At 39.1% G+C, this 48,533-nt stretch carries 50 protein-coding genes and 2 pseudogenes; 40 read left to right on the top strand and 12 right to left on the bottom strand.

The genetic code is table 11. The features are described 5' to 3' along the window. Positions 1 to 779: 779 nt before the first annotated feature. The 3 genes from RR45_RS06970 to RR45_RS06980 all read left to right on the top strand — a co-directional run bounded on the left by RR45_RS06970 (position 780) and on the right by RR45_RS06980 (position 2,280). Entirely contained in the window at positions 780 to 1,244 is a 465-nt protein-coding gene (locus RR45_RS06970) for a LytTR family DNA-binding domain-containing protein (RefSeq protein WP_031365997.1), read from the top strand. A gap of 107 nt (positions 1,245 to 1,351) precedes the next feature. Then, positions 1,352 to 1,861, top strand: a complete 510-nt coding sequence (locus RR45_RS06975; RefSeq protein WP_031365996.1) for a DUF6622 family protein — start codon at positions 1,352 to 1,354, stop codon at positions 1,859 to 1,861. 35 nt (positions 1,862 to 1,896) lie between these two features. Then, on the top strand, positions 1,897 to 2,280 hold the full coding sequence (locus RR45_RS06980; protein WP_031365995.1) for a DUF3021 family protein: 384 nt from the start codon (positions 1,897 to 1,899) through the stop codon (positions 2,278 to 2,280). Between the two features lie 264 nt (positions 2,281 to 2,544). Here the strand turns inward: RR45_RS06980 and RR45_RS06985 are convergent, their stop codons facing one another. The 3 genes and pseudogenes from RR45_RS06985 to RR45_RS06990 all read right to left on the bottom strand — a co-directional run bounded on the left by RR45_RS06985 (position 2,545) and on the right by RR45_RS06990 (position 3,513). Further along, positions 2,545 to 2,778: a M78 family metallopeptidase domain-containing protein gene (locus RR45_RS06985; RefSeq protein ID WP_031365994.1), complete on the bottom strand. Its 234-nt coding sequence runs from the start codon at positions 2,776 to 2,778 to the stop codon at positions 2,545 to 2,547. 149 nt (positions 2,779 to 2,927) lie between these two features. Continuing rightward, positions 2,928 to 3,017: pseudogene (locus RR45_RS11645) on the bottom strand (hypothetical protein); the annotation flags it as partial. A 205-nt stretch (positions 3,018 to 3,222) separates the two neighbouring features. Continuing rightward, the gene (locus RR45_RS06990) at positions 3,223 to 3,513 is read right to left on the bottom strand and encodes a hypothetical protein (RefSeq protein ID WP_244148292.1); all 291 of its coding nucleotides are present in this window, start codon (positions 3,511 to 3,513) and stop codon (positions 3,223 to 3,225) included. A 7-nt stretch (positions 3,514 to 3,520) separates the two neighbouring features. Here RR45_RS06990 and RR45_RS06995 point away from each other — a divergent pair, with 7 nt between their 5' ends. From RR45_RS06995 to add, 5 genes are all read left to right on the top strand, one after another. Next, entirely contained in the window at positions 3,521 to 4,522 is a 1,002-nt protein-coding gene (locus RR45_RS06995) for a tyrosine-type recombinase/integrase (RefSeq protein ID WP_072353565.1), read from the top strand. 149 nt (positions 4,523 to 4,671) lie between these two features. Then, positions 4,672 to 6,834: a Tex family protein gene (locus RR45_RS07000; RefSeq protein WP_031365992.1), complete on the top strand. Its 2,163-nt coding sequence runs from the start codon at positions 4,672 to 4,674 to the stop codon at positions 6,832 to 6,834. After that, positions 6,818 to 7,288 carry a SprT family protein gene (locus RR45_RS07005; protein ID WP_031365991.1) on the top strand — a complete coding sequence of 157 codons (471 nt, stop codon included), beginning with the start codon at positions 6,818 to 6,820 and terminating at the stop codon, positions 7,286 to 7,288. The genes RR45_RS07000 and RR45_RS07005 overlap by 17 nt, the downstream gene beginning before the upstream one ends. After that, positions 7,285 to 8,103 (top strand): DNA/RNA non-specific endonuclease, encoded by an 819-nt coding sequence (locus RR45_RS07010; protein WP_072353566.1) that lies wholly within the window; start codon positions 7,285 to 7,287, stop codon positions 8,101 to 8,103. Before RR45_RS07005 ends, RR45_RS07010 begins: the two co-directional genes overlap by 4 nt. Before the next feature lie 18 nt (positions 8,104 to 8,121). Continuing rightward, positions 8,122 to 9,123, top strand: a complete 1,002-nt coding sequence (gene add / locus RR45_RS07015) for an adenosine deaminase (protein WP_031365989.1) — start codon at positions 8,122 to 8,124, stop codon at positions 9,121 to 9,123. Between the two features lie 76 nt (positions 9,124 to 9,199). On the opposite strand, the gene rnjA is transcribed toward add, so the two are convergent. After that, a complete protein-coding gene (gene rnjA, locus RR45_RS07020; RefSeq protein WP_031365988.1) occupies positions 9,200 to 10,897 on the bottom strand; it encodes a ribonuclease J1 in 1,698 nt (565 codons plus the stop codon). Positions 10,898 to 11,132: 235 nt separating this feature from the next. Then, positions 11,133 to 11,363 carry an RNA polymerase epsilon subunit gene (locus tag RR45_RS07025; RefSeq protein WP_031365987.1) on the bottom strand — a complete coding sequence of 77 codons (231 nt, stop codon included), beginning with the start codon at positions 11,361 to 11,363 and terminating at the stop codon, positions 11,133 to 11,135. A gap of 181 nt (positions 11,364 to 11,544) precedes the next feature. Between RR45_RS07025 and tsaB the strand changes: the two genes are divergently transcribed. From tsaB to RR45_RS07050, 5 genes are all read left to right on the top strand, one after another. After that, entirely contained in the window at positions 11,545 to 12,252 is a 708-nt protein-coding gene (gene tsaB, locus RR45_RS07030) for a tRNA (adenosine(37)-N6)-threonylcarbamoyltransferase complex dimerization subunit type 1 TsaB (protein ID WP_031365986.1), read from the top strand. After that, positions 12,206 to 12,790, top strand: a complete 585-nt coding sequence (rimI, locus tag RR45_RS07035; protein WP_031365985.1) for a ribosomal protein S18-alanine N-acetyltransferase — start codon at positions 12,206 to 12,208, stop codon at positions 12,788 to 12,790. Before tsaB ends, rimI (RR45_RS07035) begins: the two co-directional genes overlap by 47 nt. Further along, the gene (gene rimI, locus RR45_RS07040) at positions 12,787 to 13,233 is read left to right on the top strand and encodes a ribosomal protein S18-alanine N-acetyltransferase (protein WP_031365984.1); all 447 of its coding nucleotides are present in this window, start codon (positions 12,787 to 12,789) and stop codon (positions 13,231 to 13,233) included. Before rimI (RR45_RS07035) ends, rimI (RR45_RS07040) begins: the two co-directional genes overlap by 4 nt. After that, on the top strand, positions 13,230 to 14,246 hold the full coding sequence (tsaD, locus tag RR45_RS07045; RefSeq protein WP_031365983.1) for a tRNA (adenosine(37)-N6)-threonylcarbamoyltransferase complex transferase subunit TsaD: 1,017 nt from the start codon (positions 13,230 to 13,232) through the stop codon (positions 14,244 to 14,246). Before rimI (RR45_RS07040) ends, tsaD begins: the two co-directional genes overlap by 4 nt. A gap of 109 nt (positions 14,247 to 14,355) precedes the next feature. Continuing rightward, positions 14,356 to 15,273 (top strand): ROK family protein, encoded by a 918-nt coding sequence (locus tag RR45_RS07050; protein ID WP_031365982.1) that lies wholly within the window; start codon positions 14,356 to 14,358, stop codon positions 15,271 to 15,273. Between the two features lie 129 nt (positions 15,274 to 15,402). Here RR45_RS07050 and yidC read toward each other — a convergent pair whose 3' ends face one another. The 6 genes from yidC to RR45_RS07080 all read right to left on the bottom strand — a co-directional run bounded on the left by yidC (position 15,403) and on the right by RR45_RS07080 (position 20,930). Further along, positions 15,403 to 16,335 (bottom strand): membrane protein insertase YidC, encoded by a 933-nt coding sequence (yidC, locus tag RR45_RS07055; RefSeq protein WP_031365981.1) that lies wholly within the window; start codon positions 16,333 to 16,335, stop codon positions 15,403 to 15,405. Positions 16,336 to 16,480: 145 nt separating this feature from the next. Beyond that, on the bottom strand, positions 16,481 to 18,184 hold the full coding sequence (locus tag RR45_RS07060; RefSeq protein ID WP_072353581.1) for a phospho-sugar mutase: 1,704 nt from the start codon (positions 18,182 to 18,184) through the stop codon (positions 16,481 to 16,483). Between the two features lie 106 nt (positions 18,185 to 18,290). Then, positions 18,291 to 18,872 carry an ECF transporter S component gene (locus RR45_RS07065; protein ID WP_031365979.1) on the bottom strand — a complete coding sequence of 194 codons (582 nt, stop codon included), beginning with the start codon at positions 18,870 to 18,872 and terminating at the stop codon, positions 18,291 to 18,293. Positions 18,873 to 18,956: 84 nt separating this feature from the next. Continuing rightward, a complete protein-coding gene (gene coaC, locus RR45_RS07070) occupies positions 18,957 to 19,499 on the bottom strand; it encodes a phosphopantothenoylcysteine decarboxylase (RefSeq protein WP_031365978.1) in 543 nt (180 codons plus the stop codon). Next, entirely contained in the window at positions 19,468 to 20,190 is a 723-nt protein-coding gene (locus RR45_RS07075) for a phosphopantothenate--cysteine ligase (RefSeq protein WP_031365977.1), read from the bottom strand. The genes coaC and RR45_RS07075 overlap by 32 nt, the downstream gene beginning before the upstream one ends. A gap of 551 nt (positions 20,191 to 20,741) precedes the next feature. Next, on the bottom strand, positions 20,742 to 20,930 hold the full coding sequence (locus RR45_RS07080) for a 4-oxalocrotonate tautomerase (protein ID WP_031365976.1): 189 nt from the start codon (positions 20,928 to 20,930) through the stop codon (positions 20,742 to 20,744). 332 nt (positions 20,931 to 21,262) lie between these two features. Between RR45_RS07080 and RR45_RS07085 the strand changes: the two genes are divergently transcribed. The 13 genes from RR45_RS07085 to RR45_RS07145 all read left to right on the top strand — a co-directional run bounded on the left by RR45_RS07085 (position 21,263) and on the right by RR45_RS07145 (position 34,781). Then, the gene (locus RR45_RS07085) at positions 21,263 to 22,099 is read left to right on the top strand and encodes a PRD domain-containing protein (RefSeq protein WP_031365975.1); all 837 of its coding nucleotides are present in this window, start codon (positions 21,263 to 21,265) and stop codon (positions 22,097 to 22,099) included. Positions 22,100 to 22,147: 48 nt separating this feature from the next. Further along, complete coding sequence (nagE, locus tag RR45_RS07090; protein WP_031365974.1) at positions 22,148 to 24,142, top strand: N-acetylglucosamine-specific PTS transporter subunit IIBC; 1,995 nt, start codon at positions 22,148 to 22,150, stop codon at positions 24,140 to 24,142. A gap of 425 nt (positions 24,143 to 24,567) precedes the next feature. Next, entirely contained in the window at positions 24,568 to 25,137 is a 570-nt protein-coding gene (locus RR45_RS07095; protein ID WP_031365973.1) for a thymidine kinase, read from the top strand. Positions 25,138 to 25,165: 28 nt separating this feature from the next. Then, positions 25,166 to 25,678: a GNAT family N-acetyltransferase gene (locus RR45_RS07100; protein WP_031365972.1), complete on the top strand. Its 513-nt coding sequence runs from the start codon at positions 25,166 to 25,168 to the stop codon at positions 25,676 to 25,678. Positions 25,679 to 25,747: 69 nt separating this feature from the next. Next, positions 25,748 to 26,821, top strand: coding sequence for a peptide chain release factor 1 (gene prfA, locus RR45_RS07105; RefSeq protein ID WP_031365971.1), 1,074 nt, complete (start codon positions 25,748 to 25,750; stop codon positions 26,819 to 26,821). Further along, a complete protein-coding gene (gene mutY, locus RR45_RS07110; RefSeq protein WP_031365970.1) occupies positions 26,818 to 27,885 on the top strand; it encodes an A/G-specific adenine glycosylase in 1,068 nt (355 codons plus the stop codon). Before prfA ends, mutY begins: the two co-directional genes overlap by 4 nt. Next, positions 27,882 to 28,697, top strand: a complete 816-nt coding sequence (gene prmC, locus RR45_RS07115; RefSeq protein WP_031365969.1) for a peptide chain release factor N(5)-glutamine methyltransferase — start codon at positions 27,882 to 27,884, stop codon at positions 28,695 to 28,697. The genes mutY and prmC overlap by 4 nt, the downstream gene beginning before the upstream one ends. Beyond that, on the top strand, positions 28,690 to 29,316 hold the full coding sequence (locus RR45_RS07120) for an L-threonylcarbamoyladenylate synthase (protein ID WP_084463445.1): 627 nt from the start codon (positions 28,690 to 28,692) through the stop codon (positions 29,314 to 29,316). The genes prmC and RR45_RS07120 overlap by 8 nt, the downstream gene beginning before the upstream one ends. Then, entirely contained in the window at positions 29,306 to 30,559 is a 1,254-nt protein-coding gene (gene glyA / locus RR45_RS07125) for a serine hydroxymethyltransferase (RefSeq protein WP_031365967.1), read from the top strand. The genes RR45_RS07120 and glyA overlap by 11 nt, the downstream gene beginning before the upstream one ends. Positions 30,560 to 30,570: 11 nt before the next feature. Then, a complete protein-coding gene (locus RR45_RS07130; RefSeq protein ID WP_031365966.1) occupies positions 30,571 to 31,554 on the top strand; it encodes a nucleoid-associated protein in 984 nt (327 codons plus the stop codon). 37 nt (positions 31,555 to 31,591) lie between these two features. Beyond that, complete coding sequence (locus RR45_RS07135) at positions 31,592 to 32,185, top strand: lysozyme family protein (RefSeq protein WP_031365965.1); 594 nt, start codon at positions 31,592 to 31,594, stop codon at positions 32,183 to 32,185. A gap of 46 nt (positions 32,186 to 32,231) precedes the next feature. Next, positions 32,232 to 33,842 (top strand): aminodeoxychorismate synthase component I, encoded by a 1,611-nt coding sequence (pabB, locus tag RR45_RS07140; protein ID WP_031365964.1) that lies wholly within the window; start codon positions 32,232 to 32,234, stop codon positions 33,840 to 33,842. 69 nt (positions 33,843 to 33,911) lie between these two features. Continuing rightward, positions 33,912 to 34,781 carry a methylenetetrahydrofolate reductase gene (locus RR45_RS07145; protein ID WP_031365963.1) on the top strand — a complete coding sequence of 290 codons (870 nt, stop codon included), beginning with the start codon at positions 33,912 to 33,914 and terminating at the stop codon, positions 34,779 to 34,781. A 62-nt stretch (positions 34,782 to 34,843) separates the two neighbouring features. Here RR45_RS07145 and RR45_RS07150 read toward each other — a convergent pair whose 3' ends face one another. After that, positions 34,844 to 35,119 (bottom strand): acylphosphatase, encoded by a 276-nt coding sequence (locus RR45_RS07150; RefSeq protein ID WP_031365962.1) that lies wholly within the window; start codon positions 35,117 to 35,119, stop codon positions 34,844 to 34,846. A gap of 149 nt (positions 35,120 to 35,268) precedes the next feature. Here RR45_RS07150 and RR45_RS07155 point away from each other — a divergent pair, with 149 nt between their 5' ends. The 14 genes and pseudogenes from RR45_RS07155 to RR45_RS07220 all read left to right on the top strand — a co-directional run. Then, positions 35,269 to 36,003 carry a TrmH family RNA methyltransferase gene (locus RR45_RS07155; protein ID WP_031365961.1) on the top strand — a complete coding sequence of 245 codons (735 nt, stop codon included), beginning with the start codon at positions 35,269 to 35,271 and terminating at the stop codon, positions 36,001 to 36,003. A gap of 168 nt (positions 36,004 to 36,171) precedes the next feature. Continuing rightward, positions 36,172 to 36,783: a 30S ribosomal protein S4 gene (gene rpsD, locus RR45_RS07160; RefSeq protein ID WP_031365960.1), complete on the top strand. Its 612-nt coding sequence runs from the start codon at positions 36,172 to 36,174 to the stop codon at positions 36,781 to 36,783. Between the two features lie 322 nt (positions 36,784 to 37,105). Further along, positions 37,106 to 37,834, top strand: coding sequence for an AzlC family ABC transporter permease (locus RR45_RS07165; protein WP_072353567.1), 729 nt, complete (start codon positions 37,106 to 37,108; stop codon positions 37,832 to 37,834). Continuing rightward, positions 37,834 to 38,151, top strand: coding sequence for an AzlD domain-containing protein (locus RR45_RS07170; RefSeq protein ID WP_031365958.1), 318 nt, complete (start codon positions 37,834 to 37,836; stop codon positions 38,149 to 38,151). Before RR45_RS07165 ends, RR45_RS07170 begins: the two co-directional genes overlap by 1 nt. A gap of 542 nt (positions 38,152 to 38,693) precedes the next feature. Further along, positions 38,694 to 40,688 (top strand): ABC transporter ATP-binding protein/permease, encoded by a 1,995-nt coding sequence (locus RR45_RS07175; protein ID WP_031365957.1) that lies wholly within the window; start codon positions 38,694 to 38,696, stop codon positions 40,686 to 40,688. A 198-nt stretch (positions 40,689 to 40,886) separates the two neighbouring features. After that, positions 40,887 to 41,645 (top strand): tRNA pseudouridine(38-40) synthase TruA, encoded by a 759-nt coding sequence (gene truA, locus RR45_RS07180; protein ID WP_031365956.1) that lies wholly within the window; start codon positions 40,887 to 40,889, stop codon positions 41,643 to 41,645. Further along, complete coding sequence (locus tag RR45_RS07185) at positions 41,623 to 42,399, top strand: bifunctional hydroxymethylpyrimidine kinase/phosphomethylpyrimidine kinase (protein ID WP_031365955.1); 777 nt, start codon at positions 41,623 to 41,625, stop codon at positions 42,397 to 42,399. The genes truA and RR45_RS07185 overlap by 23 nt, the downstream gene beginning before the upstream one ends. A 48-nt stretch (positions 42,400 to 42,447) precedes the next feature. Beyond that, entirely contained in the window at positions 42,448 to 43,014 is a 567-nt protein-coding gene (locus RR45_RS07190) for a TIGR01440 family protein (protein ID WP_031365954.1), read from the top strand. Positions 43,015 to 43,047: 33 nt separating this feature from the next. Then, the gene (locus RR45_RS07195) at positions 43,048 to 44,037 is read left to right on the top strand and encodes a GNAT family N-acetyltransferase (protein ID WP_031365953.1); all 990 of its coding nucleotides are present in this window, start codon (positions 43,048 to 43,050) and stop codon (positions 44,035 to 44,037) included. A 193-nt stretch (positions 44,038 to 44,230) separates the two neighbouring features. Beyond that, positions 44,231 to 44,707, top strand: coding sequence for a hypothetical protein (locus RR45_RS07200; RefSeq protein ID WP_031365952.1), 477 nt, complete (start codon positions 44,231 to 44,233; stop codon positions 44,705 to 44,707). Positions 44,708 to 44,835: 128 nt separating this feature from the next. Next, on the top strand, positions 44,836 to 46,446 hold the full coding sequence (gene pyrG / locus RR45_RS07205) for a CTP synthase (RefSeq protein ID WP_031365951.1): 1,611 nt from the start codon (positions 44,836 to 44,838) through the stop codon (positions 46,444 to 46,446). Between the two features lie 325 nt (positions 46,447 to 46,771). Continuing rightward, positions 46,772 to 47,047, top strand: coding sequence for a hypothetical protein (locus RR45_RS07210; protein WP_031365950.1), 276 nt, complete (start codon positions 46,772 to 46,774; stop codon positions 47,045 to 47,047). Then, entirely contained in the window at positions 47,044 to 47,787 is a 744-nt protein-coding gene (locus tag RR45_RS07215; RefSeq protein ID WP_031365949.1) for a hypothetical protein, read from the top strand. The genes RR45_RS07210 and RR45_RS07215 overlap by 4 nt, the downstream gene beginning before the upstream one ends. Continuing rightward, positions 47,781 to 48,533: pseudogene (locus RR45_RS07220) on the top strand (LXG domain-containing protein); the annotation flags it as partial. The gene RR45_RS07215 and the pseudogene RR45_RS07220, both read left to right, overlap by 7 nt.

Below are 48,533 nucleotides of genomic sequence, written 5' to 3' on the forward strand. Positions count from 1 at the left end.
TTTATTCTAACTTAATTTGACAAATCATATAATTAAAAATGGAAAATAGTAATTCAAAAAAATCATCATTAATGTTGAAATATATACAACGAATCAATAGACTATGATTGTAGGTGTTCTGCTAACGATATTCAAAAGAAAAAAATATTGATTAATTAATATTTGATGTACTATATTCTATGAAGATAAAATCCTGACAAACCTCCCGTATACCTAAAAATATACGAGAGTTTTTTCTTTTTCAACTGGGGCCACCAAAGTACGCCCTAACGTCTTTTCTTGTCAAGATATAATGTTACAGAGATATGATATGCAAATAAAACCTAACTAAAAAAAGATAAATAATTATTTTCCGCTTTTTATTATTTAGTTTAGTTGTAAATAAAGATTCTTTCTTAAATTGTAACTTCAAGTCATCAAATCAGGTGGCTAACTTCATTTTACAATTTGCGAATTTGTCTATATATAGTTTATTCATAAGGCACATTTTACTATAAAATTTTGCAACAGAACCATAATTAGTGATTTTATAATTACTTCTTTCTCTGTTATTGTTGAACAATCAAGCAGTGCCAGAAAAAATTCTAGTTACTACGTACTTCACACTTCTAGTTTACACGCAATAAATAAAGAAATATACGCCAAAGCATTTTATTTTTTTTTTTTTTTAAAAGCAGTATACTAAAGTGACTACAATTTATTATAAACTAATGTTAAAAGATAATTGAAATACGACTATACATAAAATAGAGAAATCATATATAGAAATGGAAGCATAGATGGCAAACGAGAGTCTTAGAATCATCATGAATCAATTAAAAGATTTGACTGCGCAAGAATCGGTCATATTTAACTTGTTTCATACAAACAGTACAATCAATAAAGTCATTGATATGTTACGTCAGTCAAACTCCACAATCCTAGCAACTGAGTTGCAAACAACTGTACAACACAAAGTTAAATTCTCTGATGTTTTATATCTTGATTATGTCGATAGAAATGTGTGCTTATATACCAAAAATGCGACTTATTGGGTCAAAAATTCTTTTATCAGAATATTAACCCAGTTGCCAAGTCACTTCATTCAGATTTCTAAAAACAATGCTGTCAACATCTATGAAGTTAAATCAGTAGAAACTAATATCGGCGGTAATTTAATCATCAAACTCTCTACTGATGAAAAACTTGTTGTCAGTCGTCGCTATATCAAAAATTTTAAAGCATTTTTGATTGACCAAGCGTAGTTTAACCGCATGTGTTTAGTATAATACCACATGTGTCAACTGCTATTTCTTTTTATGTCTTACATGCCTATAATAAAAACATAAAAAGAAAAGAGGTTACATATTTCATGTTTGAGTTATTAAATATCATCGTTCAAATCCTATCACATACACCTATCTGGGTGTGGATTGTTTTGATTATCCTAATCAAAAGAGGGATAGCTTTACAAAGAGATTCTCCTATCTCTCTTGCTAAATCCTTTATCATGCCGGCTATCTTTATATTATGGGGATTAAACACGATTGCCACCAAGTTTCACTATCCACTCTATCTCTTAATGATATACATGCTATGTTTAGGTTTGGGCGCTTGTGCTAGTCTTTATATTTATCGAAAAAAAAGATTTTATATCCAACACACTGTTGTGATGCAAGGTGGTAGCAAAATTCCTTTATTTATCATGATGATCAATTTTTGTATTAAATATTGTTTAAATATACTATTGTCTACTCACCCTTCGCTTTATAGTGTATTTGGTTTCAATATTATCTACGGTATCATCTCTGGATTTACAGTTGGGCTATTTTTTGGTGGCATTATTAAATCTGCTCAAGCTAAAGCACGCCTACTCGCTTAGACTTAACTCATAATTCATAGCAAGGAAAAATTAAGATGTCCATTTTACAACGCTGTTTCAAAGCCTTAGGTATCGGTTCTTTTATATACTTATTAATCCTGTTCATCAATAACGGTGTAGTCGTCTACACGTCAGAAGTTATCTATGTATTTGCAATCTCTATTTTTATTGCATTGACAAGTTATATTTTTAATATAGACGCCTTAAATTTTATCACTTGTTTAGTCATACATTATATATTGGTTGATATGTTTGTAATCATCGTTAATTATGCCATGCACTTCACCGGTAACTACTCCAACTTGTTTTTCTCAATTTTCATCATCTATGTCGTCTCTTTTATCATTACGACAATTCAGACCAGATTAACCGTCAAACAACTTAATCACTTAATTGGTCAAGTTCATCTCAAACACTAGTTTTAATATGAGCACCAATTAGAGAATAAACAAATATCTTGCTGCCCGTTGCTATATACCTCGACAACTGATTCCTTTGTCGGTATGTTATAATCCGAAGCTGTAAATAGTTCAGTTTATAACGACTATAAAGTTAAAAATCGATCTGGATAAAATTTTCCTGGTCATTTTTTTAGTAACAAACAAAGACAATAGAGCACACTCTATTGTCTTATTTGTTTTATATGATACACTTCTTGTACCATATACTTGCTTGCTTGCTTCCTACTCTAGGTTATCGTTTTGAAAATGATTAGTGATGTATTTGTCACATTCTCCATTTAGAAAATATGCCATCTCATGTAATATTGTGAGTGATGTATCTATTTTATCCAGATTTTGATTAATTAAAATGACAGGTAAATCATTGAAAATACCAAAATGACCGTTATCTTCCATTTCTATATAATCAATTTTTATTCCTAGCTCTTTTTCCTTTCTACATATTTTTGGCAACATTTAATATTTGTCTTTAAAGTTATCTATCAACCACTATTTAATTGCTTTATGGCAATTTTCTGACATAGTTTTGCCGCTAAAGGCAGGAAATGATTCTAATGTTTTTCTAAATCTTCATCAAAGGTAGACTTTTTTACTTGTTCTGTTTTTCAGGGTAGATACTCAGTACTTGTATTTAACATTTCGGAAAGTTTTGTTAAGTTTTTGTTTGCGGGTGTAGTAATTTCGTTCTCCCACCTAGCGTATGCTTGTTATGAAAATAGCACTATGGAGAATAAATTGTCATAAGTGCCTATTAAGGTTATCTTTGTGGCTATGTAACTTTATCAATTTTACAGAACTAACCAAAAAACTAACCAAGCAATCAAAAATCATTAGTTGAATAAAAAATAAAGTTTATCAGCAAGAAAAAACTGGTGGACTTTATTTTGTATTCAAAGGGTATTATTCATAAAAATAATCTAGTTCATGATAGGGGGTCATACCAAATTTATCAGATATAACATTGTTAAATTCATCAATTATAATACCGTCTAAGTGATAAGGCAAATTTAAAGTATCAATGATATTCTGATAATTGGTTTCAGGTGTAAAATCATATTTATCATCTAACATTTTCATGACCTCTTGTATCATGTACTTGTTAGTTTCATATTCTAAGTTATCGTTTTGAAAATGATTAGTGATGTACTTATCGTAATCTCCGTTGAGAAAATGTGCTGTCTCGTGTAACAATACAAAGTTGTTAGATTATGATGTTGAAGCTGTAAACAAAAAGAGATTACAGACTTTAACTGTTCGTGAAGTATATAACGAATACAAAGAATTTAGAAAGCAAGAATTAAAAGATAGCACCTATTATAAACAAAATTTAGCTATGGAAAAAATATTTGTAGAAATACCAGATAAAAAAATAGTTAATATTTCTAGTAGTTACTTTCAAAGATACTTTATGACGAGTAAAAATTCCATACCTTATAAAAAATTACAAAAGAGTTTAGTCAATTTATTCTTTAAATTCTCAGTAAAAATGGGTGTAATTGATTTTAATCCGATAGAGAACGTCGAATTACCAAAACATAGGAAAACCATAGAATATATTGAAAAAAAACGTGCAAAATTTTTCTCAAAAGATGAAATGAAAGTCTTTAAAAAATCTTTTGGTACAAGACCTGATGAAGTCAGAATGAACTATTTAATCGAGTTTATGTATTTGACTGGCTTAAGGATTGGGGAAGCGTTAGCTTTAATGTGGGAAAATATAGACTTTGAAGAGAATTCAATTTTAATAAAGTACAATATTGACAATCATTCAGTCAGTATTAAAGACTTTAAGTTGACTAGTCCTAAAACTTTAGACTCATTTAGACGGGTTTCTATTAATAATAGATGTTTAGAAATTTTGTGTAGCTTAAAAAAAATGAATTCAGATTTGGATGTTAAAAATGACAAATTTATCTTTTTAAATGAACGTGGTAATTTGATTTATCCTCAGCTATTAAACAAGTATCTGAAAAAAGTGGGCAAAAAAGCTAATATTGAAAATAAAAATTATCATGATTTCTCAAGCCATATGTTAAGGCATTCTCATATTAGTTTATTGACAGAGTTAGGTGTACCAGTTAAAACAATAATGGAGCGTGTAGGTCATAAAGACGAAAAAACAACATTACAAATTTACACACATGTGACAAAAAATATGAAAGATGATGTTGTTGAAAAAATGAATAATTTAAATATTTGACAGTAACCAAAAACTAACCAAAAAGATTGGTTAGCGTGACGTTTGATAACGTGTTATTGAGAAGTAACGAACCGTGCAATGCTTTATCTATAGGGTATTTAGCGTGTTTAAACGTGTTATTAAGTGTAAGTCTATGGTATAATGGACAAATGAAAACTAATGAACAAATTGAGAAAATTTCAACTCTACTTTCAATTCCCCCTAAGCAAATCAAGCAGGTATTAGACCTGACGAGCGAGGGCAATACTATTCCCTTTATCGCGCGGTATCGGAAAGAAGCGACGGGTGATTTGGATGAAGTGCAGATTAAGGCTATCGTGGATGAAAACGACCGTGCTATCAAACTGGATGAGCGGAAAACGGCTGTCCTTGCTAAAATTGAAGGGTTAGGTAAGCTGTCAGATGACCTGAAGAAAAATATCTTGGCAGCTGAAAAGTTATCAGAAGTTGAAGAATTTTACTTACCTTATAAGACAAAACGCCGGACCAAGGCGATGATTGCTAAGGAACGTGGCTTGTTCGGTTTGGCTAAAGTCATCATGCAAAATGGTGACGTCGCAACAAGTGCTGAAGGCTATCTAAACGAGGAGGTACCCTCAGCTACTGATGCAATTTCAGGTGCGCTTGATATCTTATCTGAGGCTATTTCCGAAGATGTGAAGATGCGGGCTTGGGTACTCAATGAAATCAAGCAAAACTCACGCTTGATGACGACTGAAAAAGATGCTAGTTTAGATGAGAAGAATGTCTTTCAGATTTACTATGATTTTTCAGATAAACTGTCTGAAATCCCGAACTATCGCGTTTTAGCGGTTAACCGCGGTGAAAAACTTGGCATTTTGTCGGTCAAGTTTGAGCATAATGCTGATAAGATGATACTGATGTTTGAGAGCCGGTACAATGCCAAGACCAATGCATATCTAAAAACAGCTATCAATGAAGCCCTCAAATCGAAAATCATCCCAGCTATGGAGCGTAATGTTCGAGCTGAGCTTAAAGAGCGTGCTGAGGATGGTGCGATTGAAACCTTTGGTAAAAACCTGCGGAATCTCTTGCTTGTGGCGCCTCTAAAAGGTAAAGTTGTCCTTGGTTTTGATCCAGCTTTTAGAACAGGGGCTAAGATTGCCATTGTCGATAAAACTGGCAAAATGCTGATGACGACTGTTATTTATCCCGTCAAACCAGCTTCTGCTAAACAAATCGAGCAGGCGAAAGTTGAACTTGCCAAGCTGATTACAGATTATGAAGTTGAAATGATCGCCATTGGTAATGGAACAGCATCGCGAGAAAGTGAGCAGTTTGTTTCAGACGTGATTAAAGACAATCACTTATCTGCCAAATACGTCATCGTATCGGAAAGTGGTGCGTCTGTCTATTCAGCTAGTCCATTGGCGCGAGAAGAATTTCCAGATTTGACTGTTGAAAAACGCTCAGCCATTTCAATTGCTCGGCGCTTGCAAGACCCGTTAGCTGAATTAGTGAAAATTGAGCCAAAAGCGATCGGTGTTGGTCAGTATCAACATGATGTATCAGAAAAAAAATTAACAGAAAATCTGGATTTTGTCGTTGATACAGTGGTTAACCAAGTTGGTGTGAATGTGAATACGGCAAGTGCTAGCCTGCTCTCGCACGTTGCAGGTTTGAACGCCACCATTGCTAAAAATATTGTGGCTTACCGAGAAGAAAATGGTGTCATCAAGTCACGTCAGGAAATTAATAAGGTACCACGTCTAGGGGCTAAGGCTTTCGAGCAGGCAGCAGGTTTCTTGCGCATTCCAAACAGTGCTAATGTCCTTGATAATACAGGTGTTCACCCTGAGTCTTATCAGGTTGTGGACCAACTGTTTGTTGAATTTGGCATTCAAGAGTTGGATGATGCAGCACGTGCTAAATTAGAAAAAGCCGACCTTAATCAATTAGCTGATAAACTTGAAGTTGGTAAAGCAACTTTGAAAGACATCATTTCAGATTTGCTGAAACCAGGTCGTGATTTACGGGATGAGTTTGATGCACCAATCTTACGCTCAGATGTTTTATCTGTTAAAGATTTACGTGTGGGTCAAAAGCTGGAAGGTGTTGTCCGTAACGTTGTCGATTTTGGTGCCTTTGTTGATATCGGTATCAAAGAAGATGGTTTGGTTCATGTTTCACGCATGGCTAAGAAGTTCGTTAAGGACCCGTCAAGTGTCGTGGCTGTTGGTCAGATTGTAACTGTTTGGGTTTACCAAATTGATCAAAGCCGTGGCAGTAAAGTAGGCTTATCAATGGTTGAACCAAAAGCCTTACCTGAAACAGATGACAAACAAAAATGATGCATTACTAGCTTTTGTTCAATGGGTATCGTTAACGGATTTTGGCAAACCTTTTGAACATGAAGTCAAGTTTAATCGTCGGTTGAAATCAACGGGTGGACGATTTTTTCCAAAAGATTTACATCTGGATTTCAATGAAAAAATGTATGATGCCTTTTCAGAAGACGTCTTTCGTAAAATCATCCAGCATGAGCTTGTCCACTATCATCTTTACCGTGAAGGCCGTGGTTATAAACATGGCGATCGCGAATTTAAAGCACTGTTGTCACAAGTCGGTGGCTTACGATTTGCCCCACCGTTACCGGATGTCCAGTATCTGTCCTATACTTGTTTATCATGTGCTCAAATCTACTGGCGTCGCAGACAGTTAGATGTCAAAAAATATCGATGTGGTAAATGTCGTGGTAAATTAGTGCTAAATGCCAAACAAGATAAGGATATGAGTCAACCATGAAAAAATCAGATCAGAAAAAATTACTCAAATCAAGCGAGAAAATATTTAATCGTTTGACGAAAATGCAACAACTGATAGTCTTGATTGTTCTTGTCCTTGTCTTTCTAGGTTACTTTGTTTTTTCGCAATCAGGCAATAGCAATCCTTTTTCGCAAGAAAAGGTAATCAAAGTAAACAATGCTGATGCATTACTCAAGCTTCAATGGAACGGCTCTGATACTTATTATGTCAAGTTAAATGGTGGCAAGTCGACTTTTTCTGCTGAGGCATTAGCGCAGGATTCAGATCAGGATGACTGGTTAAAATTTTCTTCTCTTGATAGTTTAGGTAGAGCCAATCAAGCCAATGCACGTCTGAGTTATAATCGGTATATGAAAGTCAAAACCATGTCACGACCAAGAATTCCTAATAATCCTGCAGGTTGGTCTTACAATGGTCGGTCTAATAATCAGGAAATTTATTTTGAGAATGGTCTGGTGACACTTTATAATCGGAGTCATTTGGTGGCTTGGATGTTTTCGGGTGATGCGGGTAGCAAGGAGAACTTGGTGACGGGCACGAGAGCTATGAATTCGCCTGGGATGCAGGATTTTGAGTCACAAATTTCGGATGTTTTGTATTACAAGAAATTACATGTGCGTTATCAGGTTACGCCAATATATCAGGGCAATGAGCTCTTGCCTCGTGGGGTGCAGATGATGGCGAAATCGATCGAAGATGATGGTAAAAGTTATGACTTAAATGTCTATGTATTTAATGTTCAGCCGGGCTACCAGATTAATTATCTGACTGGAGTCGGACAAAAAACTAAGTAAAAGAGATAGGAGTGGCTTATGAGGACGTCGCGAGCAACAATTGAAGAGTTACCTAAAATAGAACTGCATTGTCATTTGGATGGTTCAATCTCGATGAAAATGATTAGACAACTAGCACAACGGGCTGGGATAGCGTTGCCAGTTTCAGATGATGACTTGCGCCTAAAAATCACTGCGCCTCAAGACGCTGAAAGCCTGCTGGATTATTTGGCACCTTTTGACTTTGTTTTGCCAATGTTGCAAACTGAAACAGCGCTTGAGCTGGCAGCCTATGATATTCTTGAGCAAGCACAGAAAGACAACATCCGCTACATGGAAATCCGTTTTGCCCCAACTTTGCATACGGCAGGTGGCTTGACGCTCTCACAAGTAGTTGCCGCAGTCACACGAGGTTTAGCAGCTGGCGAACGTGATTTCCAAGTTAAAGCCAATGCCTTACTCTGTGGCATGCGTCATGAATCTATCGACAGTGTGCTAACGGTCGTCAATTTATTTGCAGACGGTGACTTGACACATCTGGCTGGATTTGATTTGGCAGGAGCAGAAGTAGATGGTTTTCCAAAGCATTTTGCACCAGTCCTAGAAAAAGTTAAGGAAAATCAGATTCCGTTGACCCTACATGCGGGTGAATGTGGCTGTGCTCAAAATGTTTTAGGCGCTATCAAGGCAGGTGCTAGTCGGATTGGTCACGGAGTGGCCTTAAAAGATGTCCCTGAAAGTTGGCAGGAGATAGTCGCTGATCAAATTACGATTGAAATGGCACCAACTTCTAACTTCCAGACCAAGGCTATCGATACTTTGGCTAATTATCCTTTCAAGAAACTCTTGGATGCTGGTGTCAGAGTGACCATCAATACAGATAACCGAACTGTTTCAGATACGACCTTAAATGATGAATATGAAAAAATTGCTAGTTGGTATGACTTGAGTGAGGCGGAGTTCCGTCAAATTGGTCGTCATGCCTTTGAGGCAAGTTTCATGTCTCCTGAGCAGCGTGAGATTTTAGAAAAAGAGTTTTAAAGATATGAAAATAGACCCTGACCGATTTCCAATATTAAGAGGAAATCGGTCAGGGTCTATTTTTGTCACGGCTGATTTATTTTTTATCAGGTGTCAAGACCATTGGAATAATGATCGGTTCGCGTTCTAACTCGCGATAGAAGAAAGGTTTGATAGCATCTGTCATTGCGCGTGCCACACTTGCTTCATTAGCATTTTCATCATTCATAGCTTTACGAATAGCATTGAACAAGACGCGTTGACCTGAGCGAATCAAATCGCCAGACTCACGCATATAGATGAAACCACGGCTGAGCATATCAGGACCCGCTAAAATCATCTTGCTTTTGAAGTCAACAGTGGCAACGGCAAGGACGACACCATCTTCCGACAATTCATGACGGTCACGAAGAACAGCATTGCCAATGTCGCCGATACCATTACCATCAACGTAAGTATCTTGGGCGTTAAAGTGACCTGCAGGACGCGCGGAGTCAGCTGTTAAAGCTAAGACATCACCATTTTCAAAAATGAAACAGTTTTCTTTTGGTACACCTGTATCTTGGGCGAGACCGGCATGGATTTTCAACATCCGGTACTCACCATGGACTGGCATGAAATATTTTGGCTTAATCAAGCGGAGCATGAGTTTTTGCTCTTGTTGCCCACCGTGCCCAGACGTATGAATATTGTTCATTTTACCATAAATGACTTTAGCACCAGCCTCAGAAATACGGTTAATTAATTGATTCACACCATGCGTATTTCCAGGAATGGCATTAGATGAGAAAACAACGGTGTCACCCATTTGCAAGGTCACAAAACGGTGCATGCCATTGGCAATTCGACTGAGCGCAGCCATAGGTTCGCCTTGTGAGCCGGTACACATAATCAATAACTCATGCGGTTGGTACTGATTGACTTCACCAGGTTCAATGAAAGTGTCTTTTGGTGCTTTGATGTAGCCAAGTTCAATCCCGTTAACAATGGCTTTCTCCATTGACCGACCAAAAACAACAATCTTACGACCAGTCTTAACGGCACCCTCGACAGCTTGTTGCAAACGGAAAATATTTGAAGCAAATGAGGCGAAGATAATTCGACCGTCAATACGTTCAAAGATTTTTTGAATAGAGGCACCGACAACTTTTTCAGAATGTGAGAAAGTTGGAATTTCAGCATTTGTTGAGTCAGAAAGTAGAAGTAAAACGCCTTCTTCACCAAGTGCGGCCATACGATGAAGGTCAGCAGGTTCACCAACTGGTGTGAAGTCAAATTTAAAGTCACCTGTAGCGACGATTTTACCTTGTGGTGTATCAATGACCATGGCGATAGGCTCTGGAATTGAGTGAGTTGTCCGGAAGAATGAGAGTTTCAAGTATTTGAAAGCAATCTCATCATCAGGATGAATTTCAAAGAGTTTAGCATCTCGCAAGAGGCCATGTTCTTCGAGTTTTCCGCGAATTAAAGCAAGAGACAACGGACCAGCATAGATAGGCACATTAGCTTGTTTCAGGAGGAAAGGAATCCCGCCAATATGGTCTTCGTGACCATGGGTGATGAAAACACCTTTAATGCGGTCTTGATTTTCAACGATGTAGCTATAATCAGGAATGACATAGTCAACGCCTAGTAAATCGTCTTCTGGGAATTTGATGCCGGCATCAACGATGATAATCTCATCTTGATACTCGACACCGTAAGTGTTTTTACCGATTTCACCGAGTCCGCCAATGGCGAAAACCGCGACTTCATCGGGTTTGATGTTTAAATTGGTGTAGCTATTAGTAGTCATCTTTCTCTTTTCTTTTTGTGATTTCATGGACACTTCTAAAAAAATCAGATTTGCCACTTTTGGAAAATTTTATCTATCGCGTCGATATTGCTCTGAACTGTGCAGGAGCGAGTTTTATCGCAATGTCTAGCATTAGAAAAATTTAGCACAAAAGTCATCAAAATCAGTTTCTAGATATGACCATTTTTTCGTTTATTAAAAAACTTGTGATGAATCTCACAAGTTGCAAGGTTTCTTAAAAGGTTGTGATGTTAAAGCCGTCAGACTCTCTTTCGTATGCTGCTTGCTCATCACTGATGGCATCGACAAATTCAACATGATAATCTGTATTGTCACGCATGATTTCGCGGGCTTGGATGACACCTTGACGAACATCAGTTGTGTCGAGCTCTAAATAGAGTGAGTGTGTTGTTTCGCGTTTAGGGCTACGTTTTTTAGATTCTTGATAAAAGACTTTGAAAAGCATATTTTTTTCTCCAGTATAGTAATTAATTTTACAGGTGCACCTTTAATAAAGGTCGCATTATTGCAATTACTTATATTTTAGCATAAAATAGTAATATACTCAACCAACACATATTTTAACCAATTTCAAGTGGTAAACTGGTATGTCTGGTTGTAAAACATTAGGAAGATAGTCCCCAAAAATGAAATTATTAGCTTTTGACACCTCAAGTCAGGCGTTATCTGTTGCTTTGACAGAAGACGACAACCTGCTTGGGAAGATTGATTTAAATATCAAAAAAAATCACAGTATAACACTCATGCCGGCGATTGATTTTTTAATGACACATGTGGGGATAAAGCCCGAAGAACTAGACCGAATTGCTGTGGCACAAGGACCTGGCAGCTATACGGGACTTCGAATTGCGGTAACAACAGCTAAAACCTTAGCCAGCACGCTCAATATCGACCTCGTTGGTGTGTCAAGCCTCGCTGCCATTGCGACCAATGTTGATGTGGTAGGCAAAGTTGTACCTTTAATTGACGCCAGACGGCAGAATGTCTATGCTGGTATTTATGAAAATGGTCTCAGCATTAGTCAAGAACAGCATGTGTCACTCGACAAATTATTGGATACGCTAAAAAATGAGGAAGTGCTATATTTTACAGGTGAGGTGGCTAACTTTCGTGAGCTGATTTCACAGACTTTACCGCAAGCTAAGTTTGTTGAAAATGTAGAGCGCAGATTGCCTAACGCCTATCAAATTTCGCGTTTGGGCGCAGGTTACGAGCCAGTAAATGTGGACGCATTTGTCCCAGAGTATTTAAAAAAAGTTGAAGCAGAAGAGAAATGGTTGGAGACGCATGCAGAAAATCAAGGAAATGATACAAACTATATCCAAAGTATTTGAGGCACAGGATTTTCGACAATACCGAGCTTTTGATGATGTTGATTTGGATGTGGTGATAGGGCAAGCGCGCTATCGTATCGCTGAGCGTGAGGATATCGTAAGTTTTCTTGCGATTGAACGTGATGTTTATGGAGGTGATACGCCATGGACTTTTTCGCATTTTGAGCATGAAATTATGACTAATGATTTAGCGGTTTTTCTTACGGCAGAGGCAGATGGCAAGATTGTTGGTTTTATCGGGGGGCGTGTAGTTCCTGAGAAAAATGCAGTTCACTTGTCAAACTTAGGTGTTTCAAGTGCTTTTCAGCGCCAAGGTATTGGGTCAAATTTGGTGAAGAGACTGACTGAATTAATGCGACAATTGGGCGTTGATTCACTGACTTTAGAAGTGAAAAGAAATAATTTACCTGCCCAAGCCATGTATCGTAAGTTGGGATTTGAGACAAAAGAGATTTTACCTGGCTACTATGACAATGCGCAAGATGGTCTTTGGATGGTGAAACAATTAGCAACAATAGGTGATAAGCAGGCGGTATGATAACGATTAGAAAACTCAATTTTTTGACAGATTGTTATCGTGATTTAGCAGGAGATATCCAGGCGATTTTAGACGAGTTATATGAGGAGTCGCCATGGACATTTGAGCAGACATTTGGGGATCTCTTGCGTGAGGATTCTGTTTATTATCTGGCTTTTACAGAAGAACAGAAAGTTGTTGGTTTTTTGGCGTTATCAGTTGTCATGGATGAAATTGAAATCACCAATATTGGCGTTGCCAAAGCTTATCAATCGCAAGGTATTGCAAGCTTATTGCTCAAACAATTAACAGAACTTGAAGGTGAAATTTTCTTGGAAGTTCGTGCATCAAATGAAAGAGCACGACATTTATATGAAAAATTTGAGTTCGAGGCTTTTTATCAAAGAAAAAATTATTATCAAAATCCGCAAGAAGATGCGATTTTAATGAAGAGAGAAAAATGACAGATAACTATATATTAGCTTTTGAGACTTCTTGTGATGAGACGAGTGTTGCGGTCTTGAAAAATGGTCAGGAGCTGTTAAGTAATGTGATTGCGAGTCAAATCGAGAGTCACAAACGTTTTGGTGGTGTTGTACCGGAAGTGGCTAGTCGTCATCACGTCGAAGTGATTACCGCCTGTATCAATGAAGCAATGGCAGAAGCCGAGATTACACCCGCTGATTTGACAGCAGTAGCTGTTACTGAGGGACCTGGCCTTGTTGGCGCACTTCTAGTAGGTGTTGCAGCAGCCAAAGCTTTTGCTTGGGCGAATCACTTGCCTCTTGTACCAGTCAATCATATGGCTGGTCACTTGTGGGCAGCTCGTCAGATTAAACCACTTGAATTTCCATTGATGGCCTTACTCGTAAGTGGTGGTCATACAGAGCTTGTCTATGTGGCAGCACCTGGGGATTATAAAATCATTGGCGAAACACGAGATGATGCCGTTGGTGAAGCCTATGATAAGGTTGGGCGTGTGATGAACTTGACTTATCCTGCGGGCAGAGAAATTGATGGCCTAGCCCACCAAGGGCAAGACGTCTTTAACTTTCCACGGGCTATGATGAAACATGATGACCCTGCTCTTGAGTTTAGCTTTTCGGGTCTCAAATCTGCTTTTATCAACACCGTTCATAATGCGGAGCAAAAAGGTCAGACACTGGATAAAAAAGACTTATCCGCAAGTTTTCAAGCTGCCGTGATGGATGTCTTATTGGCAAAAACTAAACTAGCTTTAGGACAATACCCTGTAAAAATGCTAGTTGTCGCAGGCGGTGTAGCTGCAAATCAAGGACTACGTGAACGTTTAGCCGCTGAAATTACAGCTATTGATGTGGTGATACCGCCACTTAGACTTTGTGGCGATAATGCTGGGATGATTGCCTATGCTAGTGTCTGTGAATATAACCAGGGACATTTAGCAGGATTAGCTTTAAATGCGCGCCCTAGTTTGACCTTTGAGTCAATCAATTAAATCGTTCAAAGTGAAGATAGGTCGTAAGAGGGATGCTTTTTAATTAGAATAAAAGCCTTTGTCAAGGGAATTAAAAAGCTGGTTGACATGACGCTTGGGGAGACGGAAATTGGCATACTATGTAGGATTTGATATTGGGGGAACAGCAGTCAAATATGGTTTGGTAAATGAAACAGGCGAGATTCTTGAGAAAGGTTCATTTGTGACAACACCAAATGATGGCGAGCAGTTAATTGCCAATATGGCAAAGCAAGTTGCAGCTTATCAGGAAAAGTATGCTATTTTAAGTGTTGGTGTTAGTGTGCCAGGCATTGTACGGAAAGACGGTTATATGATTACTGCTGGTGCCGTTACATCTTTCTTTGCTATCAACCTCAAGACAGTATGCGAAGCAGCCTTTCAGTTGCCTGTTATCGTTCAAAATGATGCCAATTGCGTGGCTCTGGCTGAGCAATGGATTGGTAATGCCAAAGGTGTTGAAAATTACATCGTGATTTCCTTGGGAACAGCTGTTGGTTGTGGGATTGTCATTAATAATGCTATCTACCAGGGGGCACACGGTGCAGCTGGTGAAGTGGGCTGGACAATGCAGCAACGGCTTGATTATACACAAGACCTTGAAGCAGGTTCTTGGAACTTTACAAGTGGTGTTGTGCTTGGTCTCTATAATCGCTATCAACAAGCGACTGGTAAAGAAGTGACAGATGCGCGTGTGATACTAGATTTAGTCCGTCAAGGCGATGAAATGGCAACTAAGGTCATGGATCGCTACTATGAAGATGTAGCTAAAGGGTTATTGAATTTAGTCTGTGCATTTGACCCAGAAGTGATTTTACTCGGTGGCGGCATTAGTGCCAATGATGAATTCTTAGGTTGTTTGTCAGAGCGTATTGACAAGATTAAGCAACATCACAAGTCATTAAACCACTTGGCAGGTGTGACTGTTGCCGAAATTAAACCGTGTTTACTTCGCAATGATGCTGGTCTAATCGGTGCGGTTTACCAGGCTAAACAAATTGTTGGATAATAAAAAACTCATTCTAGTTTTAAATAGGCTAAAATGAGTTTTTGTTTGTACATGGATTTAACTAAAAAAATAGCGATGTACCCTGATTGATATAGGGACATCGCTATTTTAATGGCAGCTAGTCAGCGCTTATTTGCGTTGTTTACCAGCATTACGATTTTTCTTTTGATGAGTTGAAATGGCCTTTTTAAAGTCTTGTTTGGCTTTGGCAACGTCTTGTGGTGTCACATCTTTCAAGCCTGTCGTTTTGACAACAGGTGGATTAGCTTCAAATTCTCTGTCAATTTTCTCGCGCAAATGAGGTTTAATGATAAAAGTTACAATCACTTGTTGGATGATACCGAAGATACCACCGATAACCCAGTAGAGGGTCACACCGGCAGGTGAGCTGAATGAGAAGAAGACGATCATCAAAGGACTCATGAGCATCATCGTTTTCATTTGTTTCTTCTGTTCTTCATCAATGCCAATAGTAGACAGATAACTTTGAACGAAGTAGAAAATACCAGCAATAATGGTTAAGACGATACTTGACTTGCCAAGGTCAATACCAAGGAATGTCGCTGTTGAAATACCATCTGTGTAACGTGCGGCATAAAAGAGGGCTGAGAAGAAAGGCATTTGAATTAAGAGTGGTAGACAGCCCATAGAGCCGAACATACTCACACCATTTTCTTTTTGCGCAGCCATGAGTTCAGATTGAGCTGCCATTTTTTCTTCATTGGTTGTTGCGTTCTTCATTCGATTTTGGATGGGTTCCAAAACAGGTTTCAAATAACGCATTTTTTCTTGCATATAGCTTGATTTGTAAGCTTGATTCAGACCGAGTGGCAAAATGACCAAGCGCACGATAACCGTGACTAAAATAATTGCCACACCGAACCCGAAACCAAGGTTATGCGCGAAAAATTCAACCGCAGCACTCATTGGCTTAACAAGAATGTTATAGACCAGGCCATCACCAGTTGGCTTACCATTTTTGGTTTGTACACAGCCTGTCAAAAAAAGTAGTGCCGTCAGCATAAAGCTTGACAACAAAAGTCGTTTAGTTGTTTTTTTCAAGATTTTTCCTAATTTCTAATGGCTAGCTTTGAAAAAGTGCCAAAAATATATATAATCCTATTTTACCATAAAAAAAACAAGATTTTCAATAAGTCCTCAGACTGAAGTCTTGTTTTTTCAATTATAGGTATAACTATCGAAAAAATTATTTGATGAAAGCTTTGATTTCAGCATCAAAAGCTTCAAGTTTAGCAACAGATATAGTTTCAGTTTCACCGACTGCTGCCAAGTAGAACTTGATTTTTGGTTCAGTACCAGATGGACGAACAGCAATCCAAGAGCCGTCTTCAAGATGATATTTCAATACATTTGATGGTGGTGTTGTTAATTTTTCGACAGAGCCATCAGAAGCTGTAGCAGTATTTTCAAGGAAGTCTTCTGTCAAAGTAACCTTGATGCCATTAAATGACGTAGGTTGGTTGCCACGGAATTTATCCATAACTGCTTTGATTTGCGCAGCTCCATCAATCCCCTCAAGTGTAACAGAAACTGTATTTTCAAGGTAGAAACCATATTCAGCATAAATATCTTGAATACCGTCATACAAAGTTTTGCCTAAAGATTTGTAGTAAGCAGCCACTTCACAGATCAAAAGCAAAGCCTGAATGGCATCTTTATCACGAACGAAAGGTTTGATCAAGTAACCAAATGACTCCTCAAATCCCATCATGTAAGTATGGCTACCTGTTTCTTCAAATTCTTGGATTTTCTCAGCAATGAATTTGAAACCAGTTAAGACGTTGAACATCTTGACATCATAAGATTTGGTGATCGCTGTCACCAATTCTGTCGAAACAATCGATTTAACAACTGCAGCATTTGCAGGGAGAGTGCCTGCTTGTTTGTGCGCCTCAAGGATATACTTAGCCAAAACAGCACCAATTTGGTTACCAGAAAGCGGTTGATAATCACCGTTTGGCAAGCGAACTTCCACACCGATACGGTCAGCGTCAGGGTCAGTTGCGACTAACATGTCAGCGTCTACTTCACGACCCAATTTTTCTGAAAGTTCAAAAGCAGCTTGGCTTTCGGGGTTTGGCGATTTAAGAGTTGGGAAGTCACCATCAGGAATAGCTTGTTCTTCAACAACTGCAATTTTTTCAAAACCTGCTTGCGCCAATGTTTTACGACCAAGCATTTCACCTGTACCATGAAGTGGTGTAAAAACGATATTGAGATTTTTACCAAATTCGTCAATGATAGCTTGGTTAATCGTAACAGATTTCACATTGTTTAAATATTTCTTATCAATGTTATCACCGATGATGGTGATTAACTTACTATTTTCATCAGCAAGTTCGATATGGAAGATATCCTCAATCTCATTGATATAGGCTGTCAATTGATCCGCATCTTCGGGGGGCATTTGTCCACCATCTTCGCCATAAACCTTGTAGCCATTGTACGGCGCAGGGTTATGAGAGGCAGTAATCATAATACCTGTGAGAGTATTTAATTCGCGGATGGCAAATGATAGCTCAGGCGTTGGGCGTAAAGACTCAAAAACGTAAGACGGAATATCATGAAGGGCGAGGATGCGTGCGGCATCAAACGCAAACTCGCGTGAGAAATGACGTGAATCATAGGCAATTGCGACACCACGTTTTTTAAAATCGCCTTTAGAGTCCATAAGACGGGCAAGCCCCTCGGTTGTTTGACGAACAGTGTAGATGTTCATACGATTTGTGCCGACACCAATCAAACCACGTTGACCTGCGGTTCCAAATTCAAGCGATGTATAGAAAGCATCTTCTTTTGTATGCTCGTCCATTGCTGCGAGCTCATTTTTAAGATAATCAGGTAATTCTGAAAAATCAGCCCATTTTTGATAAGATTCTTTGTAAGACATACTGTCTCCTTTCGCTTTATCAGCATCTTTAATTTCGTTTTTAGAAAGCATTTTCATACAACACTATTTTAACAAAAAAAAACGTGAATTTCACGCTTTCTGAAGTTTAATTGTGAAATTTCATTAAAATAGGGACAATACTTGCCGTTAAAATGGTTGCAGCAATCGCCTCAGCGATTGAATTTGTTGCAATGATTGAGGCAATCAACGCCTTGAATGTCATATTCAGCTGGCTGTTGAATAATAGAAAAGCTGAGCTGAGAACTAAAATGGTGTTTGTAGTAGAGCCAAGAAAACCAGCAAGTCCAGCACCAAAACGATTTTTAACCAACTGATAAATGAAAAATGGCAGAATCCCAACAAGAATTCGAGGGACAAAGGCGATAAAGAGTGACCAAATATTACCATGAGGCGCAAATGGTGAGAATAAAAATGAAGTCGGAATTGGCGCAATTGTTGAATTTAAAAAGGAAATCATTCCCATAACAAAGCCGAGAACAGCCCCCTTACGCCAACCCAGAATGATTGAGCCTATAATGACAGGGATATGAACCAAGGTAGGCTGAATTGGAAAAGGCCAAAAGGTGTAGACGATTTTGGATAGGAGATGAATTACCACCATAATCGCGATAAAAATACTAAGTGTTGCAATATCAGAAGCTTTAGAATTGTTTTTTTGGGGAGTCATACACATGAATGAGTCAGTTGATGTGAACTGAACTCAGGTCCTTTCTATAAAGTAAAGATGAGCAGATGATATCAAATTAAAACATCATCCTTTACAAATACCCTGAACATATTGAACGATATCGGGAACATCAGCAAGCGCCCCACGACCAACATCTCCACAAGCGAGCAAGGCGACTTTAGGCTCAATCGTCTTAAAACCAAGGTCAAGCAAGGTTTGGATATTACGCTGGGTTAAAGGGTTTTCATACATATTTGTATTCATGGCAGGTGCGATAACTTTTTTGACACCTTGTGGCAAAGCCAAAGCAACAGCTGAGACGATATCATCAGCACGGCCTTGCGATAGACGAGCAATCGTATCGGCAGAAGCTGGTGCGACTAAGAAAATCTCTGTCTCTTTAGCTAAGTCAATGTGATTAACACTATCAGCCTTATCTTCCGCCATGACATTCGTATGAACGGGGCGTTTAGAGAGGACTTGCAAAGTTAGCGGTGTGATGAAAGCTTGGGCAGCATCTGTCATTAAAACGGTCACTTGGTGCCCAAGCTTGCCCAGTGCTGATGTGATATCGGCAGCCTTATAGGCTGAAATGCTACCGGTTATGGCGAGTGTGATGTTGGTCATATGTCTCCTCACTTTTTCTGACGATTAAGTCGGCAATATCAAGTTTCGTATATGCTTCTATTATAGCATCTTTAGGGTTTTGACTGATTAGCAAGCCGTGATGCATCGTTGCTGTAATCTCAGTAAGGTCATTGGCCAAGACGTAATCTGCTTGATTTTGGGTCAATGCTGATCTAGCGACAGAAATCAGGTGTTCTTTTGAGACATCAACCAAGAGTTTGAAGCCAAATAAGATAATATTTGGGTTGTGCCTTTTAATAGAAGTAATCACCTTTGGTGTCTTTTTCAAAAACAGGACTTGATAGTCAGATTGAGAGGCTATCTTATCTTCAGTATTACTTTTGGCAAGAAATTCTTGAAGGTTGGATGATGCAGCTACCGTGTCAAAATCGGTCATGTAAACTGGTGTATAGTCAGAGACAGCCATACTATGAATGAAAATATCAGCTTGGGGCGTCCATTTTGTTGTAGCGGCTAATAAATCTGCGACATCAGTAATCGTTAGGACAGTTAATTGAGGATGCGGTTTAGGTAAAAGAGCACCTCGACCTGCTAATAAAATAACCTCATGATTTGCCAATAAAAAACGCTCAGCAATCAGTTTTCCTAAGCTACCTGTCGCAAAATTCGTGATGCCCCGAACTTGGTCAATGTTTTCAGTCGTCCCACCAGATGTGATAAGAATGCGCATGATAAGCCTTTCGAATATGTTTTTATTATTATATCACAAAAATCAAAGGGAGTGAAATATCTAATTTATCATTTTGTAATATAATTGTAATTGACAAATATAAATAACAAATATATAATAGTGATATAACATTTAGAGGGAGTGTGATGGTATCGAAATCGGTAGTATTATTACATGTCAACCTATTTCTTTCTCAGAAAAAATAACAGGAGTTGTGAGGAAAAAATACGTTAATACTTTTCTCGTAGAGGTGATGTTTTGGGAGAGTGACGAACATCATGACTTGATGGAACAATTTCGTTATGTCCTTGTTAAAGGATAAGTATTGCCAGCATCGTAATCTTTGTAGTGTCCTGAGGCAGCGGGAAGGTTATCGCCACCATGAAAAGCGATTTTAGTAAGACTAGCAAATAACTAGACTTCAATAGATTTACATATATTTACAATAAATTACATAGTAACATCTGCCTACACATATTTAAATAATCGTTAAATTAGACTGACGTTTAAATGAAAAAATGAGTTCTGACAACATAACCAGAACTCATTTTTTATTGGTTTGCTTTTTTGATTTCACCTTGTGGGAAGTAAGTTCCTTCCTTCATGTCGTTAATGAAAACATGAATGGCAGATTTTGGTGCACCAGTGTTTTTAATGACAACTTCGGTGATATCATGTGCAAGTGCAATTTTTTGTTCGTCAGTACGACCTTCAAATAAATCAACATGGACAAATGGCATAATAGTTACCCCTTTTCTTATATAGAAGTATTTTGACATATTTTCAAAAAAATATCAAGTTAAGTGTCATGTCATCATTAAACTAACAATTAGGAAATAATCAGATTATAGAGTTTTTAGCAATCTAATTTTTTTAAAAAAAAGCTTGACAAATTGGTATAGACCTGTTAAAATAATAAGTGTTAACAGATGTAAACGATTTCATGTGACTAGATAATACTAGGCATGGCATAAGTTTGAAAAAAGGGAGATAATCCCTATTTCAGCTACGCCATGCCTATTTTTTGTCCGCATGGTGTGATTTATTTCTTTTCTGCAGGAGAAAGAAAATGATGGAAATTCAAAAAGCATTAAATCAAAATGCGGTACTTGTCTTTGACGAAGGACAGGCAAAAGTCGCAATTGGTAAAGGAATAGGTTTTAAAGCAAGACCAGGTGAAACAATTGCGCAAGACGCAATTGAACGCTTATTTGTCTTGGAACCTGAAGGTGTTAAGAAACTGCAAACGCTATTAAGTCAGATTGATGAAAAGTTTTTCTTTGCCACTGAGGACATTATTGTTCATGCAGAGGCGGTGCTTGGGGAGAAGTTAAATCCTCATATCAATATTGGCTTATGTGACCACATCGCATTTGCGGCTGAAAATATTCAAAATCATATTTTTCTGCGCAATAAGCTGTTGAAAGAAATTGAAGTCCTCTATCCCGAAGAGTTTTCAATTGCCCAGTGGGCAGTCGATTATCTTAAACGGGAGTTGGATATCCCGTATAGCTTTGATGAAGCGGGATATATTGCTATCCATCTTCACACCGCTAGATGTAAAGATTCGGACAACAGTGAAAGTATTCGTGAGATTACGATTATTTCAGAAATTGTGCGTTTGGTTGAGCGTGAGCTGCAGTTTTCTTTTGACGGGGAAGACTTGGCGTTAACGTATTCTCGTTTGGTTAATCATTTGCGATTATTTATTCAACGTTCTCAAACGAATCGTTATGTCGGGTTAGACCAAGAAATTATGGGACTCGTCCAAGAAAAGTATCCTGAAAGCTTTGCTATTGCGAAAAAAATTCAAGTTTTAATGCAACAAGATTTCAGTTATTTGGTTTTAAATGAAGAATTAGGTTATCTAGCTATCCATATTGAGCGATTGCGGATGCTTAAGAAATAAAGTTTTACATGATTAATTATTTTTTATATTAATGGAGGAATACATGCTATGAAAGCATACATGCAGAGAATGGGACGCTCATTGATGCTCCCAGTTGCAACATTACCAGTTGCAGCACTTTTTTCAGGAATTGGTTACTGGATTGATCCGACAGGTTGGGGCGCAAATAATATTGTTGCTGCTTTCTTGTTAAAAGCAGGCGACTCGATTTTAGCCAATCTAGGTGTCTTATTTGCCGTTGGTTTGGCACTCGGAATGTCAAAAGATAAAGATGGTGCATCAGCTTTGACTGGTTTGGTCGCTTTCTTGGTACCAATGCAACTTTTGAATCCAGCAGCAATTGCTGCTTTCCAACACATTGATCTTGATAAAGTCAATGCGGCCTTCACAAAAATGAACAACGGTAACGTTTTCGTTGGGATTTTGGCAGGTCTATTAGCAGCAGCTATGTATAACCGTTTCTCAAATGTCAAGTTGCCAATGGCGCTCTCATTTTTTAGTGGGAAACGTTGTGTGCCAATCGTGACGGCAGCTTTGATGCTTGTTGTATCGGCTGCACTGATGTTTATCTGGCCACCAATTTTTGGTGCACTTGTCGCATTTGGTGAAACCATTGCCAAAATGGGCGCTGTAGGTGCTGGTCTTTATGGTTTCTTCAACCGTTTGCTTATCCCAACTGGTCTGCACCATGCCTTGAACAATGTATTCTGGTTCAATACAGCAGGGATTGATGATATTGGTAAATTCTGGGCAAATGAAGGAACTAAAGGCATTACAGGGATGTATCAAGCTGGTTTCTTCCCAGTGATGATGTTTGGTCTCCCAGCAGGTGCTTATGCGATCTACCGTCAATCACGTCCAGAAAAAAGAAAAGCAACAGCATCATTAATGCTCGCAGCAGCTTTTGCGTCATTCTTCACAGGAGTAACTGAACCACTTGAATTCTCATTCATGTTCGTTGCTTGGCCTCTATATGTGGTACACGCAGCATTGACAGGTATCTCAATGTTTGTCGCGGCACTCTTCCACTGGACTGCAGGTTTTAACTTCTCAGCTGGACTTGTCGATTTCGTTTTGAGCTTACGTGTGCCAATCGCTAACCAACCTTTGATGCTTGTTGTTTTAGGTTTAATCATGGCAGTTGTTTACTATTTTGTCTTTACTTTCGTTATTAAAACGTTCAACTTGATGACACCAGGTCGTGAAGAGGGAGAGGGCGAAGAAGATGCAGATCTCGCTGGTGTGACTGATGATAATAAATTTGCTGCTTTGGCAGCTCGTATCTACACTGGTCTTGGTGGTGCAGAAAACGTTGTTTCAATTGATAACTGTACAACACGTCTCCGTCTTGTCGTAAAAGATACGGCTAAAGCCGATCAAGATAAAATCAAAGCAACTGGCGTACCAGGTGTTCGTGTCATTGACAAAGAAAATATTCAAGTCATTGTCGGTACAGAAGTTCAATTCGTCGCTGATGAAATGAACAAAATGCAACAAAATGGTGGAGTGAGTGCTGTTGTAGCTGATAGTGCTGCGGCGAAAGTAACACCAGTAGCACCTGAAACATCAGCGACTAGTGCTGCTACCATTGATGTTTATTCACCAGCACAAGGCGTAATGATTCCAATGAATCAAGTTGCTGATGAGGTTTTCTCAACTAACATTATGGGTGATGGTTATGCCATTCAACCGACAGAAAATACGATTTACACACCAGTTGCTGGTAAAATTTCAAGCATTTTCCCAACACAACACGCATTGGGGATTATGACACCAACAGGTCTTGAAGTTTTGCTACACATGGGTGTTGATACAGTTGATCTTAAAGGTGAACCTTTCACAATGAAAGCTAAGGTCGGTCAAGCAGTTAAAGCTGGTGACGAAATTGCGATTATGGATCTTGCAGCTGTTAAAGCTGCTGGTAAAGGGACAGATATTATCGTTGCTTTCACTAATGGTGATGTAGTTGCTAACGTTGCTTTGACAGAGCTTGGTAAAGCAGTAACGCCGAATCAAACCGTTGGTCAAGTGACGACTAAATAATAAGTAGAATACAAAAAACAGCGAGACTGAAACAAAAGTCTTCTAAAAATAGGTGATGAACAATTTTCGATGCTAATTGAAATTGCGCATCACCTATTTTTGTATCAATTATAACGCAATATCATTGTATAGTGGAAAAAGCATTTGCTTTTTGTCTTAGAAAAATTGAGTTCTAGACTGATTGCAAAATTGATCAGAAACGCTGAAAAAGGTGTGTTAACATGATATAATAGAGAGTAAATTGTCTACTCACTATTTTTCTATTCAAAAATTAGTGCTATAATTTTGTAAGATGAATGCTTAATTTTATAGAGAAAACAAACAAGACATACAGTAGCGAATTCAGTTGTATCATCACTGAAAATTGCTGACAGCTTGTACAGGATTGCGTAGGCTGAATACATAATAATTAAGGTAAAGATGACATGGCACAATTATATTTCAAGTACGGTACGATGAATAGCGGGAAATCAATCGAAATTCTCAAAGTGGCACATAACTATGAAGAGCAGGGTAAGCCTGTCGTGATTATGACAAGTGCCCTTGATAACCGCGATGAGATTGGCGTCGTGAGTTCGCGGATTGGGATACGAGAGCAGGCTGTACCTATTGATGCTACCCTAGATGTTTTTGACTATGTTACCAAACTACCTCAAAAACCTTACTGCATCTTAATAGATGAAGCTCAGTTTCTCAGCAAAAAAAATATCTATGATTTTGCTAGAGTGGTAGATGAACTCAACGTCCCTGTCATGGCCTTCGGCCTAAAAAATGATTTCCAAAATGAATTATTTGAAGGCAGCAAATATCTCTTGCTCCTGGCTGACAAAATTGAAGAAATCAAAACAATCTGCTGGTTTTGTAGCAAGAAAGCAACTATGGTCTTACGTACCAAGGATAACAAACCAGTTTATGAGGGCAGTCAAATTCAAATCGGTGGCAATGAGTCTTATCTACCCGTCTGTCGGAAACACTGGTTTAAGCCAGAACTTTAAAACTCAGTAGAACATAGGGAGACTGCAGATGATTACGGAAACCAAACGCCTTTATCTTCGCGAAATCACGCAAGCAGATTATGCTGTGATTGCCAAAATCCTTCAGGATGATGACGCCATGTTTGCTTACAATGGCGCGTTTTCTGATGAAGAAGTAGCGCGGTGGTTTGATAATTTGATGACTCAGTATCAAACGCGAGGTTTCAGTCTGTGGGCAGTCGTCTTAAAAGAAACCAATCAAGTCATTGGACAATGTGGTTTGACCCTCCAACAACTCGAAGTTGAAACCGTCACGGAAATTGGTTATTTGTTTGATCGAGATTATTGGCATCAAGGCTATGCCATCGAAGCAGCACAAGCTTGTAAAGTTTATGCTTTCAATGTCTTAGGTATTGACCGTGTCTACTCACTTATTCGTGAGACCAATATCTCTTCTATGAATGTTGCCATTCGTAACGGCATGACTGTGCGTGCTAGATTGGTCAGAGAACGTTGGGGTGCTGAGCTATTTTACTATGCTTTTGCTGTTGATAGAAGTTAGTGAAGCCTGCTTAAATACCTGCCACCATTGACAAGAAAAATATAGAAAATAAGGAAGTGAAAAGATCATATGTTCGACCAATTACAAATTATGGCTGACCGTTACGAAGAATTAGGTGGTTTGCTAAGCGACCCTGAAGTCGTTAATGATACTAAACGATTTATGGCGTTGTCAAAAGAAGAAGCCTCTTTGCGAGAAACTGTTGCGGCTTATGCGCGCTATGTCGAAGTGACGACTGGCATTTCAGATGCGGAAGAAATGCTATCAGACTCAAGTCTTGACGCTGACGAATCTGACATGTTCAAAGAAGAACTCAAAGCACTGAAAGCTGAAAAAGTAACGCTAGAAGAAGATATCAAAATTCTTTTATTGCCAAAAGATCCTAATGATGATAAAAATATTATCCTTGAAATTCGTGGTGCTGCTGGCGGTGATGAAGCTGCGCTTTTTGCTGGCGATTTATTAAATATGTATCAAAAATATTCTGAAAATCAAGGCTGGAAATTTGAGATTTTGGAGTCAAATGTAACCGAAATCGGTGGCATTAAAGAAGTTTCAGTCATGATTTCAGGAAATAGCGTATACTCTAAACTCAAATATGAAAGTGGCGCGCATCGTGTCCAACGTGTACCAAAAACAGAGACTCAGGGGCGTGTCCATACCTCAACAGCAACGGTACTTGTCATGCCTGAAATCGAAGATTTCGACATCAACATTGACCCGAAAGATCTGCGTATCGATATTTATCATGCTTCAGGTGCCGGCGGACAGAACGTCAACAAAGTTGCGACAGCCGTTCGGATTGTCCATGAACCAACGGGTATCAAGGTTGAGATGCAGGAAGAACGGAATCAGCAAAAAAACCGAGATAAAGCTATGAAAATCATCAATGCTCGAGTTTATGATTATTTTGCGCAGATTGAGCAGGATAAAAACGATGAGTTTCGGAAGTCGACCGTCGGAACAGGTGACCGTTCTGAGCGGATCCGTACCTACAACTTCCCGCAAAACCGCGTGACCGACCACCGCATCGGCCTGACCCTGCAAAAACTCGACACAATCTTGTCAGGCAAGTTAGACGAAGTCATCGACGCCCTGATTCTCTTCGACCAAACCCAAAAACTTGAGGCCTTGAAACAATGACAAACTGGTATGATGCCGATGGCCATTTATCTGAGGACACGGTTGCAGACTTTCGTCAAACTTTGCTTGCTTGGTACGATGAATGCGGACGGACGCACCTTCCTTGGCGGATAGACAAGGAACCGTATCACATCTGGGTCAGCGAGATTATGTTGCAACAAACTCAGGTTGAAACAGTCATTCCTTACTATGAGCGCTTTCTGTCAGAACTACCAACAGTGAAAGATTTGGCTGAGGCTGATGAAGAAGTCCTGCTCAAACTCTGGTCAGGATTAGGTTATTATTCTCGTGTGAGAAATATGCAAAAAGCAGCCCGACAAGTTATGGCAGATTTTGACGGACAGTTGCCATCAACGAGTCAATCCCTACAAAGTTTAGCAGGGATTGGGCCTTATACAGCAGCAGCGATTGCCAGTATTAGTTTTAATGAAGTCGTACCAGCACTTGACGGCAACATGTTTCGTGTTTTTGCTAGACTGCTGAAAATCGAAGCGGATATCGCTCAGCCTAAATCACGGAAAACTTTTTATGATATCATTTTACCCATCGTGGATCCAGAGCGACCAGGTGATTTTAATCAAGCTGTGATGGACTTAGGCACTTCTTTGATGAGTACCAAGACTGAGACCTTGTCAGATTCACCTTTTGCCCGTTTTAATCTCAGTTATCAAGAAGGAGTAGAGCTGACTTTTCCAATCAAGTCTAAAAAAGTCAAGCAAGTCCAGAAGTTTTATGCGGCGATTATCTCTGAAAATGATGGCAGCTTGGCTTATACCCAACGCCCTAAAACAGGCCTACTTGCCAATTTTTGGACCTATCCTTTGCTAGAATTTGACTCATGGGATGCCATTTATGATGGTGTTTCTGAACATTTCGAAGCCGCTAAACAACTGAATATCACGCCAATTACACACATCTTCACACACCAAAAATGGCAAGTCATGCTTGTTCAAGTTGAAAATGAAGATGCTTCGTGGACTTATTTGTCAGATGATGCCTATGAAACACTACCACAGACAACCCTACAGCTTAAACTTCAAGCAGCTTTGAGAGAGAATTTATGACCTACTTACAAGCCTTTCAAAAATATGAAAAACAATTGGCGCGCCCAGAGGAGTTGCGCTATGTTTTTCGTTATGGCCGAAAACTCAGCTATACCGACTTCATCTTATTGCTCAACACAGAAATAACCGAAGCGGACCAAGTCTACCTAGCAGAGATATTTAACCGACTTGCAAAGGATGAGCCTGCCCAGTACATTGTCGGTGAGACCGAATTTTACGGTTTAACCCTTGATGTGGATGCGCGTGCCCTGATTCCGAGACCAGAAACAGAAGAACTTGTCGCGCTGATTTTGGCGGAAAATACGTCAGATGATTTGAACATCCTAGATATTGGGACAGGGACAGGCGCGATAGCTCTGTCACTCGCAAAAGCGCAACCAACATGGCAAATCCATGCAAGCGATATTTCACCAGATGCTTTGACCTTGGCTCAGCAAAATGCGAACAAAAATGCGATAGAAAATATCACTTTTACGCTCTCAGACGTTTTCAGTAACGTTTCAGGAAACTATGATACAATTGTTTCAAATCCACCTTATATCACAGATGTCGAGAAGGTGGATATGGCTAAAAATGTCTTGGACTATGAGCCACATCTTGCTCTGTTTGCTGAGGATAATGGGCTAGCCATTTATCAAAAAATAGCAGAAAAAGCCCAGTCTTATTTGACAAACAAGGGCAAGATTTATCTGGAAATTGGGCATTTACAAGGTCAGGCTGTTAGCCAACTTTTTCAGCACCATTTTCCTGACAAACGGGTCAGAGTCTTACAAGATTTAGCTGGAAAGGATAGGATGATTATCATTGACTGAATTACTTTCTCCCCAAGCACCGCAAGATATTAAGCGTGCCGTTGATCTAATCAAATCAGGCCAATTAGTTGCTTTGCCGACTGAAACGGTTTATGGTTTATTTGGTCTTGCACTAGAAAATCATGTGGTCAAAAGTATATACGACGTGAAGCATAGAACATATGATCATGCGTTAAACTTAAATATTTCGAATTTTGATGAAATGAAATTTTTCTCTCAAAATCAACCAAAATATCTAGAAAAGTTGTATAATAAATTTATGCCTGGCAGCCTAACGATAATTCTAGAAGCCAATGAAAAGGTCCCTAGTCTTGTCAATAACGGTATGAAAACAGTCGGCTTTCGTGTCCCAGCCAATCAAACGACGCTTGCAATATTGCGTCAAACAGGTCCCTTAGTGGGGCCATCTGCTAATCTGACTGGAAACCCAAGCCCCAAAACCGCACAGAACGTGTTGACGGATTTGAACGGTCAGATTGCAGCTGTTGTGAAAGCTGATGAGAGTATTTCGGGCATTGATTCGACGATTGTAGATTTGACAGGTAAGACGCCAATAATCTTGCGCCAAGGTGCGCTAACTTTAAGAGAAATTATCGAGGAGATAAAGGATGATATTTGACCAGCCAAACTACGAAGCTTTTGACCAAGAACTCTGGAATGCTATTCATGCAGAGGAAAAACGTCAACAACAAAATATTGAACTCATCGCCTCTGAAAATGTTGTTTCAAAAGCTGTGATGGCCGCTCAAGGCTCACTTTTGACTAACAAATATGCTGAAGGCTATCCTGGTAATCGCTATTATGGCGGTACTGAATGCGTTGATATTGCTGAAAACTTAGCAATCGAACGTGCAAAAGAACTTTTTGGCGCTAAATTTGCCAATGTCCAAGCTCACTCTGGCTCACAAGCCAATGCAGCAGCTTACCTTGCTTTAATCGAGCCCGGTGATACAGTCATGGGTCTTGATTTGGCCGCTGGTGGTCATTTAACACACGGCTCACCAGTCAACTTCTCTGGTAAAACCTATAACTTTGTTGGCTACAATGTCGATAAAGAAACAGAACTATTGGACTATGATCAAATTTTAGCACAAGCTAAAGCCGCGCAACCTAAATTGATTGTTGCTGGTGCATCTAGCTATTCACGCACAATTGATTTTGCGAAATTCCGTGAAATTGCTGATACTGTTGGGGCGAAATTCATGGTTGATATGGCACATATCGCTGGTTTAGTAGCTGCTGGTCTGCATCCAAATCCAGTACCTTATGCAGACATTACAACTTCTACAACCCATAAAACACTCCGTGGCCCACGTGGTGGTCTCATTTTGACAAATGATGAAGTTTTGGCTAAGAAAATTAACTCTGCCATTTTCCCAGGAATTCAAGGTGGTCCTTTAATGCACGTTGTGGCTGCGAAAGCTGTTGCTTTTAAAGAGGCATTGGATCCTAGCTACAAAGATTATCAAGCACAAGTCATTAAAAATGCAAAAGTCATGGCTGAAACCTTCGAAAATGCTGGTTTGCGAGTGATTTCTGGTGGTACTGATAACCACATGTTCATGCTTAATGTCACTGGATTTGGAATCAATGGTAAAGAAGCACAGCATCTCTTGGATACGGTGTCAATTACTTTGAACAAAAATGCAGTACCTTACGAAACTTTGAGCCCGTTTAAAACATCAGGCGTTCGTATTGGTTCGGCTGCTGTGACATCACGTGGTTTCAAAGAAGCGGAAGCAACGAAAGTAGCAGAACTTATCATTCGTGCTTTCCAAAACAAGGATGACCAAGCTGAGCTTGATCAAATTAAATCTGAAGTGATTGCCTTGACTGATGCATTCCCACTTTACGAAAATTAATAAGAATTTTAATGGATTTATATATCAAAAAAGCGATTTTACATGCTTTTGACCCAGGTCAACCTGAGATTACCTTCTCGGAAAACCTCATGGAGTTGACGCCTGTCATGCTTGATTATGTGACCAAAAAAGTAGAAAAAATCTATTCTGATGATGCTAAACGTGGTATTTTATCAGAAGAGAACCACTTTTTATCATTGGTAACAGATGACTTTATCGCATCAACGATTACCGTTGCGAATTTCTGGCGAGAAGAGTTTATCTTGTCAGAGAAACAAAAGCAAAATGACTTGCTTTTTGTCGCCTATGAATTAGATACTCAGCCACATTTTGCTTTTATCAGACTGTCGCTGAGGGATTCTTTTTCGCATGACTTCGATACGACAACAGGACAAATCAAGATTCGTAAAACCGAATCCTCATTACCTGGTGCCGGATCAGCTGCTGATGAAGCAATTGCCATCAATCGTAAGACGTTCAGCTACCATTTACTGGAAAAACGAATTAAATATAACGGTAAAAATTATAATTATTTTTCGGAAAATCTACTAGCTGAAAAGCCCGATATTTCTGTCAATAAAGCGATTAAAACGATTAAAAAGACGGCAGAGTCTGTTGCAAAGTCTTACGACGATAATGATTTTGCCTTTTCTCAAAAGGTGCAAAATGCGGTATTTCATGCAGTCGAAAAGCAAGAAAATCTCAATCCAGAAGCACTGGCAGACCAGTTATTTGCGGATAATCTGACGGCGCGCTTGGCCTTTAAAGATCAAGTCAAGGAAGAAATTCCAGATAAGATTCGGTTCGAGCAGATGCCTATGGAGAAAATCGAGAAAAAACTATCCAATCAAAAATTGTCCTTGTCAAATGGAATAGAAATGATTGTGCCGCAAAGTCTTTATGAAGATGCAGAAACGGTCGAATTTATCCAAAATGATGATGGGACTTACTCGATTATCATCAAAAATATCGAGGAAATCAAGAACAAGTGGTAGTTTCACTATCAGATACTAGCATGAAAAGGAGGACGTATTGCTAAGAAAAATTAGAAATTTAATCCTCCTTGCCATACTTGTAGGTTTTGGATTTTGGATTTATCACACGCACCAAAATGTCAAGAATGTCATGCAGTATGATGAGTATGTGACGCAGACCTTAAAAAAACATGGTGTTTCAGGAAACCGAGAGTTAGTCTTATCGATTATATACACGGAAACCAAGGGGAAACGCACTGATGTCATGCAGTCCACTGAGTCAACCCATGACACAATTGAAACCGAAGAAGATAGTATTCATCAAGGTATTGTCAATTTAACTGAAATGTTGGAATATGCGAATGAAAAGGGTGTTGATGTTTGGACCGGTGTTCAAGCCTATAACTTTGGGAAAGCCTATGTTGACTATATTGCCAAAAATGGCGGTAAGAACACCCTGCCCTTGGCAGAGGCTTACTCTAAAGACGTCGTCGCACCAAGTCTAGGCAATACAACAGCTGAGGAATATTATCACATTACCTTAGATTCGCTTTTGTTTAACAAAGGCAAACTTTATCGAAATGGCGGTAACATCTTCTATGCGAAAGAAGTTCGTTGGAACATGAAAATTGTTCATTTATTTAACTGGTGAAAGCCAGTTTTTTTATGCCCTCAATTTTTGTTATAATAAAAGAACGATGATGATATACGACGATAAAAAATTTGATAACCCTCTTGCAACTCTGATTGCTTTTGACAATGCTGGTGTAATCGCATCATTGTCTGAAATTGAAAAATGGCAGCAGACACATTATCTGGTCGGCTATATTCGCTATGAGGCCAAAGACGTTTTCCTTGGCAAACAGATAAAGTCTGAAAGCCCCCTTCTCTACTTTCAAGTATTTAAAGACTTCACACCCTACGTCCCGAAAAATGTGCCAGAGATCAGTCTAAGCCCCCAAGCACAACAGACATTTTCAGATTACGCAGCTGCTGTTGCTGAAATTAAGCGAGAGCAACGCATTGGTAATACCTATGAAGTCAACTATACCTATGACTATCAAGTGCCTTATGCTAGTGATGACTTAGCACTCTACGAACATCTCTTGACTAAACAACGGACACCTTATAATACCTATATCAAAAATGAGTATGATACCTTGCTCAGCTTTTCGCCTGAACTTTTTTTTGAAATTGAAGGTCAGCACATCACGACGCGGCCAATGAAAGGGACAGTCAAACGAGGGCGGTCAGCAACAGAAGATGCTGAGCGTATCACCTTTCTTAAAACAGATGAAAAAAATCGGGCGGAAAATGTCATGATTGTTGACCTCATGCGTAATGACCTCGGCAGAATCGCTGAAAACGGTAGTGTCAAAGTGACCAAGTTATTTGAGGTTGAAACACACGCCACCGTTCACCAAATGACCTCACAAATTGAGGCAGATTTAAGAGCAGGGACAGACTTATGGACGATTTTTCAAGCGCTTTTCCCCAACGGCTCTATCACAGGTGCTCCGAAAATATCAACCATGAACATTATTGAGCGCCTGGAAAAAGGTAGCCGTGATATATATTGCGGTGCTATTGGTTTCCTTAGTCCAGAGAAAATGATTTTTAGCGTGCCGATTCGTATTTTGCAACGGCAGACAGGTGCAGAACACTTCAAATATCGGGTGGGTGGTGCTATTGTTTGGGATTCAGATACTGCCGATGAATGGTTGGAGACCCAGGCGAAAACGGCTTTCTTACAAGATGATTTCCAGTTGATTGAGACCATTCAAGTTGAAAATGGTCGACTAACTTTTAAAAGGGAACACTTCGAGCGCTTGCAAAGATCCGCTACCTACTATGGTTTTAAGTTCAATCCAGATATCCTAGATTTCCAACCTGAGCAAGATGGTATGCTACGCTTAGTTCTCAGCCGTGATGGCAAGTTTGAGACCAGTTATCGTCCGATCAAAGCTTTTAATACCGTTGCTTTATCTCCAATGACCATTGACAGCCGTGCTGATTTTCTGGCGCATAAAACGACCCACCGGCCTTATTTTAATGCTAAAGACGAGATTTTTGTCAATGAGCGGGGTGAGCTGAGTGAAATGTCGCGTGCTAATCTGATTCTCGAAATTAACGGGGAGTGGTTGACACCACCTTTATCTAGTGGATTATTACCAGGAATTTACCGTCAGTATTTATTAGATTCCGGTAAGTGTCGTGAGCAGATCTTATATCGAGAAGATTTAACTCGAGCAGACAAGGTTTTTTGCTGTAACTCAGTTCAAGGTGTTAGAGAAGTTTTTTTGATATAAGTGTAAACTATAACTAACTGCTATTTTTAACAAATTTCCAATTCAGGTAAAATTTGTTAGAATTGTCTTATGAGAATAACTGACATTTATCGAGAAAAAAATCTTCAGAAGAAATCCGTCATTTCTCTGGAAGTATTCCCGCCTAAAACTGATGCGGGCATTGAAACTATTTATCAGACAGTATCCGGCTTGACCCACAAACCAGATTATATTAGTGTGACCTATGGCGCTATGGGCAGTCTTGGTCGTGAAAATAAAACACTTGAGATTGCTGAAAAAATCAAAAAAGAGTATGGCATCGAAACCATGCACCATTTGACATCGATTAATAATCATCCGGAACAAATTACGGAAATTTTGGCGGAGATTAAAGCTAAAAATGTCCAAAATATTTTAGCGCTACGTGGGGATCTACCGAAAAATACGGATGTGACGGGTTGTCCGGATATTTATCATTATGCTCATGAACTCATCACGGATATTAAAAAAGCGGGCGATTTTGACATTGCTGCTGCCATTTATCCTGAAGGTCATGTGGATAGTCCATTGGATGTTGAAAACATTGAGCACGTCAAACGTAAATATGATGCAGGCGCAAACTTTTTTATCAGCCAGCTCTTTTTTGACAACGACAAATTTTTAAGGCTTAATGACTATGTTAAAAATTCAGGAATTGAAGCACCAATTGCCGCAGGTATCATGCCGGTTTTGCAAGAATCTCAAGTGGCGCGGATGCTCTTCTTTGGTGCTAGTCTACCCACACGTTTGATTAAAATCATCAACAAATACAAAGACTCACCAGAAGACCTGCAAAAAGCCGGCATGGACTATGCCTGCAAGCAAATTGATGACCTTCTAGCTCGTGGTGTTGATGGCGTGCATATCTATACCATGAACAAACCCTTTGTCGCCAATACCATGATGGACCGCTATTTATAAACTAGCAAAAGCCTTGGAAAATTAGAATAGAAATTCTGATTTTCCAAGGCTTTTTGGATCAACTAATTAATCATTTTGAAATCATCAAAATCTGGTGAATGATCAAGTTTCACGTCTAAATAGTCTACACGACCATAAGGTGACGGAGATTTACGAACTTCATTGATAAATTTTTGAAGGCTGAGTTTATCATCTGATTGGGCAAAAATCGTGACTGAACCGTCATTTTCATTTTTAACTGTCCCTTTGATATTCAGCTGCTTGGCGAGTTGAAAAGTCGTATAGCGAAAGCCAACCCCTTGCACGTGGCCAGTGGCATTTAATTTAACTTTATTCATTTAACTCAAATCCTTTCTATTTATATCCCAATTATTTAGCTACATTATATCAAAATAGTAGAGATTTTGGTTGATAAATAATAACGCTTTCGTTTGCTAAATATGGCTAAACAAAACCATGAAAGCCATCATTATGCTAAAATAGAGTTATGGAAATAATCACATCAAAAGACAATACACGCATCAAGAACGCAAAGAAACTTTATAAAAAGAAAAATCGTATCAGCTCTTATCTGATTGAAGGGCAACATCTATATGAAGAAGCTTTAAAATCTGGGGCAAATGTCAAGCAGATTTTTGTAACGGAAAAATTTGCGGACATACCCGATGCGATACTCGTATCAGACGAGGTCATGAAATTCTTATCAGATGCTGAAACACCACAGGGGATTATCGCAGAAGTTAGTTTAGAACCGGCAAGTATAAAACCTGAGCAGCTGAGCAAACTCCTGATTTTGGAAAACGTCCAGGATCCAGGCAATGTCGGGACCATGATTAGAACGGCGGATGCTGCAGGATTTGACGGTGTAATTTTGACAGCAGGTAGTGCCGACAGCTACTCGCCAAAAGTCCTGCGCACCATGCAAGGTTCACACTTTCATCTGCCGATTTTTTTGGAAAATGACGTGCAGAATTTATATCAACGGCTGAAAAATCAAGGAATCACAGTGATTGCGACTACCTTATCAGAAACATCGGTTGACTACCGAACAATTAGTCAACCTGAAAAGTTCGCACTCATCATGGGCAACGAAGGTGCGGGTATCACACCAGAAACATCAGTCACCGCTGATATTTTAGCACACATTAATATGCCAGGTCAGGCAGAGTCTTTAAATGTTGCAGTTGCTGCGGGTATTATGATTTTCTCCTTGACAGACTAGCATTTTCCTGATATACTTGTAGAGTTGAGTTATGCAGCTGCGAGGTAGGGCGTCGTCAACATTTCTAGTGTTACAAAGTAACCAAAGCTGTGAGGCGAACTGGAAATGCACGAACCGGAAACTCGCAAAACATGCTCTTCAAATCAAATTTTTGAAGGAGACATATACATGTCACGTTACACAGGTCCATCATGGAAACAATCACGTCGTCTCGGCGTATCACTTACAGGTACTGGTAAAGAAATCGCACGTCGTAACTACGTACCAGGTCAACACGGTCCAAACAACCGCTCAAAACTTTCTGAGTACGGTTTGCAATTGGCTGAAAAACAAAAACTCCGTTTCACTTACGGTGTTTCTGAACGTCAATTCCGTAACTTGTTTGTTCAAGCGACTAAAGCAAAAGAAGGGACACTTGGTTTCAACTTCATGGTACTTCTTGAACGTCGTCTTGATAACGTTGTTTACCGTCTTGGTTTAGCAACTACACGTCGTCAAGCACGCCAATTTGTTAACCACGGTCATATCTTGGTTAACGGTTCACGTGTTGATATCCCATCATACCGCGTTAATGTTGGTGATGTGATTTCAGTTCGCGAAAAATCAGCTAAAGTACCAGCAATTCTTGAAGCAGTTGAAGCTACACTTGGGCGCCCAAGCTTTATCACATTCGACGCTGACAAACTTGAAGGTACATTCGCACGTTTACCAGAACGTGACGAAATCAACCCAGAAATCAACGAAGCACTCGTCGTTGAATACTATAACAAACAAATGTAATTTTAAAAGCTCTAAACCCTTTATTTATAAAGTTTGGAGCTTTTTTGTTTTTAAAAACTAGCAAGAAACTAGCAAATTTATGGCTCTATAATAAATCGCCTGGGAATTTCCCACACGATTTATTATAGAGCCAAGAACAGTCGAATAGGCTGTTTTTTCTTTTGGTAAATTCTAAAGATATGGTTTGCAAATGAAGGTCGCAATCATGTATTTACAGGGAGCGACGGATTTTACTTGAACTCAAAATCGGAAAGTAGTAAAAACAAGTAAAACCTCTGACATTTTTTGATATAATGAGACTATTACACCTCAGGAGTTAGTCATGTCAAAAAGTTACAATTTTATGGACGGAATGAAAGCTGCAATACCCGTCAGTCTAGGTTACATTAGCATTGGCGCGGCATTCGGCATCGTCGCCATCGCTCAAGGTTTTAGCCTCTGGCAAGTTGCTTGCCTGTCCATTTTCTTATATGCCGGCTCCGGTCAGTTCATCATGATTGCCATGATGGCAGTTCACGCGCCAATTTCCATCATCACGCTGATCATCTTTTTCGTCAATTTCCGTATGTTCTTGCAAAGCCTGACCGCCACGCAAATTTTTCCACACCAATCTCTCAAATCCGGCATCGGCATGGGGACTTTGATGACTGATGAATCTTTTGGTCTCATGGTTTTAGAACATGCAACTAACACACCTATTACATCATTTTGGATGCAGGGAGTGAACGTGATGAGTTACCTGACTTGGATATTGTCTACTATTTTAGGAGCAGCAGTTGGAAATCTCATACCGAATCCGGAGCAGCTTGGCATAGATTATGCTCTGGTTGCCATGTTTATTGGCTTATTAGTCTTGACTTTAGATTCTATGGTGAAAAATGAACGGTTAACAGTTGTTCTGACCGTCTTATTTAGTACCATGTTAATTTATTATTTAGTGGGTATTGTCACCTCTAGCTATGTTGCAGTTCTGATTGCGACACTCATTGGTGCTTTAATTGGTGCAGTGATGTCGACACCTAAAGAGACTAGAAAGACAGAGGTCATCTGATGTATTTTTATCTTGCTTTATTTTTCAGTGTTATTGTCACCTGGGTACCCAGAATTTCACCATTCCCGCTTGCTAAGCTGATACAATTTCCAGCATTTTTTAAAAGATTTTTGAACTACTTATCACTGTCAATGATGACGAGTTTAATGGTTTCTGAGCTTTTAATCTTGCATAAAAATGCGTTACCGAGTTTTGACGGGCTGAGATGTGTCGCGATGATTCCAGCCATGGCAGTCGGCTACTTGCGAAAATCTCTGATGTTAGCAGTAGTGACAGGTGTTATGACGATGGCGTTATTGCGATTATTAGTTGTTTAATCCTTAGGGATTTTTTTTCTCAAAAAAGATTAGTTTTCTTTTTGACAAACCAATTAAATTGGAATGGTAAATAAAGAAAGCGGTAACTTATGTCTGAACAAACAAATGAGCTATTAGTGTTATTTTCTAAATTACTTACAAAATCCACAAATGCGTTTTGCATTGCAGACATAGGAAAAGTATTGAAACTAATCAAACCTCTCCAGAAGAATTATCCGAATTTGAGCATTTTTCAAATCACTATGGTGCAAGTCGTTGGGAATTAAATCATATGAATACATGAACGCCTATATTTAAATAAAAAATGTGCACAAGAGCGGAATCAAGAATCTTTTGATGAAACTTTTAGACGTTTTGCTAAAAAATCATCATAATCTTTGAGATTTCATTCGAAATACTCGAGATGAAGATTGTGATAATGTCATATCTAAATTTTTCATCAATAAATGTGAAAATAAGTCTAAAGTACCATGAAAATTTTCGGGAAAAGTTTTATACTTAAAAGAACAAATATTTTATGGAAAAATAGAAAGGTCATCAGCATGACAATCTTGGAACTAAAAAATATCAAGAAATCTTATTTTCTTGGAAAAGAAGAATTTCCCGTCTTGAAAGGCTTGAATCTCAGCTTTGATAAAGGGGACTTCATCTCGATTCTTGGTGAATCTGGGGGCGGAAAATCGACTTTGATGAACATTATTGGTGGTCTTGACCGCAAGTATGAGGGTGAAGTCATTGTCAATGGTATCAAGCAAGCGGATAAAAAAGAAAAATCAATGGATGAGTATCGGCGTGATACAGTTGGTTTTATCTTTCAATCTTTTAACTTGGTTAGCTATCTCAGTGTCTTAGATAACGTCTTAATCTCGTTAAAAATGACGAACCTGTCTCATAGGGCACAAGTCAAAAAAGCAGAGGATTTGCTCAAGCAAGTTGGGTTACTTGAACACAAGAAGAAAAATCCTAATCAATTATCTGGTGGTCAAAAACAACGTGTTGCAATTGCACGTGCACTTGCCAATGACCCAGACATTATTATCGCTGATGAACCGACGGGCGCTTTGGATTCACAAAATACGAGGGATGTTCTAGAAATATTGTCTGATATTGCTAAAAGTGGTAAGACAGTTATTGTCGTAACGCATTCGCAAGAAGTAGCTGACTACGGGACACGCATCGTACATTTAACAGACGGTCAAGTCACTTCGGATGAGCGGATTAAGCCAGCTTATGAGACGGTTGGAAAAGCACGTGAGTTTAAGACCAAAACACTTTCTTTTGGTGCTAAATCTCGAATTGCTTGGCAACATTTTCTCAATAACTGGAAACAAAATCTGATGATTATGATTGGCGTTGCCATTGGTCTCTTTTCAGTTATGTTCTTCCTTGGGTTGGGCAATGGTGCCAAGGGGTACATGAATAAAATGGTAACAGATTTGGCTAATCCAAATGTACCAATGGTCATGAAACGCGTGACATCTGATGAAAACAAGAAAAACGCTGAGGCCTTTCAGGAAACAACACGCTTGATGCCACAGAATTCGACGAAAACTGCGATTTCTGATACTTTGATAAACAAAGTAGAAAAGTTAAATCATGTGAAGCAAGTCGAAAAAGCCTTTGATATTGCACCATCTGACTTCACAGTTAGTCTTGGCGTAACGAAAGAGCCTTTTTCTGAAATTCAAACTTGGACAAATGTCAATACAGATAGCTCACTCTTAGCGGGTGAAAAACCAAGTGAGGGTGAAGTAGCTGTACCAGATACTTTTGCTAAAAAATGGGATAAGACAAATTGGAAAAAAATTATTGGTGAAACGCTACACCTTGAGTATAAAATGCTCAATAAAGATGGCGCACCAGTAGCTATATCCCAAGACGTGAAAGTGTCGGGGATTACGAAAGGCAGCCCAGCACAAAATCCGTTGACAATGAACTTTAAAACCCTGCAAAAATCCTTTGTCGCCAATCATATTGTCAGTGAGCCTAACTTCATCGTGCCAACAATCGATGATAGCCACAATGTCAAATCTGTCGTAAACAAAATTCAAAACTTGAAAACTGACGGCAAAAAAGACTTTGTAACCTTTTCTCTCGGTGCTGTTTTGAAACCGATTAATAATATTACATCCATTGTGACTATCGTGCTTGCTTTAATCGCAGGAATTTCACTTCTCGTGAGTCTGATGATGATTATTGCGACAACTTACATGTCAGTTACAGAACGGACGAAAGAAATCGGTATTCTTCGTGCTTTAGGTGCAAGAAAAGGAGACATTCGCCTACTCTTTGTTATTGAAACTGTCATGTTAGGGGTTGCCTCTGCCATTCTCGCGATCATTGTTGCCTTTCTAGGTCAAGGTGGTGTTAACTCAGGTGTCAGTGATTTACTTGATAAATTCCATATCATTCAAATTTCAACTGGTGCAGTTATCGGTAGTGTCATCATCGCAATTATCATTGCTTTGTTCGCTAGTTTGATGCCAGCAGGTAAAGCTGCTAGATTGAACCCGATTGAAGCTTTATCCAATGATTAAGCAATTTAAAAAAGACTCGAAAGTGTCTTTTTTTATAATCGAAACCTAAATTGGATAGATCAATCATAAGCAATTGCCAGGATAAAAAAATAGATGTTGCACCATTGCATACAACATATGAAAAAAGATTTAAATGATAAACAAAAAAACAATCCACTTTGTCATCAGATTTTTAAATGAACATGATATAATGTTAGCATGACACGATATAAAGCAAGGATTGCATATGACGGCACAGATTTTGCCGGATTTCAAATACAAAATAATGGTCGAACCGTTCAAGAGGAACTTGAGCGTGTTTTGGCGAAATTAAACTCAGGTCATCCTGTTAAACTTCACGGCTCAGGTCGTACAGACAGTGGCGTTCACGCGCTAGCTCAAATCATTCATTTTGATTTACCACAAGCGCGTGACGCCGAAAAATTGCGCTTTGCCCTGGATACCCAAACGCCTGATGATATTGATGTGCTATCGCTTGAGCTAGTCTCAGATGACTTTCACTCGCGGTTCAACCCCCACAGCAAAACTTATCAGTACCGCCTGACCACCTCTCGTGCCAACAATCCCTTAACGCGGCGTTTTAGCTACCATTTCCCAAAAATCGTCGCTTTTGATCACATGGTTGCAGCAGCGCAGTTATTGGTTGGCACGTATGATTTCACAGGCTTTACAGCCTCTGGCGCTACGGTCGAGGACAAGGTTCGGACGATTACACAAGCAGATGTAGTGAGAAGTGGGACAGATGAAATTCTCTTCATTTTTTCTGGCAATGGTTTTTTATATAAGCAGGTCAGAAATATGGTCGGTACCTTGGTAAAAATTGGTGCCGGCAAGTGGCCAGTTACGCGAGTATCTGAAATTTTAGTGGCACAAAATCGTGATTTAGCAGGACCGACAGCACCGGCTCATGGTTTGTGTCTCATGGAGGTACGTTATGACGATGAAATCAACGCCTAAAGTCTTAGCGATTTCGGGGTCTGATGTCTTATCAGGTGGTGGCTTTCAGGCTGACTTAGCGACTTATTCTCAGTACGGGATTTATGGGTTTGTTGTCGTGACGTCGATTGTGACAGTAGCTGAGAATGCGTCTGGCTTTGAAATTTTCCCAACGGATATTGAAATTTTTAAACGACAATTGGATAGTCTAAATGATATTGCTTTCGATGCAATCAAGATAGGCCTGTTGCCATCAATAGAGATTGCTGACCTGACTTTGCGTTTTATTCAGCAGCATCAAGATATCTCCGTCATTCTCGATCCGGTTCTTGTCTTTAAAGAAAATAAAGATGAGGAGATGTCGCTGATGACGGCGAAGATGCTTGAGTTTTTGCCTTATGTGACGGTGATAACGCCAAATCTGAGGGAGGCTGAGATGTTGGCTGGTCTGACAATTACGACTGTTTCGGATATGAAAGCTGCTGCTACGGTTTTGTCTGCTTTGGGGAGTCGTCATATGGTGATTAAAGGTGGTAGTCGTTTGGACAAGCATTTTGCGCGTGATTTATATGCTGATGGTGTCGTTTCTCGGGAATTTGTTAAACCAATCGTTGCGCGGAATAATAATGGTGCGGGTTGTACCTTTGCGTCGGCTGTCGCGAGTAATCTGGCACATGGGGCATCAGTGCTAACCGCTGTCAAACAGAGTAAGGAGTTCGTCTATCAGGCAATTCTAAACTCAAATGACTATGGGGTATTTCAACTATTGCCTTGAGTGTGAGCTTATTTTAATGTATTGAGAGTGGGATAGAGGGGTAAAAAAATGGATTTAGAAAAATTGCAAGCGCAAACAGAACACTTAATTGAGGATGTTATCAAACAAGCTGATCTCAAAAAAGGTCAACTATTTGTTTTAGGTTTGTCATCAAGTGAAGTTAATGGTGGTGTGATTGGGCAACATTCATCCGCTGAAATTGGTCAAGTTGTGGTTAAAGCTATTTATGACAAGCTCACGGCTATTGGTGTACATCTAGCGGTGCAAGGCTGCGAACATCTTAATCGTGCTTTGTTGGTTGAGCGAGATTTAGCAGAGCAAAAAGATTTGGAAATCGTTTCCGTTGTGCCACAGCTCAATGCCGGTGGCAGTGGTCAAGTCGCAGCTTATGATTTGTTCAATGACCCAGTAGAAGTTGAGCATATTATAGCGCAAGCTGGTCTTGATATTGGTGATACGGCGATTGGGATGCACGTAAAACACGTTCAGATTCCTTTTCGCCCAATCATGCGTGAATTAGGCGGCGCTCATGTGACTGCACTCAAAAGCCGTCCTAAGCTGATTGGAGGGCCACGTGCCAGCTATGATAAAGTTGATACATTTAGACAAGGCTAGTCTGACTGAAAAACAAATAAGTTGAGGAGAAAAATGACGATTGAAAAGGCTTGTTTGAATCTTGCGAAATACGCTTTCCATAAAAATCCAACTGGCGGAGACCGCGCTTTTTACAAACTACTAGAACAGTCGAGCCTACATACACATACTGAAAATGGTGAATTGACGAGCATGATTGTCGATACCCACTTCCAGGTTAGTTTTCAAGGTCAAACCGTGCCAATGGCAGGCATTGGTTATGTTGCAAGCTATCCCGAGTTCCGTGGCAATGGTGCAGCAAGTCAGCTCATGACTGAAATTTTACAAGAGAACTATCAGAAGGAAACACTATTTTCTTATCTTGCACCTTTTTCTTATAGTTTTTACAGTAAATTTGGTTATCGTTATGTCTTCAATCAAAAACATTATGAGATTGATGCAGCTGATTTTCCGTTGGGAGAAAAAACACATTTAACGGTTAAACGCACAGATTTTGCGACAGCCCAACAAGATTTGGCATCTGTTCATGCGCAATTAGTCGGTAATGGTAGCTTGGTTCGCGGTGAGTTCGAATGGTCTTACTATTTTGACTATAAGAAACAACCACATTTTGCAGTCTTTTATGACCAAGCAGAACCAAGAGGATATGTTATTTATGCCTTTAATGGCATGGCATTCATTATTCATGAACTGATAACGCTTGATGTTCAAGCTAAAAATACAGCTTATCGCTTTATTGCTAGTCATGCAGGTGCTTTTGATAAGTTTGTTTACACGGCCCCCTCAAATGTTACATTAGAGCAAGATATGCGTGAGCCGAGCCGGGCACAAATAAATCTACGAGCAGATATGATGGCTCGAATTGTCAATTTGAAAGCCTATTTGAAACAATTTCCAGTCAATGTAGACAAGCAATTTACGATTATTGATGAGATATTACCAGAAAATAACATGACATTTGGTGCTGGCGAAGCTGTTACAATGACGATAGGTGAATTTACCAAATTTGTCATGCAAGATGTCATTTTAAGAGAGTATTTTTAATGCGTTTTCATAGATAAATCATAGCACCTATTAAAACAAAGGGGGCATAATTTTATTATTGTATTGATTTTATCCTATTAAAAATAGTTTTAAAAGAAAAGACAACAAAAGAAATAGAATTATGAATTGAATTGAAAAAACATTGATATAATGATATGATTATAAATAGATAAAATAATCGTAAGGAGTTTCAATGAAAGAAGACAAAAAACGCGCTAAAAAACTCATGCAAGAACAGTCAATGCCATACAATGCCTGGAGTGGGAATCTAACCATCCCAATTGCGATGGTGGTCATTGTTATTCTCTCGTTAATTGGCTTTAAAAACAGTTTTTTTAGTCTGGTCATATTTGTTGCAACAATTCAAGTGCATCGTCAGAATGCAAAACTCAAATTAGGTGGTCGCTCATATATCGCACCAATCATGGTTTATGTCTATAATGCTTTATCAATTCCTATGGTATTTTTGGTAGTTAATTTGACTGATATGACTATTTTACCGTTGCTAATAATTGAAGTCTTGTTTTTTGCAGCAGTTGTGGTTGCGTTTGTTTTTTTCTTTATGACGGCAAATCAAATTAAGAAACAATTTCCAACGATGAAAGCAGATAGCTTAGCAGCTAGACAAGTCTATCAAGAAACAATCACACGATTAAAAAATCAAATTTGACAAGTCCACAAAAAATTTGCTATAATAATTATCGGGCACCGCTCAGGCGGTCGGAAAATAGCTCCCAGTATTGGGAGCTTTTTATATTTATTTTCCCATGTGTTTAAATTAAAGGAGACAATAGGTAAATGACAAAGTATATTTTCGTCACAGGTGGTGTGGTTTCAGGTATTGGTAAAGGGATTGTGGCGTCAAGTCTTGGTCGTCTTTTAAAAAATCGTGGTCTTAAAGTCACAATTCAAAAGTTTGACCCATATATCAATATTGACCCGGGTACAATGAGTCCTTACCAACATGGGGAAGTTTACGTGACAGATGATGGCGCAGAAACTGACCTTGACCTTGGTCACTACGAGCGTTTCATGGATGTTAACCTTAACAAATACTCTAACGTGACAACAGGTAAAATTTACTCAGAAGTTCTGCGTAAAGAGCGTAAAGGCGAATATTTGGGAGCAACGGTTCAAGTTATTCCACATATTACAGATGCCTTGAAAGAAAAAATTAAACGTGCCGCAGCAACGACTGATTCAGATGTCATCATTACTGAAGTCGGCGGAACTGTTGGCGATATCGAGTCATTACCGTTCCTTGAAGCCTTACGTCAGATGAAATCTGATGTGGGTTCGGACAATGTCTTCTACATTCATACAACTTTATTACCTTATCTAAAAGCGTCTGCTGAAATGAAAACTAAACCAACACAACACTCTGTTAAAGAATTACGTGGTTTGGGTATTCAGCCGAATATGATTGTTATCCGAACAGAAACACCAGCTGAGCAAGGGATTAAAAATAAAATTGCACAGTTTACAGATGTTGCGCCAGAGGCTGTTATTGAATCACTTGATGTGGAACATTTGTATCAAATCCCACTTAATTTACAAGCTCAAAACATGGACCAAATCGTTTTGGATCATTTGAAACTTGATTTGCCAAAAGCAGATATGACAGAATGGACAGAGATGGTTCACCACGTCATGAACCTCAAAAAATCAACTAAGATTACTTTGGTTGGGAAATATGTCGAGTTGCCAGATGCTTATATCTCTGTCGTTGAAGCTTTGAAACATGCCGGCTACCCTGCGGACACCGACATTGACCTGAAATGGGTTCAATCAAACGACGTGACCCCTGAAAATGCTGCTGAGCTTTTGGGAGACGCTGACGGGATTATTGTGCCGGGTGGTTTTGGTCCTCGTGGCACTGAGGGTAAGATTGCGGCGATTCAGTATGCGCGTGAAAATGATGTGCCGATGCTAGGCGTTTGTCTAGGCATGCAGTTGACGTGTGTCGAGTTCGGTCGTAACGTCCTTGGACTTGACGGGGCTAACTCAACTGAGTTAAATCCTGAAACGAAATTCCCAATTATCGACCTCATGCGTGATCAAATTGATGTTGAAGATATGGGTGGTACACTTCGTTTGGGACTTTACCCAGCGAAATTGAAAGCACACTCAGTGACAGCAGCAGCTTATGATAACCAAGAAGTCATCCAACGCCGTCACCGTCACCGTTATGAATTTAACAATGCCTACCGTGAACAGTTTGAAAAAGCAGGACTCGTCTTCTCAGGCGTGTCACCTGATAACCGTTTGGTTGAAATTGTTGAAATTCCAGAAAATAAATTCTTCGTTGCATGTCAATATCACCCGGAATTGTCAAGCCGTCCAAATAGATCAGAAGGTCTCTACACAGCCTTTGTCAAAGCATCTGTTGAAAACGCTGAAGCTAAATAAAATTTTAAAAACAGGCTATGATTGATTTTTATCATAGCCTGTTTTTTGTTCACTTTTTTGAAAAAGTGTCAATAACTCTGCTTAATCGTCAGGATTGATACGAAACTGTTGACATATTTGAGATGCTAGAAACTATAATAAAAAAATAATCTAATGGTTTATGATGTGAATTCCAAAATATAAACTTTAAAAATCAAATATTGAATGCTTTATTTTTTTGTTATTATACCAACATTTAGCTACTGTTTATAAAAAATATCTTAAATCTTTGACACTAGACACTAGTTTTTATATAAAATTTAGAATATTGAAAATAGGAGATGTTATGGCAACAGGAAAAATTAATTCAAACACCGTAGATGCACAAGCAGCGATTGCTGAACTTGTTGGCTTAAATGCAAATAGTTTTGCCAATCAATCCGTAGACTTTGGGGCAAGCAATGTTCCAAGTATGCTCGCAGGTCAGGGCTTAGCTAATCAGTTGATGAACAATACTTCAAAAGTTGTTTCATGCGTTTTATCACAAGCTAATAAGTTTCCAGAATTGGCGTATGCGATAGAGGAAAGAGATATAGTGGAAAGTCAGAGGTTTAAATCATGACAAAGAAAAATTCTATATTTGGAAATTCTGGTCTATTTGGCAATGACTTTGATGATGTAGAGGAAGAAAAACCCATTGAACAAGAGATCATCACAAATCCCAAGTGGGAAGATTATGATTGGCAAGATTGGGCTGAATTTTGGCGTATCAGTATTGAACAAACAAAAATAAATTTTGAAAACGCAGAGACGGAAGAAGATAAGATTAGTCTGATTAGAGCCAATCAAACAATTCAAAAGCAAGCAGAGGAAGAAAGAGAGAAACTTGCCAAACGAGAGGCTGAAAAAGCAAAATATCAAGCCTATTTAAAAGAATGTGCTGCTGAGAAAAAAGCACAGCAACCTACTTCTCTTTTTGAAAATACAACAAGTTACAGACACGCACCAAAAGATAAAAGTGAAACAAAACGCTATGAACTTTCTCAGGAAATTAGGCGTAAAGAATCAGACATAGACGACCTAAGACATTTGAACAATAAGTTTAAAGAGGAAAACGACTACTTTCTTTCAGGCTTTAAACGAGATATAGACGAGACACACCAAGTGCTTGGAAAAAATTCACAGTTTGACACCAGACAGGCGCAACGTAACTATGAGATGTATCAAGGTGTTCAAGCGAAAATAAAATCTAAAACCCAAGCGCAATTAGAAACGCTTGAAACGTCCACTAGGTCAACTAGACAAACACTTGAAGGTTCGATTGACCGGCTTCACAGAGAAAGGAACAATTTACCGTGGTAATTTACAACAGTGGCGATTCACAAAATTTGATAAGTGCCTTGGAAACTAACCTTTCAGGTGCCCAACAAATTTTTGACCGCCTTTCTAAAGGGAGCCAACATCTGATTGGCGTGATTGATTCAGGCACCTTATCAGGCGCTGCTTACAATGCAGGAAAAAACTTGTTTGTCGCTTATATCAATCCTATGCTCCAAAAGTTAAATCAAGCTATTTCAGATATACAAGGCGATTTGAGGGCTTACAAGTCGGCAGATAGTGCCGTTAGTCGTTATGGCACGCATTTGGATAGTGATCAGATTGAACATTTGCTTAGATTGACTAATCATATGATTCAGTTGCTTGAAGATAAAATCAGATCTGACAAAGACTTTATTAATAATTTTTTAAGTGGTGGCTTTGAAAAAGTCGGTGGTGCTTTGGCAGAGCTACCACAACTTTATGAACAACTTGACAATTTAAAAGAAATCAAAGCAACACGCGAAAAGGAATTGCGTGCTTTGGAGGAATTTAAATATACGACAAACTCACTTTTTAAAGATAGCGCCAAAGCCTTTGATTCTGCCATGAAAGGTGTGGCAATTATCAACCAATCAAGCGCAAGTGCAGACGGAACGATTATCTTTCCTGCAGGTGCGGATATGAGTTGGTTGAAAAAATTAAGTAATGAAAAATTAAGCTCCAATCTTTCAGGAAGTAAAGGTAAGTCGAAAGCTGATAAAGTTGAAATCAAATGGTCAGCAATGAAC

Source organism: Pseudolactococcus chungangensis CAU 28 = DSM 22330, assembly GCF_002441885.1.
Lineage (GTDB): Bacteria > Bacillota > Bacilli > Lactobacillales > Streptococcaceae > Pseudolactococcus > Pseudolactococcus chungangensis.

Coding starts and splice junctions, on each gene's coding strand:
- RR45_RS06970 (WP_031365997.1), top strand. CDS start 780: ATGGCAAACGAGAGTCTTAGAATCATCATGAATCAATTAAAAGATTTG.
- RR45_RS06975 (WP_031365996.1), top strand. CDS start 1,352: ATGTTTGAGTTATTAAATATCATCGTTCAAATCCTATCACATACACCT.
- RR45_RS06980 (WP_031365995.1), top strand. CDS start 1,897: ATGTCCATTTTACAACGCTGTTTCAAAGCCTTAGGTATCGGTTCTTTT.
- RR45_RS06985 (WP_031365994.1), bottom strand. CDS start 2,778: ATGTTGCCAAAAATATGTAGAAAGGAAAAAGAGCTAGGAATAAAAATT.
- RR45_RS07000 (WP_031365992.1), top strand. CDS start 4,672: ATGAAAACTAATGAACAAATTGAGAAAATTTCAACTCTACTTTCAATT.
- RR45_RS07005 (WP_031365991.1), top strand. CDS start 6,818: ATGACAAACAAAAATGATGCATTACTAGCTTTTGTTCAATGGGTATCG.
- RR45_RS07010 (WP_072353566.1), top strand. CDS start 7,285: ATGAAAAAATCAGATCAGAAAAAATTACTCAAATCAAGCGAGAAAATA.
- add (WP_031365989.1), top strand. CDS start 8,122: ATGAGGACGTCGCGAGCAACAATTGAAGAGTTACCTAAAATAGAACTG.
- rnjA (WP_031365988.1), bottom strand. CDS start 10,897: ATGACTACTAATAGCTACACCAATTTAAACATCAAACCCGATGAAGTC.
- RR45_RS07025 (WP_031365987.1), bottom strand. CDS start 11,363: ATGCTTTTCAAAGTCTTTTATCAAGAATCTAAAAAACGTAGCCCTAAA.
- tsaB (WP_031365986.1), top strand. CDS start 11,545: ATGAAATTATTAGCTTTTGACACCTCAAGTCAGGCGTTATCTGTTGCT.
- rimI (WP_031365985.1), top strand. CDS start 12,206: ATGCAGAAAATCAAGGAAATGATACAAACTATATCCAAAGTATTTGAG.
- rimI (WP_031365984.1), top strand. CDS start 12,787: ATGATAACGATTAGAAAACTCAATTTTTTGACAGATTGTTATCGTGAT.
- tsaD (WP_031365983.1), top strand. CDS start 13,230: ATGACAGATAACTATATATTAGCTTTTGAGACTTCTTGTGATGAGACG.
- RR45_RS07060 (WP_072353581.1), bottom strand. CDS start 18,184: ATGTCTTACAAAGAATCTTATCAAAAATGGGCTGATTTTTCAGAATTA.
- RR45_RS07065 (WP_031365979.1), bottom strand. CDS start 18,872: ATGACTCCCCAAAAAAACAATTCTAAAGCTTCTGATATTGCAACACTT.
- coaC (WP_031365978.1), bottom strand. CDS start 19,499: ATGACCAACATCACACTCGCCATAACCGGTAGCATTTCAGCCTATAAG.
- RR45_RS07075 (WP_031365977.1), bottom strand. CDS start 20,190: ATGCGCATTCTTATCACATCTGGTGGGACGACTGAAAACATTGACCAA.
- RR45_RS07080 (WP_031365976.1), bottom strand. CDS start 20,930: ATGCCATTTGTCCATGTTGATTTATTTGAAGGTCGTACTGACGAACAA.
- RR45_RS07085 (WP_031365975.1), top strand. CDS start 21,263: ATGGAAATTCAAAAAGCATTAAATCAAAATGCGGTACTTGTCTTTGAC.
- nagE (WP_031365974.1), top strand. CDS start 22,148: ATGAAAGCATACATGCAGAGAATGGGACGCTCATTGATGCTCCCAGTT.
- RR45_RS07095 (WP_031365973.1), top strand. CDS start 24,568: ATGGCACAATTATATTTCAAGTACGGTACGATGAATAGCGGGAAATCA.
- RR45_RS07100 (WP_031365972.1), top strand. CDS start 25,166: ATGATTACGGAAACCAAACGCCTTTATCTTCGCGAAATCACGCAAGCA.
- prfA (WP_031365971.1), top strand. CDS start 25,748: ATGTTCGACCAATTACAAATTATGGCTGACCGTTACGAAGAATTAGGT.
- mutY (WP_031365970.1), top strand. CDS start 26,818: ATGACAAACTGGTATGATGCCGATGGCCATTTATCTGAGGACACGGTT.
- prmC (WP_031365969.1), top strand. CDS start 27,882: ATGACCTACTTACAAGCCTTTCAAAAATATGAAAAACAATTGGCGCGC.
- glyA (WP_031365967.1), top strand. CDS start 29,306: ATGATATTTGACCAGCCAAACTACGAAGCTTTTGACCAAGAACTCTGG.
- RR45_RS07130 (WP_031365966.1), top strand. CDS start 30,571: ATGGATTTATATATCAAAAAAGCGATTTTACATGCTTTTGACCCAGGT.
- pabB (WP_031365964.1), top strand. CDS start 32,232: ATGATGATATACGACGATAAAAAATTTGATAACCCTCTTGCAACTCTG.
- RR45_RS07145 (WP_031365963.1), top strand. CDS start 33,912: ATGAGAATAACTGACATTTATCGAGAAAAAAATCTTCAGAAGAAATCC.
- RR45_RS07150 (WP_031365962.1), bottom strand. CDS start 35,119: ATGAATAAAGTTAAATTAAATGCCACTGGCCACGTGCAAGGGGTTGGC.
- RR45_RS07155 (WP_031365961.1), top strand. CDS start 35,269: ATGGAAATAATCACATCAAAAGACAATACACGCATCAAGAACGCAAAG.
- rpsD (WP_031365960.1), top strand. CDS start 36,172: ATGTCACGTTACACAGGTCCATCATGGAAACAATCACGTCGTCTCGGC.
- RR45_RS07165 (WP_072353567.1), top strand. CDS start 37,106: ATGTCAAAAAGTTACAATTTTATGGACGGAATGAAAGCTGCAATACCC.
- RR45_RS07170 (WP_031365958.1), top strand. CDS start 37,834: ATGTATTTTTATCTTGCTTTATTTTTCAGTGTTATTGTCACCTGGGTA.
- RR45_RS07175 (WP_031365957.1), top strand. CDS start 38,694: ATGACAATCTTGGAACTAAAAAATATCAAGAAATCTTATTTTCTTGGA.
- truA (WP_031365956.1), top strand. CDS start 40,887: ATGACACGATATAAAGCAAGGATTGCATATGACGGCACAGATTTTGCC.
- RR45_RS07185 (WP_031365955.1), top strand. CDS start 41,623: ATGACGATGAAATCAACGCCTAAAGTCTTAGCGATTTCGGGGTCTGAT.
- RR45_RS07190 (WP_031365954.1), top strand. CDS start 42,448: ATGGATTTAGAAAAATTGCAAGCGCAAACAGAACACTTAATTGAGGAT.
- RR45_RS07195 (WP_031365953.1), top strand. CDS start 43,048: ATGACGATTGAAAAGGCTTGTTTGAATCTTGCGAAATACGCTTTCCAT.
- RR45_RS07200 (WP_031365952.1), top strand. CDS start 44,231: ATGAAAGAAGACAAAAAACGCGCTAAAAAACTCATGCAAGAACAGTCA.
- pyrG (WP_031365951.1), top strand. CDS start 44,836: ATGACAAAGTATATTTTCGTCACAGGTGGTGTGGTTTCAGGTATTGGT.
- RR45_RS07210 (WP_031365950.1), top strand. CDS start 46,772: ATGGCAACAGGAAAAATTAATTCAAACACCGTAGATGCACAAGCAGCG.
- RR45_RS07215 (WP_031365949.1), top strand. CDS start 47,044: ATGACAAAGAAAAATTCTATATTTGGAAATTCTGGTCTATTTGGCAAT.